The organism is Pseudomonas chaetocerotis, from assembly GCF_015712105.2.
GTDB classification, from domain to species: Bacteria; Pseudomonadota; Gammaproteobacteria; order Pseudomonadales; family Pseudomonadaceae; genus Aquipseudomonas; species Aquipseudomonas chaetocerotis.
In genome coordinates, this window is record NZ_JACFYX020000001.1 from 57,113 (window position 1) to 112,989 (window position 55,877).

59 protein-coding genes and 2 tRNA genes (2 of these 61 running past the window's edge) are annotated in these 55,877 nt (G+C 62.7%); 39 read left to right on the top strand and 22 right to left on the bottom strand.

Annotated features, from left to right (window positions below):
- The 4 genes from arcA to H3221_RS00280 form a co-directional block, all read left to right on the top strand.
- Positions 1-574 carry the final stretch of an arginine deiminase gene (gene arcA, locus H3221_RS00265; protein WP_196476963.1) on the top strand. It extends 677 nt beyond the left edge of the window, so only the last 574 of its 1,251 coding nucleotides appear in the window; its start codon lies off the left edge, out of view; the stop codon is at positions 572-574.
- A 64-nt stretch (positions 575-638) separates the two neighbouring features.
- A complete protein-coding gene (locus H3221_RS00270; RefSeq protein ID WP_196476964.1) occupies positions 639-1,649 on the top strand; it encodes an ornithine carbamoyltransferase in 1,011 nt (336 codons plus the stop codon).
- A gap of 314 nt (positions 1,650-1,963) precedes the next feature.
- Positions 1,964-2,890, top strand: a complete 927-nt coding sequence (arcC, locus tag H3221_RS00275) for a carbamate kinase (protein ID WP_196476965.1) — start codon at positions 1,964-1,966, stop codon at positions 2,888-2,890.
- A 14-nt stretch (positions 2,891-2,904) separates the two neighbouring features.
- Positions 2,905-3,270 carry a DUF5064 family protein gene (locus H3221_RS00280; protein ID WP_196476966.1) on the top strand — a complete coding sequence of 122 codons (366 nt, stop codon included), beginning with the start codon at positions 2,905-2,907 and terminating at the stop codon, positions 3,268-3,270.
- 183 nt (positions 3,271-3,453) lie between these two features.
- Here the strand turns inward: H3221_RS00280 and lpdA are convergent, their stop codons facing one another.
- Positions 3,454-4,854 (bottom strand): dihydrolipoyl dehydrogenase, encoded by a 1,401-nt coding sequence (gene lpdA, locus H3221_RS00285; protein WP_196476967.1) that lies wholly within the window; start codon positions 4,852-4,854, stop codon positions 3,454-3,456.
- A 15-nt stretch (positions 4,855-4,869) separates the two neighbouring features.
- Entirely contained in the window at positions 4,870-6,069 is a 1,200-nt protein-coding gene (locus H3221_RS00290; RefSeq protein WP_196476968.1) for a Bcr/CflA family efflux MFS transporter, read from the bottom strand.
- A gap of 95 nt (positions 6,070-6,164) precedes the next feature.
- Between H3221_RS00290 and H3221_RS00295 the strand changes: the two genes are divergently transcribed.
- On the top strand, positions 6,165-6,734 hold the full coding sequence (locus tag H3221_RS00295) for a PaaI family thioesterase (RefSeq protein ID WP_196476969.1): 570 nt from the start codon (positions 6,165-6,167) through the stop codon (positions 6,732-6,734).
- Between the two features lie 29 nt (positions 6,735-6,763).
- A complete protein-coding gene (locus H3221_RS00300; protein ID WP_196476970.1) occupies positions 6,764-7,330 on the top strand; it encodes a TetR/AcrR family transcriptional regulator in 567 nt (188 codons plus the stop codon).
- 50 nt (positions 7,331-7,380) lie between these two features.
- Here the strand turns inward: H3221_RS00300 and H3221_RS00305 are convergent, their stop codons facing one another.
- The 6 genes from H3221_RS00305 to H3221_RS00330 all read right to left on the bottom strand — a co-directional run bounded on the left by H3221_RS00305 (position 7,381) and on the right by H3221_RS00330 (position 14,239).
- Positions 7,381-8,175, bottom strand: a complete 795-nt coding sequence (locus tag H3221_RS00305) for an SDR family NAD(P)-dependent oxidoreductase (RefSeq protein WP_196476971.1) — start codon at positions 8,173-8,175, stop codon at positions 7,381-7,383.
- Between the two features lie 228 nt (positions 8,176-8,403).
- Positions 8,404-9,660: a cyanophycinase gene (locus H3221_RS00310; RefSeq protein ID WP_196476972.1), complete on the bottom strand. Its 1,257-nt coding sequence runs from the start codon at positions 9,658-9,660 to the stop codon at positions 8,404-8,406.
- A gap of 92 nt (positions 9,661-9,752) precedes the next feature.
- The gene (locus tag H3221_RS00315; protein ID WP_196476973.1) at positions 9,753-10,517 is read right to left on the bottom strand and encodes a transporter substrate-binding domain-containing protein; all 765 of its coding nucleotides are present in this window, start codon (positions 10,515-10,517) and stop codon (positions 9,753-9,755) included.
- A gap of 154 nt (positions 10,518-10,671) precedes the next feature.
- On the bottom strand, positions 10,672-12,012 hold the full coding sequence (locus tag H3221_RS00320) for an OprD family porin (RefSeq protein WP_224490444.1): 1,341 nt from the start codon (positions 12,010-12,012) through the stop codon (positions 10,672-10,674).
- A 63-nt stretch (positions 12,013-12,075) separates the two neighbouring features.
- Positions 12,076-12,396, bottom strand: coding sequence for a hypothetical protein (locus H3221_RS00325; RefSeq protein WP_196476855.1), 321 nt, complete (start codon positions 12,394-12,396; stop codon positions 12,076-12,078).
- A gap of 79 nt (positions 12,397-12,475) precedes the next feature.
- The gene (locus H3221_RS00330) at positions 12,476-14,239 is read right to left on the bottom strand and encodes a cyanophycinase (protein ID WP_196476856.1); all 1,764 of its coding nucleotides are present in this window, start codon (positions 14,237-14,239) and stop codon (positions 12,476-12,478) included.
- Between the two features lie 377 nt (positions 14,240-14,616).
- On the opposite strand from H3221_RS00330, the gene H3221_RS00335 reads away from it, so the two are divergent.
- From H3221_RS00335 to H3221_RS00375, 9 genes are all read left to right on the top strand, one after another.
- Positions 14,617-15,393, top strand: a complete 777-nt coding sequence (locus H3221_RS00335) for an ABC transporter substrate-binding protein (protein WP_196476857.1) — start codon at positions 14,617-14,619, stop codon at positions 15,391-15,393.
- Positions 15,394-15,456: 63 nt separating this feature from the next.
- Positions 15,457-16,146 carry an ABC transporter permease gene (locus H3221_RS00340; protein ID WP_196476858.1) on the top strand — a complete coding sequence of 230 codons (690 nt, stop codon included), beginning with the start codon at positions 15,457-15,459 and terminating at the stop codon, positions 16,144-16,146.
- Between the two features lie 11 nt (positions 16,147-16,157).
- On the top strand, positions 16,158-16,853 hold the full coding sequence (locus tag H3221_RS00345) for an ABC transporter permease (RefSeq protein ID WP_196476859.1): 696 nt from the start codon (positions 16,158-16,160) through the stop codon (positions 16,851-16,853).
- Between the two features lie 12 nt (positions 16,854-16,865).
- Positions 16,866-17,978: a succinylglutamate desuccinylase/aspartoacylase family protein gene (locus H3221_RS00350; RefSeq protein ID WP_196476860.1), complete on the top strand. Its 1,113-nt coding sequence runs from the start codon at positions 16,866-16,868 to the stop codon at positions 17,976-17,978.
- A gap of 25 nt (positions 17,979-18,003) precedes the next feature.
- Positions 18,004-18,768: an ABC transporter ATP-binding protein gene (locus H3221_RS00355; protein WP_196476861.1), complete on the top strand. Its 765-nt coding sequence runs from the start codon at positions 18,004-18,006 to the stop codon at positions 18,766-18,768.
- Positions 18,769-18,837: 69 nt separating this feature from the next.
- Positions 18,838-19,767, top strand: a complete 930-nt coding sequence (locus tag H3221_RS00360; RefSeq protein WP_196476862.1) for a MurR/RpiR family transcriptional regulator — start codon at positions 18,838-18,840, stop codon at positions 19,765-19,767.
- 221 nt (positions 19,768-19,988) lie between these two features.
- Positions 19,989-20,795 (top strand): outer membrane protein OmpK, encoded by an 807-nt coding sequence (locus H3221_RS00365; protein ID WP_196476863.1) that lies wholly within the window; start codon positions 19,989-19,991, stop codon positions 20,793-20,795.
- A gap of 121 nt (positions 20,796-20,916) precedes the next feature.
- Positions 20,917-21,762: an EamA family transporter gene (locus tag H3221_RS00370; protein ID WP_196476864.1), complete on the top strand. Its 846-nt coding sequence runs from the start codon at positions 20,917-20,919 to the stop codon at positions 21,760-21,762.
- A gap of 54 nt (positions 21,763-21,816) precedes the next feature.
- Positions 21,817-22,290, top strand: a complete 474-nt coding sequence (locus H3221_RS00375; RefSeq protein WP_196476865.1) for an LEA type 2 family protein — start codon at positions 21,817-21,819, stop codon at positions 22,288-22,290.
- A 26-nt stretch (positions 22,291-22,316) separates the two neighbouring features.
- On the opposite strand, the gene H3221_RS00380 is transcribed toward H3221_RS00375, so the two are convergent.
- Positions 22,317-23,126: a gamma-glutamyl-gamma-aminobutyrate hydrolase family protein gene (locus H3221_RS00380; protein ID WP_196476866.1), complete on the bottom strand. Its 810-nt coding sequence runs from the start codon at positions 23,124-23,126 to the stop codon at positions 22,317-22,319.
- A gap of 464 nt (positions 23,127-23,590) precedes the next feature.
- Between H3221_RS00380 and H3221_RS00385 the strand changes: the two genes are divergently transcribed.
- Both H3221_RS00385 and H3221_RS00390 read left to right on the top strand, forming a co-directional pair.
- The gene (locus tag H3221_RS00385; protein ID WP_192979888.1) at positions 23,591-23,932 is read left to right on the top strand and encodes a zinc ribbon domain-containing protein YjdM; all 342 of its coding nucleotides are present in this window, start codon (positions 23,591-23,593) and stop codon (positions 23,930-23,932) included.
- A 64-nt stretch (positions 23,933-23,996) separates the two neighbouring features.
- Positions 23,997-24,719 carry a substrate-binding periplasmic protein gene (locus H3221_RS00390; RefSeq protein WP_196476867.1) on the top strand — a complete coding sequence of 241 codons (723 nt, stop codon included), beginning with the start codon at positions 23,997-23,999 and terminating at the stop codon, positions 24,717-24,719.
- A 5-nt stretch (positions 24,720-24,724) separates the two neighbouring features.
- On the opposite strand, the gene H3221_RS00395 is transcribed toward H3221_RS00390, so the two are convergent.
- The 4 genes from H3221_RS00395 to H3221_RS00410 form a co-directional block, all read right to left on the bottom strand.
- Entirely contained in the window at positions 24,725-25,498 is a 774-nt protein-coding gene (locus tag H3221_RS00395) for a hypothetical protein (RefSeq protein WP_224490446.1), read from the bottom strand.
- A gap of 143 nt (positions 25,499-25,641) precedes the next feature.
- Positions 25,642-26,973, bottom strand: a complete 1,332-nt coding sequence (locus H3221_RS00400; RefSeq protein WP_196476869.1) for a spinster family MFS transporter — start codon at positions 26,971-26,973, stop codon at positions 25,642-25,644.
- 310 nt (positions 26,974-27,283) lie between these two features.
- On the bottom strand, positions 27,284-28,306 hold the full coding sequence (gene hemH, locus H3221_RS00405) for a ferrochelatase (protein WP_196476870.1): 1,023 nt from the start codon (positions 28,304-28,306) through the stop codon (positions 27,284-27,286).
- 12 nt (positions 28,307-28,318) lie between these two features.
- The gene (locus H3221_RS00410; protein ID WP_196476871.1) at positions 28,319-29,221 is read right to left on the bottom strand and encodes a TIGR01777 family oxidoreductase; all 903 of its coding nucleotides are present in this window, start codon (positions 29,219-29,221) and stop codon (positions 28,319-28,321) included.
- A gap of 191 nt (positions 29,222-29,412) precedes the next feature.
- Here H3221_RS00410 and H3221_RS00415 point away from each other — a divergent pair, with 191 nt between their 5' ends.
- From H3221_RS00415 to H3221_RS00470, 12 genes are all read left to right on the top strand, one after another.
- Positions 29,413-30,399 carry an NAD(P)/FAD-dependent oxidoreductase gene (locus H3221_RS00415; RefSeq protein ID WP_196476872.1) on the top strand — a complete coding sequence of 329 codons (987 nt, stop codon included), beginning with the start codon at positions 29,413-29,415 and terminating at the stop codon, positions 30,397-30,399.
- Positions 30,396-30,626 (top strand): TIGR02450 family Trp-rich protein, encoded by a 231-nt coding sequence (locus H3221_RS00420; protein ID WP_196476873.1) that lies wholly within the window; start codon positions 30,396-30,398, stop codon positions 30,624-30,626. Before H3221_RS00415 ends, H3221_RS00420 begins: the two co-directional genes overlap by 4 nt.
- A 164-nt stretch (positions 30,627-30,790) precedes the next feature.
- On the top strand, positions 30,791-31,741 hold the full coding sequence (locus tag H3221_RS00425; RefSeq protein WP_196476874.1) for a YbgA family protein: 951 nt from the start codon (positions 30,791-30,793) through the stop codon (positions 31,739-31,741).
- 4 nt (positions 31,742-31,745) lie between these two features.
- Positions 31,746-32,702, top strand: coding sequence for a MerR family transcriptional regulator (locus H3221_RS00430; RefSeq protein ID WP_196476875.1), 957 nt, complete (start codon positions 31,746-31,748; stop codon positions 32,700-32,702).
- A complete protein-coding gene (gene phrB / locus H3221_RS00435; RefSeq protein ID WP_196476876.1) occupies positions 32,690-34,126 on the top strand; it encodes a deoxyribodipyrimidine photo-lyase in 1,437 nt (478 codons plus the stop codon). The genes H3221_RS00430 and phrB overlap by 13 nt, the downstream gene beginning before the upstream one ends.
- A complete protein-coding gene (locus tag H3221_RS00440) occupies positions 34,123-34,545 on the top strand; it encodes a nuclear transport factor 2 family protein (protein ID WP_196476877.1) in 423 nt (140 codons plus the stop codon). Before phrB ends, H3221_RS00440 begins: the two co-directional genes overlap by 4 nt.
- On the top strand, positions 34,542-35,297 hold the full coding sequence (locus H3221_RS00445) for an SDR family NAD(P)-dependent oxidoreductase (RefSeq protein WP_196476878.1): 756 nt from the start codon (positions 34,542-34,544) through the stop codon (positions 35,295-35,297). Before H3221_RS00440 ends, H3221_RS00445 begins: the two co-directional genes overlap by 4 nt.
- Entirely contained in the window at positions 35,294-36,541 is a 1,248-nt protein-coding gene (locus H3221_RS00450) for an NAD(P)/FAD-dependent oxidoreductase (protein WP_196476879.1), read from the top strand. Before H3221_RS00445 ends, H3221_RS00450 begins: the two co-directional genes overlap by 4 nt.
- Positions 36,541-37,341 (top strand): DUF1365 domain-containing protein, encoded by an 801-nt coding sequence (locus H3221_RS00455; protein WP_196476880.1) that lies wholly within the window; start codon positions 36,541-36,543, stop codon positions 37,339-37,341. Before H3221_RS00450 ends, H3221_RS00455 begins: the two co-directional genes overlap by 1 nt.
- Positions 37,328-38,602, top strand: coding sequence for an SAM-dependent methyltransferase (locus H3221_RS00460; protein WP_196476881.1), 1,275 nt, complete (start codon positions 37,328-37,330; stop codon positions 38,600-38,602). Before H3221_RS00455 ends, H3221_RS00460 begins: the two co-directional genes overlap by 14 nt.
- Complete coding sequence (locus tag H3221_RS00465; protein ID WP_196476882.1) at positions 38,595-39,122, top strand: DUF2878 domain-containing protein; 528 nt, start codon at positions 38,595-38,597, stop codon at positions 39,120-39,122. The genes H3221_RS00460 and H3221_RS00465 overlap by 8 nt, the downstream gene beginning before the upstream one ends.
- Before the next feature lie 168 nt (positions 39,123-39,290).
- Positions 39,291-39,602 carry a YkgJ family cysteine cluster protein gene (locus H3221_RS00470; protein ID WP_196476883.1) on the top strand — a complete coding sequence of 104 codons (312 nt, stop codon included), beginning with the start codon at positions 39,291-39,293 and terminating at the stop codon, positions 39,600-39,602.
- A 77-nt stretch (positions 39,603-39,679) separates the two neighbouring features.
- Here the strand turns inward: H3221_RS00470 and H3221_RS00475 are convergent, their stop codons facing one another.
- From H3221_RS00475 to hemA, 6 genes are all read right to left on the bottom strand, one after another.
- Complete coding sequence (locus H3221_RS00475) at positions 39,680-40,195, bottom strand: acyloxyacyl hydrolase (protein WP_196476884.1); 516 nt, start codon at positions 40,193-40,195, stop codon at positions 39,680-39,682.
- A 95-nt stretch (positions 40,196-40,290) separates the two neighbouring features.
- Complete coding sequence (murI, locus tag H3221_RS00480) at positions 40,291-41,082, bottom strand: glutamate racemase (protein WP_196476885.1); 792 nt, start codon at positions 41,080-41,082, stop codon at positions 40,291-40,293.
- Positions 41,083-41,259: 177 nt separating this feature from the next.
- The gene (locus tag H3221_RS00485) at positions 41,260-42,009 is read right to left on the bottom strand and encodes a molybdopterin-synthase adenylyltransferase MoeB (RefSeq protein WP_196476904.1); all 750 of its coding nucleotides are present in this window, start codon (positions 42,007-42,009) and stop codon (positions 41,260-41,262) included.
- A 4-nt stretch (positions 42,010-42,013) separates the two neighbouring features.
- On the bottom strand, positions 42,014-42,847 hold the full coding sequence (prmC, locus tag H3221_RS00490) for a peptide chain release factor N(5)-glutamine methyltransferase (RefSeq protein ID WP_196476886.1): 834 nt from the start codon (positions 42,845-42,847) through the stop codon (positions 42,014-42,016).
- Between the two features lie 192 nt (positions 42,848-43,039).
- Positions 43,040-44,122: a peptide chain release factor 1 gene (gene prfA, locus H3221_RS00495; RefSeq protein ID WP_196476887.1), complete on the bottom strand. Its 1,083-nt coding sequence runs from the start codon at positions 44,120-44,122 to the stop codon at positions 43,040-43,042.
- Positions 44,119-45,399 (bottom strand): glutamyl-tRNA reductase, encoded by a 1,281-nt coding sequence (gene hemA / locus H3221_RS00500; RefSeq protein ID WP_196476888.1) that lies wholly within the window; start codon positions 45,397-45,399, stop codon positions 44,119-44,121. The genes prfA and hemA overlap by 4 nt, the downstream gene beginning before the upstream one ends.
- Before the next feature lie 209 nt (positions 45,400-45,608).
- Here hemA and H3221_RS00505 point away from each other — a divergent pair, with 209 nt between their 5' ends.
- From H3221_RS00505 to H3221_RS00550, 10 genes are all read left to right on the top strand, one after another.
- Positions 45,609-47,336 (top strand): tetratricopeptide repeat protein, encoded by a 1,728-nt coding sequence (locus H3221_RS00505; RefSeq protein ID WP_196476889.1) that lies wholly within the window; start codon positions 45,609-45,611, stop codon positions 47,334-47,336.
- Entirely contained in the window at positions 47,333-47,950 is a 618-nt protein-coding gene (gene lolB / locus H3221_RS00510; RefSeq protein ID WP_397427941.1) for a lipoprotein insertase outer membrane protein LolB, read from the top strand. Before H3221_RS00505 ends, lolB begins: the two co-directional genes overlap by 4 nt.
- A 162-nt stretch (positions 47,951-48,112) precedes the next feature.
- Complete coding sequence (gene ispE / locus H3221_RS00515; protein ID WP_196476891.1) at positions 48,113-48,982, top strand: 4-(cytidine 5'-diphospho)-2-C-methyl-D-erythritol kinase; 870 nt, start codon at positions 48,113-48,115, stop codon at positions 48,980-48,982.
- A 26-nt stretch (positions 48,983-49,008) separates the two neighbouring features.
- Positions 49,009-49,083: transfer RNA gene (locus tag H3221_RS00520), tRNA-Gln, on the top strand.
- A gap of 56 nt (positions 49,084-49,139) precedes the next feature.
- A tRNA-Gln gene (locus H3221_RS00525) sits at positions 49,140-49,214 on the top strand.
- 46 nt (positions 49,215-49,260) lie between these two features.
- Positions 49,261-50,202: a ribose-phosphate pyrophosphokinase gene (locus H3221_RS00530; protein ID WP_003244667.1), complete on the top strand. Its 942-nt coding sequence runs from the start codon at positions 49,261-49,263 to the stop codon at positions 50,200-50,202.
- A gap of 107 nt (positions 50,203-50,309) precedes the next feature.
- Complete coding sequence (locus H3221_RS00535) at positions 50,310-50,921, top strand: 50S ribosomal protein L25/general stress protein Ctc (RefSeq protein ID WP_196476892.1); 612 nt, start codon at positions 50,310-50,312, stop codon at positions 50,919-50,921.
- 63 nt (positions 50,922-50,984) lie between these two features.
- Positions 50,985-51,575, top strand: coding sequence for an aminoacyl-tRNA hydrolase (pth, locus tag H3221_RS00540; RefSeq protein ID WP_196476893.1), 591 nt, complete (start codon positions 50,985-50,987; stop codon positions 51,573-51,575).
- Positions 51,576-51,600: 25 nt separating this feature from the next.
- Entirely contained in the window at positions 51,601-52,701 is a 1,101-nt protein-coding gene (gene ychF / locus H3221_RS00545; protein WP_017678150.1) for a redox-regulated ATPase YchF, read from the top strand.
- A gap of 468 nt (positions 52,702-53,169) precedes the next feature.
- Positions 53,170-54,462 carry a hypothetical protein gene (locus H3221_RS00550; protein WP_196476894.1) on the top strand — a complete coding sequence of 431 codons (1,293 nt, stop codon included), beginning with the start codon at positions 53,170-53,172 and terminating at the stop codon, positions 54,460-54,462.
- Between the two features lie 6 nt (positions 54,463-54,468).
- Here H3221_RS00550 and H3221_RS00555 read toward each other — a convergent pair whose 3' ends face one another.
- The 3 genes from H3221_RS00555 to H3221_RS00565 form a co-directional block, all read right to left on the bottom strand.
- Complete coding sequence (locus H3221_RS00555) at positions 54,469-55,035, bottom strand: hypothetical protein (RefSeq protein WP_196476895.1); 567 nt, start codon at positions 55,033-55,035, stop codon at positions 54,469-54,471.
- An 18-nt stretch (positions 55,036-55,053) separates the two neighbouring features.
- Positions 55,054-55,599 (bottom strand): HIT family protein, encoded by a 546-nt coding sequence (locus tag H3221_RS00560; protein WP_196476896.1) that lies wholly within the window; start codon positions 55,597-55,599, stop codon positions 55,054-55,056.
- 94 nt (positions 55,600-55,693) lie between these two features.
- A protein-coding gene (locus H3221_RS00565) for a hypothetical protein (protein WP_196476897.1) crosses the window boundary here: on the bottom strand, positions 55,694-55,877 show its end. Its footprint extends 359 nt past the window's final position; 184 of the gene's 543 nt are visible here — the last part of the coding sequence; its start codon lies off the right edge, out of view; its stop codon occupies positions 55,694-55,696.

The following is a 55,877-nucleotide window of genomic DNA, read 5'->3' on the forward strand; positions in this document are numbered from 1 at the left end:
GATGCCCATCGGCAACGGCACCGTGCTGATCGGCATGGGCGAACGCAGCTCGCACCAGGCCATCGGCCAGGTGGCGCGCGCGCTATTCGCCAAGGGCGCGGCAGACAGGGTGGTAGTTGCCGGCCTGGGCCGTTCCCGCGCGGCCATGCACCTGGACACCGTGTTCAGTTTCTGCGACCGCGACCTGGTGACCATTTTCCCGGAAGTGGCTAACGGCATCGTACCCTTCACCCTGCGCCCGGACGAGAGCCGCCCGGGTGGCATCGACGTACGCCGCGAGGACAAACCCTTCGTCGATGTGGTAGCCGAATCCCTCAATCTGAAGAAGCTGCGCGTGGTGGAAACCGGCGGCGACGCCTACGAGGCCGAACGCGAGCAGTGGGACGACGGCAACAACGTGGTCTGTCTGGAGCCAGGCGTGGTGATCGGCTACGACCGCAACACTTACACCAACACGCTGTTGCGCAAGGCCGGCGTCGAGGTCATCACCATCAGCGCCAGCGAACTGGGGCGCGGACGTGGCGGCGGCCACTGCATGACCTGCCCGATCATCCGCGACCCTATCGACTACTGATCCAGCCAGCCCCGGCGGCCATCCGCTGCCGGGGTGTTTCCACTGCCCACGAGGAGAACGAATCATGGCTTTCAACATGCACAACCGTAACCTGCTCAGCCTGATGCACCACAGCACCCGCGAGTTGCGTTACCTGCTCGACCTGTCACGCGACCTCAAGCGCGCCAAATACACCGGCACCGAACAGCAGCACCTGACCCGCAAGAACATCGCGCTGATCTTCGAGAAAACCTCCACCCGCACCCGCTGCGCCTTCGAGGTGGCGGCCTACGACCAGGGCGCCAACGTTACCTACATCGACCCCAATTCGTCGCAGATCGGCCACAAGGAGTCGATGAAGGACACCGCCCGCGTGCTCGGGCGCATGTACGACGCCATCGAGTACCGCGGCTTCAAACAGGAGATCGTCGAGGAGCTGGCCACCTATGCCGGCGTGCCGGTGTTCAACGGCCTGACCGACGAGTACCACCCGACGCAGATGCTTGCCGACGTGCTGACCATGCGTGAGCACAGCGACAAGCCGCTGCACGACATTGCCTACGCCTACCTCGGTGATGCGCGCAACAACATGGGCAATTCGCTGCTGCTGATTGGCGCCAAGCTCGGCATGGACGTGCGCATCGCCGCGCCCAAGGCGCTGTGGCCGAGCGAGGAACACGTCGCCGCCTGCAAGCAGTTCGCGCAGGAAAGTGGCGCACGCCTCCTGCTCACCGAAGATCCGAAGGAAGCGGTCAAGGGCGTTGATTTCGTTCACACCGATGTCTGGGTCTCCATGGGCGAGCCGGTGGAAGCCTGGGGCGAACGCATCCAGGAGCTGCTGCCTTATCAGGTCAACGCCGAGATCATGAAGGCCGCCGGCAACCCACGGGTGAAATTCATGCACTGCCTGCCGGCCTTCCACAACAGCGAGACCAAGGTCGGCAAGCAGATCGCCGAGCAGTATCCGCACCTGAAGAACGGCATCGAGGTCACCGAAGACGTCTTCGAATCGCCCTGGAACATCGCCTTCGAGCAGGCGGAAAACCGCATGCATACGATCAAGGCGATATTGGTGGCGACCCTGGCAGACATCTGAGAACCGACTGAAAGTCTGCTGCGCGTCGGCACTGCTGCGTTAACAACAGGATAGGAAAGCCGCTTGCGGCTAACGCACTTCAGTGCGGCTCCGTAGGGGCGAGCGAAGCGAGTCATGCTCATGTACAAAAGTACAGTCGCCCGCGACTCCGACCGTTCCTCTCCTGTTTTTGTGGGGCCGCCGTTATTGCATTGCTCTAGCTCGCAAGACTTTAAGCCGGTTCTGGCCGCCCGTAGCCCGGATGCAATCCGGGGATGAGCTGTTCCACTGCCCCGGATTGCATCCGGGCTACGAACACGAACAAGGAGAACACCATGCGACTCGTCATCGCCCTGGGCGGCAACGCCCTGCTTCGCCGCGGTGAAGCCATGACCGCGGAAAACCAACGTGACAACGTGCGTATCGCCTGCCAGCAGATCGCCAAGGTGGCAGACGGCGTCGAGCTGGTGATCGCCCACGGCAACGGCCCGCAGGTCGGCCTGCTGGCCCTGCAGGGCAACGCCTATGACGCGGCCAACCCCTACCCGCTGGACGTGCTCGGCGCCGAGACCGAAGGCATGATCGGCTACATGATCGAACAGGAGCTGGGCAACCTGCTACCGTTCGAAGTGCCCTTCGCCACCCTGCTCACGCAGGTGGAAGTGGACAGCGCCGACCCGGCATTCAAGAACCCAACCAAGCCCATCGGCCCGGTCTATACGAAGGAAGAAGCCGAACGCCTGGCCGCCGAGAAAGGCTGGAGCATCGCCCCGGACGGCGACAAGTTCCGTCGCGTGGTGGCAAGCCCCAGGCCGCAACGCATCTTCGAGATTCGCCCGATCAAGTGGCTGCTGGAAAAAGGCAGCGTGGTGATCTGCGCCGGCGGCGGCGGTATCCCGACCATGTACGACGGCAACCAGTTGCGCGGCGTCGAAGCGGTGATCGACAAGGACCTTTGCTCGGCGCTGCTGGCCGAACAACTCAATGCCGATCTGCTGGTGATCGCCACCGATGTCGACGCAGCCTATATCGACTGGGGCAAACCCACGCAGCAATCCATCGCCGAAGCCCATCCCGACGCTATCGAAACGCTCGGCTTCGCAGCCGGTTCCATGGGCCCGAAAGTGCAGGCCGCCTGCGAATTCGCCCGCAACACCGGCAGCACGGCGGTAATCGGCTCGCTGGAAAACATCGAAGCCATCGTCCAGGGGCGTTCGGGCACGCGCATCAGCCTGGACTGCACTGGCATCGTCTATCGCTGAAGGAGGTCCCGATCATGTTCACCCCCGGTCACCTGCACCGCGACAACACCGACCGCCCCGAGCACATGCGCCTGCTGCCGCCCTTCTCGGTGGATTTCTACTACGAAGTCCGCAAGGACCCGCAGCAGGGGCCGATGCTGCACATGCGCCTGGTCGGCGACGTGGACGGCAGGCACTTCGAGGAAGAATTCGAACTGCACCGCGACGTCGCCTTCAACTTCGCCAGTGTGGCGACCCGCATCGCAGCCCGCCATGGCCTGCACCCCAACGCCAGCCCGGTGATGCGCGGCCACGACGAGTACGACAAGGTGTTCGCCGACATCCGCAGCAAACTCAACGTCCAGCCGGGCGAGCCGGTGAACCTCGACCACGTACTCTGACGCCGAGTACGCCGCGCCGTAGTCCGGATGAAATACGGGGTCGTTCTGTGCAGTTCCCGGATTGCATCCGGGCTACGAGAGCACCACGCCCGTAGGGTGCGCCACACGCACCGATACGAACGTTCAATCGACGCAACACCCGATAAGTAAGACCCGAGCGGCACCGCGACACCCTACGTGATCTCAGGCCTGCATGGTCCAGCCATGTACGCCCATCGCTGCCTGACGCCCTGCCTCCGAACGGGTCGGGTGCGGATGACAGGTCAGCGCGATGTCCTCGGCCGAGGCGGAGAACTCCATGGCCACGCAGTACTCGCCGATCAGTTCGCCCACGCTCGGGCCGATCATGTGTACGCCGAGAATCTGGTCGGTATTGGCGTCAGCGAGGATCTTCACGAAACCTTCGGTCTCGTGGTTGATCTTCGCCCGGCTGTTGGCGGTGAAGGGGAACTTGCCGACCTTGTACGCGCGCCCCTCGGCCTTTAGCTCCTCCTCGCCCTTGCCGACACTGGCCACTTCCGGGCGGGTGTAAATCACCCCGGGGATTACCCCGTAGTTGACCTCCGCCGCATGTCCGGCGATGCGCTCGATACAGGCCACCGCCTCATCTTCGGCCTTGTGCGCCAACATCGGCCCGGAGGTGACATCACCGATCACCCACACGCCCGGTACGCTGCTCTGGTGTTTTTCATTGCCGAGCATGCCGCGCTTGTCGGTGTTCAGGCCGACGCTCTCCAGCCCGAGACCTTTGCTGTAAGGGCGTCGACCGATGGCCACGAGTACGTAATCGGCTTCCAGGGTCTCGCTCGCGCCGCCTGCTGCCGGCTCCAGCGTCAGGGTCACGCCGGACTTGCCCGTCTTGGCACCGGTGACCTTGGTGCCGAGCTTGAAACTCATGCCTTGCTTGCTCAGGGTGCGCTGCAGGGTCTTGGCCGTCTCGCCGTCAAGACCGGGGCAGATGCGGTCGAGGTATTCCACCACCGTGACCTGGCTGCCCAGGCGGCGCCACACCGAGCCCAGCTCCAGACCGATCACCCCGGCACCGATCACCACCAGGTGCTTGGGCACCTCGGGCAGCGACAGCGCGCCGGTGGAGTCGAGGATGCGCACGTTGTCGATCTCCACACCCGGCAAAGGTGTTGGCTCCGAGCCTGTGGCGATGACGATGTTCTTCGTTTCCAACAGGCGCTCGCCGCCTTCGCTCAGTTTCACCTGCACCCGCTCGGGGCCGTCGATACGCCCCCAGCCCTTGACCCACTCCACCTTGTTCTTGCGAAATAGAAACTCCACGCCCTTGGTCAGCGCTTCGACGCTATCGGCCTTCTGCTTCATCATCTGCATCAGGTTGAGCGTCGGCGTGACCTCCACCCCCAGGCTGCTCAACTCACCACCGGCGGCAGCTTCGTAGAGTTCGGATGCATGCAGCAAGGCCTTGGACGGCATGCAGCCGACGTTCAGGCAGGTACCACCGAGCGTTTCGCGCCCCTCCACACAGGCTACCTTCAAACCCAGTTGCCCGGCGCGAATAGCCGCATTGTAGCCGCCGGGGCCGGCGCCGATGATGACCACGTCATAGCTGCTCATAGCTTTGTCCTCGAATCAGGGAAGTTTGCCAGCCACCGCAGCCGTGACGACCGGGCGCACGCGCAAGAGGTGGAAGAACAGAAACGCCAACACGGCGAACAGCGCATTCAAGGCAACCATAGGCCAGGCCGAGCCATCCTGCAGGGCACCGAGCAGCAGGCCGGCCAGAGTAGCGCCCGCCATCTGCGAGAAGCCCATCAGCCCCGCAGCCAACCCGGCACGCTGCGGATTTGGAATTACCGCGCCGGCCACCGCTGCCGGCAGCAGCATGCCACCGCCCAGCGTCACCACTACCTGCGGCAGCGACAGCCCCAGCAGCGATAGGCCGAACAGCAGATAGATCGCCAGGGTCAGCAACGACCCGAGCAGCACCAGCGCGACGCCGATGCCCACCACCTTCTGCGGCCCCAGGCGCTGTACGTTGCGCAGGGTGAACAGCGCGCCGCCAAGCAGACCGGAAACGATAAGGGCGAAGGTCAGCCCGTATTGCGCGGCGCTAAGCCCCAGCAGGCCGATGTACACCGACGAAGACCCCGCCACCACCACGAACATCGCGCCATAGGTGCAGGCGATGGTCAGCGCCAAAGCGCGGCAACTGGGCCACACCTGCAGGTAGCTGGCCAGCAGGCCTTTGAGGCGGCCAGCCTGGGGATCGCGCTGCAGATGGCTCTCACGATAACGGGTAAACACCGCCAGCAAGGCCAGGCTGCCAAGTACAAGGGTCGCCAACAGCGGCGCGCGCCAACCACCGTACTGGGTCAGCAGGCCACCGACCACCGGGGACAGGACGATGGCCGCGAACATGCCCAGCACCGTCAGCGCCAGGGCCGGCCCTGCCTGCTCCTGCCACACGTCACGGACTATGGCTCGCGCCAGCACCAGCGCCGCACAGGCACCTAGCCCCTGCAGCACACGCATGCCGATCAGCACGTCGATGTTCGGCGCCAGCAGCATGCCCAGGGTCGCCAGCAGATAAAGGCTCAGCCCGGCGAGCAACACCGGACGGCGCCCCAACCGATCCGACAGCGGCCCGAGCAGCAACTGGCCAAGGCCAAAGGCGCCGACGAACAGCGACAGCGCCAACAGACTGCTACCAGGCTCGGCCTCCAGCCCGCGCTCCAGCTCGCCAAGAGCGGGAATCAGCAACTGCGTGGAGGTTTCCCCCAGTGCGGTGAGCAGCATCAGGATGATCAACAAAACACGGGAAGGCAGCATGGCGAAACTCCGATCGACAGCGACTGGCGGCTATTTATATTTCGACCATAATATGAAACATTGAATGTCGTCCATCATATTTATCTGGAGCCAGCATGACCGCCTTATCACGAGACGCCCGCCTCGCCACCTGGATTGCCGAGGAACAGGCCATTCGCAACCAGCTCGCCGCTCCCGGCACCCTCAGCCTGGCGGAAGTGGCCGCCATGACGCCGATGGATTTCTTCGACGGTATCGGCCGTGGCGACCTGCCCTCGCCACCGATCAACGCGGTGCTCGACTTCACCCCGGTGCAATGGGCCAGCGGCTTGTTCGTCTTCCAGGGCACGCCCGATCAGCGACACTACAACCCGCTGGGCAGCGTGCATGGCGGCTACATCGCCACACTCCTCGACTCCTGCATGGGCTGCGCCGTGCATACCCTGCTCAAGACAGGCCAGGGTTACACCACTGCAGACCTGCGAGTGAGCTACATCCGCGCGCTGCGCAGCGAAGTCGGTCCGGTACGCGCCGAAGGCCGCATCATCCACGTCGGCCGCTCCACCGCGCTGGCCGAAGGCCGCCTGTACGACGTCGACGAGCGCCTCTACGCCGTCGCCTCCACCACCTGCCTGATTCTCGATATGAACGCGCCGCGCCAGAACGGCGACGCAAGTGTAAGATGACAGCCAGCATCTGATAGACGAGAAAGCCCATGCGCTATTCGGAAGACCACAAGGCCAAGACCCACCAACGCATCATCGAGGAGGCGGCCCTGCGCTTTCGCCGCGATGGTGTCGGCGCCACTGGCCTGCAACCGCTGATGAAGGCACTGGGCCTGACCCATGGCGGTTTCTATGCCCACTTCAAGTCCAAGGACGATCTGGTGGAAAACGCCCTGCGCCATGCGGTGGAGGAACTTTCCCGCAGCACCGAGGCGCTGGCCAAGGATGCCGAGACACCGCTGCCACGCTTTATCGCCAGCTACCTGTCCAGCGCGCATCGCGCCAACCCCGGCAGTGGCTGCCCACTGCCAACCATGTCCGCCGAGTTGGGCCAGCGTGGCGAGGCCAGCGAAACCACTGACGCCCTGGTGCGCGACCGTCTGAACCTGATCGAGAACAACCTCGATGGTGATGATGCCGCCGAGCGGAGCGTGCTGTTGCTCTCGACCATGGTCGGCGCCCTGCTGCTATCGCGTAGCGTCAAGGACCCGGAGCTGTCCGACCGCCTGCTGAAGACGACCCGTCGCCTGTTGATCGAGCAGGTGCAGGGCCAATAACAGACAGGCAAGCGGTGCGCACGGCGCACCCTACGGCCAGCTCCGCGGTTTCACTTGTAACGCGCAGCCGCCTGGTCGCGCGACAGGTTCGGCCCCAGTGCGGCACGGGCAGCGACGAAGGCGTCCCAGTCGGCTGCATCCGGTAGCGAGGGTATGGTCACCAGTTCGCCCTGATCGAAGCCGGCCAGCGCCGCATCGACCATCTCGCCCACTTCCATGATCATCGACGGCGGCAGCGCAGAGGCATCGGTACCGCTGCGCTCCCAGATCTCGGTGCGCGTCACGCCCGGCATCACCGCCTGCACCTGCACGCCCGAACCACGCAACTCACCAGCCAGGGTCTGGGTCAGGCTCAGCACATAGGCCTTGGTCGCGCTGTACACCGCATTGAACATCTCCGGCGCCAGCGCCACCACCGAACCAAGATTGATGATGCCGCCACGCCCCGCCGTGGAGAAATTGGCCGCGGCTGCGGCAGCCAAACGCGTCAGCGCCACCACATTGAGCTGGATCATCGCCTCGGCTTGCTCCAGATCAGCGTCGGCAAGCTTGCCGTTCATCGCCACGCCCGCGTTGTTCACCAGCAAGCCAATGCTGGCATCCTCTCTCAGGCGTTGCTCCACCTTGAGCACATCGGCCTTCTGCGTCAGGTCGGCCGGTAGCACCTCGACATCGACGCCATATTCGCCGCCCAGGCGCTCGGCCAGGGCCTGCAGGCGCTGGGCATCACGCGCCACCAGCAGGAGGTCGTGACCACGCCGAGCCAGACGCTCGGCGTAGGTGGCGCCGATGCCGGACGAGGCGCCGGTAATCAGGGCGATAGCAGGCTTGCTTGCAGTGCTCATGGAAGTCTCCGGGATGAGGGATGAAGGTAGGTGAACGCTTTAGATTACAATCATAATTCTAGTCATTTATATGACCACCTTCATATAGCCTCGTCAAGCACTTTGCGCAGCGACCGTCTGGCGGGAAAGGTTCGTACGGGAGTAGCAAAGAAGCCGCGCTCAGAACTGCGCGCGGCTTAACAGCGGCGCTGCCTGGGCAGGTGCAGGCAGCGCGAGCCAGACACTTTCTCAGTTGGGGCGCATATCCACGCGCAGACGCAGATAGGAGGTCAGGCGCTTGCCGTTGACAAGCCCCTGATAGCCGTGACTGTCGAAGGTGGTGCTCTTGATCAGGTCGACGCGGAAACGCGGATTGCTTTCGTAGGTGCGGCCCAGGGTGCTGGTCGAGCGGCTGTCGAACAGGTCGGTACTGACCTTGACGAACTCGCGCGGGTTGCGTCGGCCGTTGGCACCGCTGTTGTTCGGGCTGCTGAAGATGTCGCCGGTGGCGGTCATCGCCGAGCTGTAGTACTCGCGCCCACGCAGGCTGGTCTTGCCGCTGGCGATCACGAACTGCTGATTGGCCGGGCGGTAACGGTCGCCGGCGGTCAGGTAGCTGGCCAGCACATCGTAGAGGGCATAGCTGCTGCCGGTGCCGCGCTGCTTGTTGCGCAGGTCGAAGATGAACACGCCATTGCTGCCGAGCACTTCCATCTCCACCTGGCCGAGGCTGGGGTTGTGCTGCACCAGCAGCGCGGTGTCCTCGTCGACGCCGAAGGCGAACGGCACGTTGGTGTAGTCGGCCAGGCGCACGATGCGGCCCTGGCGACCGCGCTCGCTGAAATGGGTATCGAGCAGGCCGTGGCTGAAGAAGCCGAAACCGCCCTGCATGTCGTAGGACAGGTCATCACCGCCCGGGGTTGTGTAGACGCCGTAGCGCAGAGCGGGATAACTCTCGCCACCGGTGATCATCGGCCCGCCGACCATGATCGCGGTTCCCGCGCTGCTGCCGGCGAGCACGGCGCCAGCATCATGCCGGGCGCGAATCGCGGCCAGCGCCGGCGTGTCGGCGCGCGTTGCGGTCTGCAGCGCCTGAGTCAGGCGCGCCTGGTCGCCACCGCCGAAGAAGAAGCCGGTCATGCCGTTGATCTGCGCGATCACCTGCGGGTTGCTGTTGTTGCCGATGCTGTCCAGATCGATGGGGATCCACTGGGCATCCTGGGCGCCGTAGGTCTTCAGCAGTTGCGCGTAGAACTCGCCATTGGCCTCGGAGTTGCGCGCGTTGGCAGTGCCAGCGTCCGGGTCCTGACTCGGTGGAATCGAGGCGGCGGTGATCACGCCGATGCGTGCCTGACTGCCGCCGGCCAGCTGCACCAGGCGTTGGTAGATCACCGCGTTGTCGTCCTTGAGCCCACCGCCCACCAGTAACAGCGGGCCGGCCGCCAGGGCCGGCAGCGGTAACAGAAGAGCCAGCATGAGGGTGTAACGAATAACCGATCCGATCATTTCGATTTCTCCGCAGGTGCCGCAGGGGCACGGTTGGTGACGCTGGTTGGGGAACGGTGATTGGGAGCCAGAGCGCAGTCGGCGGGCCGGCCTCAGTAAACGGAAAACTGTTCGAAGTAGCGTTTCTCGATGCGCTTGTGGGTGCCGTCGGCAAGGATCGCGGCCAGCGCCCGATCGAGCTGTTGGCGCAGCTCGTCGTCACCCTTGCGCACGGCGATGCCCTGCCCCTGGCCGAAGAACTGCGGCGCCACCACGGGGCCGCCGACCTGCTCGAAGTCGCGGCCCAGTTCGGTCAGGAGGAAGCCGAAGTAACCGGAAACGGCGTCGTCGAGCACCAGATCCAGCTCGCCGCCTGCGAGCGCCCGGTAGGCCTGGGCGGCGCTGGGGTAGCGCAGCAGCTGCACATGCTCGGCGAAGCGGGCCTCGAGAAAGCGCTCGTAGGTGGTGCCCTGCTGCACGCCGACGCGCTTGCCGGCGATGCGCCGCGGGGTGATCAGCATCTGATTGATATGACCCTTGCGGGCAAAGAAAAAGGCCGGGGTCTGCGCATAGCGAGCGGTGAAGTCCACCCGTTCGGCGCGCGCCGCGGTGATAGACATGGACGCCAGGATCAGGTCCGCGCGTCCCGCGTCGAGTGCCGGGATCAGCTCATCCCAGGCGAAGCGCTGCAGCTCGCATTCGCGCTGCATGCGCTGACACAGGGCCCTGGCGATGTCGACGTTGAAGCCGACCAGATTGCCCTGCGCATCGAGTTCTTCGAAAGGCGGGAACTGTCCCTCCATGGCGACCCGCAACGGTCCTGCCGTGCCCGATTGGGCGAGCAGCACAGCGAACAGACACAACAGCATGCGTAGCATTTCGACTCCTTGCCCGCGCGGGGCCAGGGGGTCAGGTCTCCTGGCGGAAAAGCAGGCGCCGCTGGCGACGCCTTAAGGCCAAAGGAGCGTGGGAGCTGACCTTGAAGAAAAAGCTCCGGACGGCACGGAATCTGTCGCCGCCCGGAGAATGCCTTTACAGGATGCTCAGCGGGTACTCGATGATCAGGCGCACCTCGTCGAGGTCGTCGTCGAATGCCGTGGAGCGGTGAGTGGCGTGACGCAGGCGCAGCGAGAGGTCCTTGGCCGCGCCTTCCTGAAACACGTAGCGCGCTTCCAGATCGCGTTCCCAATGCTTCTCGTCGTCACCGGCCCAGCCGGCGAAGGCGCCATTCGGATCGGCCTTGGTCCCGTCGATATCGTCGCCCTTGATGTAGCGGGCCATGAAGGTCAGGCCGGGAACGCCGTAGTGCTTCATGTTCAGGTCGTAGCGAATCTGCACCGAGCGCTCGTTCGGGGCGTTGAAGTCGGAGTACTGCACCGAGTTGGCCAGCCAGATGGAGTCGCCGCCGATGTAGTCGAAGAACTCGTCGCCACGCACCTTCTGATAGGCCAGGCTGAGCTTGTGCGCGCCGATGCTGTAGGCGCCCTTGAGCGACCAGGTCAGGGTGTCCAGCTCGCCGGCACGCGCCTCACCTTCGTCGCGGGTCTTGTATGCCACCAGGTCGAAGTTCAGCGCCTGGCTATCGGTCAGCGGGATGTTGTAGTTCAGGTTGGCGAAGTACTGACGCCAGACGTCCTTGGCCTCGCTGGCATAGAACATCAGGCTCAGGTCGTCATTGACCGCGTAGCTAAGGCCGGCGAAGTCGACGCTGCGCGCCTCCACCTCGGCGTACTCGCTGGTCAGGTCGTCATCGGAGTTGGTGGAGTTGCGGCGATTGATCGAGGTGAAGTGGCCGGCCTCGAAGGACAGCGCGTCGAACTCACTGCTGGAAATCTGGAAGCCGGTCGCGGTCTCCGGCAGCAGGCGCGAATCGCCGGTGGCGAACACCGGTGCAGTCGGGCGCATCTCGCCGTACTTCAGCTCGGTGGACGAGGCGCGCAGCTTCACCGCTCCGCCGATCTGGCCGTAGTTGTCCGGCACCTCGGCATCGGCGGTGCGGTTGTTGCTGATCGGCAGCAGGCCGTTGCCCACCCGGCCACGGCCGCTATCGAGCTTGACGCCGCCATAGGCAAAGGCATCGGCGCCGACACCGACGGTCCCCTGGGTGAACCCCGAGCTGAAGTTCAGCTGCGCACCGTGTGCCCACTCCTCGCGATAGCCGTTGCGTTCGTTGACTGGCTTGGCGCGGTTGATGCCCTGGCTGTTGCTGCCGCCATGACGGTAGTCGCGGTTCATGTAGAAATTGCGGTTGATCAGCTGCAGGCTGCTGTCCTCGATGAACCCATTGGCTTCCTGCTGCTGACCGGCGGCGGCAGCCTGTGCGGCCACAGCACCGATGGCCAGGGCGAGACAGCTGAGTTTGAGAATCTTCATGCCTTACTCCGTTGGTTTTATTGGTATGGGGGGGCCCGCGACGCGGGCGGTGTTCGCCGCTGCTCAGGTGAACAGCTCGGGAACCAGGTCAGCCGGGCATTCGCCGCGCTCGATCACGGCCTCCAGGCAAAGTGAGCGCTCTTCCAGCCAGCACACGAAGTAGCCCACGCCCTTGCGCCGCTTCAGGCGAAACGGCCAGCGCCGTTCCTGTAGTTCGCGGCTCAGTTCGAGGCGGCGCGGCAGGTGCAGCACCGAGAAGAAACCTGCCCGGGTGCGCACCCTTTCGTGCACTCGCACGCTGGAAGAGATGACGGTCTGTGCCACCAGGCTGTCGTCTTGCAGCAGCTTGTGCAGGGCGAAGACCTCCACTCGGTTCAATTGCATGGCTCGTTTCTCCGGCGCAGCCGTGCCCGCCCCGCCTGTGCGGTGCAGGCGGGCTGGGGGTAGAGGTAGAAAAAAGGCTCTAGAGGCCGATGATGCGTGCCAGGGTCTCGGCGACCTCGGCGCGCGCGACCGGTGCAGCAGGCTCGAAGCGTCCCTGGTTGGCGCTCAACCAACCTTCGGCCACGGTCTGCGCGGCAGCCTCGGCGTTCGCTACAGAGAGGCCCGCGACGTCCTGCAGCACCAAGGTCTTGCCCCACGTGGCTCCGCTGAAGCGCTCGACCAGCGCCTTGCAGGCCAGCGCCCAGTCCGCGCGGCTGGCCGGCCGCTCGGCGTCGAAGCGCTCGGCGCCATCCATCCAGCCGTTGGAAACCACCACTTCGATGTGCTCGCGTAGAGGATGCTCGGCCGGCACGTCGCTCAGCGTCGGCAGGGCCTTGAGGTTGGGCTCCGCGGCCAGGGTCATCTGCAGGGCATTGGCCAGCTCGCCGCGGGTGATCGGGCGCTGTGCCTCGAAGTCACCCTCGGCGTTGAGGGTCATCAGGCCGCGGAAGGTCACCGCACGAATGGCGTCGCCGCGGCGGCCGTTGCCGGCATCACGCGGGGCGCCAGCGGCCGGCTCGCGCAGATCGGCGGTCACCGGACGGATATCCAGGCGCACGCCGCTGACGCTGTAGTTGGTCTGCGAATCGTGGAAGCGGCTATGAGCGGCGAAGTCCGCCCGTTTGCTGAATTCGAAGCGATAGCCGTAGTGGTAACCGTTGGCCGGGTTGTAGCGGGTCATCAGCCCGAGTTGGCGGCTCGCCGTATTGTCGGCCAGGCCATAGAGCACCGCTCGGTTGATCGCCGACACGGCAGACAGGTCGGTGAGCAGGCGATTACCCACCAGGTACTCGTTGCCAGGCTCGATCGGCTGCTTGCCGGCATCCGGCCGGATCTCGCCCGAGGCCAGGTCGTAGCGATCCCCATGACCGAGCATGGCCAGGCGCATGTCGTCGATGCGCGTACCGTAGAGCCCGAAGCTCTTCTTCGCTGCGGCAGAGTCCATGATGGTCAGGTAGCCCTCGCCCAGTACCTCCAGTTCACCACTGGGCTTGATCCACATGGCGGTGTTGGTATCCAGGCCGAAGCCCTTGCCCGGAGCCGGCTGCTCCAGCAGGTAGCTGGCCATGCGCGCGGCGCGCCCGCTACTGGTTTCCTCGATCTTGTCGAAGTGCTGGTCGATCACACCAGCGGTGAACAGACCTGCGCCCCTGAGCAGGGCGGTACCGCGCCGGCCCTCGGCCGTGGCCACGCCGAAATCCAGGGTGTCCATGACCACCCCGTAGGCGGTGGGCATGCGCGCACCGAGGATGCTGGCCCCGGCGCTGGTACCGGCCACCACGCCGCCCTTATCGTAGATCGCCTGCACGGCCTGCATGGCCAGCGACGGGCTGTCGTCGGCGTTGAACAGTGCGCGGGCGATGCGGGCCTGATCGCCGCCAACGAACCATACCGCACTGGCCTCGCGCAGCGGCGCAACCACGGCCGGGTCGTTCATGGTGTCCAGATAGTTGTGGCGGTCGATGCCGACGATGCGGATGTGCTCGGCGGGCACGCCCAGGGCCTCCAGCTCTGCCTGGAAGCGCTTGCTGGAGCCCAGGCTGCCGCTGGCGGTGGGCATGATGGCGATACGCGCCTGCTGGGCACCGCCCGCCAGTTCGATGAGTTTCTCGTAGACCAGGCTGTTGCTGGCTCGCAGCATGCCGCCGACCGCCAGGAGGTTGCCGTCGGCCAGTACCGAATCGGCACTACTGCAGAGGAGGAGCGCGGCGAGAAGGCCACGAAGATTGCGCTGTTTGTTCATTGTTATTGCTCTTGTCAGAAGTCGAAAGCGGTATGCCCCCTGCTCGCAGGCCAGATGAAACGGGTCTGGCGACAGGTCGCGGCAAAATGAATTATTTTTTTCACCAAAATCACGTGTGAAAATTTATATACCAGTCATTTTCGAGGCACAAGCACCACACGCCACGTTTGACATAAATATTTCTTAAACGTAGATTCGTGAAAAAAAACATGTCAAAGACATTCATGCATCTGCCTGGGCGTCCCACCCGATCGCCCACCGGCCAAGGCTCACGAGGCCCTGCCGGCGCCGCCTGACAACAGTCGGCGTAACGCTCAACCCCCGCCGCCTGTCGCGACGGACGCTGCCTCCCAACCGCCATCCACTGGAGTAACAAGATGAACAAGATCGCTCTATTCGGCGCCCTGGCGCTCTCCACCTTCAGCACCTTCGCCGTCGCCGCCGAGCCGACGCTGCGCATCGGTATCGAGGCGGCCTACCCGCCCTTCGCGTTCAAGACCGCCGACGGCAAGATCGCCGGCTTCGACTACGACATCGGCAACGAGCTGTGCGCGCAGATGCAGGTCAAATGCCAGTGGATCGAGCAGGAGTTCGATGGCTTGATTCCCTCGCTCAAGGTGCGCAAGGTCGACGCCGTGCTGTCCTCAATGTCGATCACCGAAGACCGTCTGAAGTCGGTGGACTTCTCCAAGAAGTACTACCACACCCCAGGCAAGCTGGTGATGAAGGAAGGCAGCCAGGTCCAGGACCCGAGCGTCGACCTCAAGGGCAAGAAGGTAGCCGTGCAGCGCGCCTCCACCTACGATCGCTACGCTACTGCCGAACTGACCCCGGCCGGCGTCAACGTGGTGCGCTACGGCTCCAACAACGAAGCCTTCCTCGACCTGCTGGCAGGCCGGGTGGATGCGGTGCTGGCTGATGTGGTGAACATCGACGAGGGCTTTCTGAAAACCGACGGTGGCAAGGGTTTCGCCCTGGTCGGCCCTGATTTCAACGACCCGCGCTATTTCGGTCGCGGCGCCGGCATCGCCGTGCGCAAGGGCGACGCAGCCACCGCCGAGAAGCTCAACACCGCCATCGACGCCATCCGCAGCAACGGCAAGTACTCCGAGGTACAGGCCAAGTACTTCGACTACGACATCTACGGCCAGTAAGCCGCCCACCCCGGCGCCTGCAACAGGCGCCGGTTTCTCTGCGCTGCAACGAGGTTTCCCACCATGCTGCAAGGCTACGGCCCGATCATCGTCGAGGGCGCCTGGCTGACCCTGACGCTGGCTCTGTGTTCGATGGCGCTGGCCATCCTTCTCGGCCTCACCGGCGCGGCGCTGCGCCTCTCACCACTGCGCTGGCTGGCCAATCTGGGCGACGCCTATGCCACGCTGATCCGGGGCATCCCCGACCTGGTGCTGATCCTGCTGATCTTCTATGGCGGTCAGGACCTGGTGAACCGCATCGCGCCGATGCTCGGTTATGACGACTACATCGACATCAACCCCTTCGTCGCTGGCGTCTTCACCATGGGCTTCATCTTCGGCGCCTATCTGTCGGAGACCTTCCGCGGCGCCTTTATGGCCATTGCCAAGGGCCAGGCCGAGGCCGGTGCAGCCTATGGCATGAGCGCCGCCCAAGTGTTCTTGCGCATCCTGGTGCCGCAGATGATCCGCTTCGCCATTCCCGGCTTCACCAACAACTGGCTGGTGCTGACCAAGGCCACCGCGCTGATCTCGGTGGTCGGCCTGCAGGACATGATGTTCAAGGCCAAGAACGCCGCCGACGCCACCCGTGAACCCTTCACCTTCTATCTTGCCGTGGCGGGCCTCTACCTGCTGCTGACCAGCGTCTCGCTGCTGCTCCTGCGCGCCGTCGAAAAGCGTTACTCGGCCGGCGTTCGCACGGCTGAAATCTGAGGATCACGTCCATGCTCGATTTCCATCTGATCCTCTCCAGCCTGCCGCTGTATGCCAGCGGTCTGCTGGTCACCTTCGAGCTGCTGCTGATCGCCCTTGCCCTGGGCCTGCTGCTGGCAGTGCCACTGGCCCTGATGCGGGTGTCACGCTCGCCGCTGGTGAACTTCCCGGCCTGGCTCTATACCTACGTGATTCGCGGCACGCCGATGCTGGTACAGCTATTTCTGCTCTACTACGGCCTGGCCCAGTTCGACGTCATCCGCGACAGCTTCATGTGGCCGTACTTTTCCAGCGCCACCTTCTGCGCCTGCCTGGCCTTCGCCATCAACACCAGCGCCTACACGGCGGAAATCCTTGCCGGTAGCCTCAAGGCCACGCCGCCCGGCGAGATCGAGGCAGCCAGGGCGATGGGCATGTCACGCGCCCAGCTCTACCGGCGCATCCTGCTACCGTCGGCGTTGCGCCGTGCGCTGCCGCAGTACAGCAACGAGGTGATCATGATGCTGCACACCACCTCGCTGGCCTCGCTGGTGACGCTCATCGACCTCACCGGCGCAGCCCGCACCATCAGCTCGCAGTACTACATGCCGTTCGAGGCCTTCATCACCGCCGGCCTGTTCTATCTGTTGCTGACGGTGGGCCTGGTGCGTCTGTTCAAATATGCCGAACTGCGCTGGCTGGCCCACCTGACCCCACGCAAGGATTAACAAGGAAGCCCTATGCAACGTATCGACCACCCACTGCCCTGGAGCCCGACCGGAACCAGCCGTCACCTCAGCGTGCTGCGTTACGGCGTCGGCCCGTGCAAGGCCTATATCCAGGCCAGCCTGCATGCCGACGAGCTGCCGGGCATGCGCGTGGCGGTGGAACTCAGGCGTCGTCTGCAGCAGCTGGAAAGCGCCGGACGCCTGACCGGCGTAATCGAACTGGTGCCGGTGGCCAACCCCATCGGCCTGAGCCAGCTGTTCCAGGCGGCGGTCCAGGGCCGCTTCGAGTTCGCCAGCGGCAGGAACTTCAACCGCGACTTCGTCGATCTGGCGGCTGCGGTCGCAGCGCATCTGGAAGGCCACCTGGGCAGCGACGGGCCGAGCAACGTGCGCCTGATTCGCCGCGCCATGATCGAGGCGCTGGACGCCCTGCCCGCGCCGGCCTCGGAGCTGGAAGGCATGCAGCGTCTGCTGCTGCGTCATGCCTGCGATGCCGATCTCGTGCTCGACCTGCACTGCGACTTCGAGGCTGCGGTGCACCTGTACAGCGCGCCGCAGCACTGGCCGGCCCTGCGCCCTCTGGCGGCGCGTCTGCAGGCCGGCGCGGTGCTACTGGCCGAGGATTCCGGCGGCAGCTCGTTCGACGAGGCCTGCGCCATGCCCTGGCAGCGCCTGCGCCAGCGTTTCCCCGAAGCCGAAATTCCCCTGGCCTGCCTGGCCACCACCGTGGAGCTGGGTGGTATGGCCGACACCGAAGCCAAACGCGCGGTAGCCAGCGCCGAGGCGATTCTGGCCTTCCTCGCCGAGCAGGGACTGATCGCCGGCGACTGGCCGGCAGCGCCGGAACACTGCTGCGAGGCCACCCCCTTTGCCGGTGCGCAGTACGCCCTCGCCCCGCATCCGGGCGTGGTCAGCTTCCTCAAGCAGCCGGGCGAGTGGGTCGAACGCGGCGAGGCACTGTTCGAGGTGATCGACCCCTTGAGCGAGCAGCACAGCATCGTCCGCGCCGAAACCTGCGGCGTGCTCTATGCCCGCGAGCGCATGCGTTTCGCCCGCCCCGGCCTGTGGCTGGCCAAGGTCGCCGGGGCAACGCCCATTCGCCAGGGTCGCCTGCTCAGCGACTGATTCATGCCCTAAAGAGAACAACAACATGTACAAGCTCGACGTTCAGGATCTGCACAAACGCTACGGTAGCCACGAAGTGATCCGCGGTGTATCGATGGCTGCCAAGGCCGGTGACGTGATCAGCATCATCGGCTCCAGCGGCTCGGGCAAGAGCACCTTCCTGCGCTGCATCAACCTGCTGGAGCAGCCGCATGCCGGCCGCATCCAGCTCAATGGCGAAGAGCTCAAGCTGGTCGCCAATCGCGACGGCGCGCTCAAGGCCGCCGACGCCAAGCAGCTGCAGCGCATGCGCTCGCGCCTGTCGATGGTGTTCCAGAACTTCAACCTGTGGTCGCACATGAGCGCCCTGGACAACGTTATGGAAGCGCCGGTGCACGTACTCGGTCAGAGCAAGGCCGAGGCGCGCGACAGGGCCGAGCACTACCTGGCCAAGGTCGGCGTGGCCCACCGCAAGGACGCCTACCCGGCGCACATGAGTGGCGGCGAGCAGCAGCGCGTGGCCATTGCCCGTGCCCTGGCCGTGGAGCCGGAGGTGATGCTGTTCGACGAGCCCACCTCGGCCCTCGACCCCGAGCTGGTTGGCGAGGTGCTCAAGGTCATGCAGGACCTGGCCAGCGAAGGTCGCACCATGGTGGTGGTGACCCACGAAATGGGCTTTGCCCGCGAGGTGTCCAACCAGCTGCTGTTCCTGCACAAGGGTCTGGTGGAGGAACAGGGCCACCCGCGCGAGGTATTGGCCAATCCGCAGTCCGAGCGCCTGCAGCAGTTTCTCTGCGGCAGCCTCAAGTAAGCGAAACAGGCGCACGGCGGGCGGCTTCGGATACACTGCGCGCCATCGCCAGACCGGATCAGCCCAGCCATGCCGAGCAGCTCGTCGTCTTCCGCCACCGTCTACAGCGCCCCCATCCTGCGCAAGCTGGCCGAGGTCGCGCCACAGCTGCAGCCCTCGCTGCGCAAGGTGGCCGACTTCATCCTGCGTCATCCGCTGAAGGCCGCGACTCTGACCATCGAAGAGCTGGCGCAGGCCACGCAGACCTCGCCTGCGGCGGTCAACCGTCTGGCCAAGGCCATGGAGCTGCGCGGCTACATCAGCCTGAAGGCCGAGCTGGTCGCCACCCTGCAGGACATGGTGTCGCCGGTGGACAAGCTGCGCGACGAGCTGGCGCAGCGCCCGGACGGGGCCTTCGGTCTGCATGAACATCTGCAGATCGCCATCAGCAATCTCGGCGCGGCGGCCAGCAACAATGACGCCGCCGTGTTCGATGCGGTGATCGGGCGCCTGCTCGGAGCGCGCCGCATCTACATTCTCGGCTTCGGTAACAGCGCCTACATGGCCGGCCTGGCTGCAGCCAATCTGGTGCCCTTCTGCGATGACGCCACCGCCATCAGTATGGAAGGCGGCAACGAGAACGCCGCCTACCGCCTGGCCGCCATCACCGAGCGAGACGTACTGCTGACCATCTCCCTGCCGCGCTATTCGCTCGACACCCTGCAACTGGCACGTTTTGCCCGCGAACGTGGCGCCTGCGTGCTGGCCATCACCGACTCGCCCGCCTCGCCGCTGGTGGAGATCGCCGAGTACAGCCTGTTCGCCCACGCCGAACACCCGGTGCTGATCAGCTCCAATACCGCCGTGCTGGCCCTGATCGAAGCCCTGGTGGCAGGCGTCATGGCGCGTAACAAGGAGGCGGTAAGCCTCGCCCAGGAACTGACCGAAAGCGTCATGGCCTATCTGCACGTACCCAGCACCGAGCGCGAGCCGCGCAAGCCTCGCAAACGACGCCCCTGAGCTGACAATACGCACCAAGCCAAAGCCAAAGCTGTCTCAATGATCAGAAAAAGTGCAGAGCGGCGCCCAACGCACTCTGCATAAATTTCCTCATTCAACTGATTTTAAAAGACTATTTACGGCATATAGAATTGGCGCCGTTTTTGCTATAGCAGCTCCAGCCTGACCATATGGACAGGTTTAAAAATCATAACGACACGTCTTAACCACCAGGAGCTTCCATGAATCGCACTCTCTCTTCGCTGGCGTTCGTCAGCGGTCTGCTAGCAGGCGGTCAGGCCGTCGCCGGCGATCTGCTGCAGTGGCAGAACAACAGCCTGACCTACCTCTATGGCCAGGACTTCAAGATCGACCCGGAGATTCAGCAGACCGTCACCTTCGAGCACGCCAGCGGCTGGAGCTTCGGTGACCTGTTCCTGTTCATCGACGTGATCAAGTACAACACCGATGCCACCAACGGCGCCGGTGACGGCCACACCTTCTATGGCGAGCTCAGCCCACGCTTCTCGCTGGGCAAGATCACCGGTACCGACTTCTCCTTCGGCCCGATCAAGGACGTGCTGATCTCCACCACCTACGAGTTCGGTGAAGACGACGTCGACTCCTACCTGATCGGCCCGGCGATCGACCTCGATATCCCCGGTTTCGACTACTTCCAGCTCAACACCTACCTGCGCACCACTGACGGCAGCCGCGCCGGCAGTAACGTCTGGCAGATCACCCCGGTGTGGAGCTACACCATTCCGGTAGGCGAATCGGACATTCTCATCGATGGTTTCATGGACTGGGTGGTGGACAACGACAGCAATCGCCGCGGCGACTACCACGCCAACCTGCACTTCAACCCGCAGATCAAGTACGACCTGGGCAAGGCGCTGAAGTGGGGCGAGAAGCAGCTGTACGTGGGTATCGAGTACGACTACTGGAAGAACAAGTACGGTATCAAGGACGGCGGTTTCGTCAGCGAGAACTTCGTCGGTTCGACCGACCAGAACACCGCCAGCCTGTTGGTCAAGGCGCACTTCTGAGGCACGCCATCAAGCTTGACTGGCCAAGGTCGCAGCAACTTGCGACCTTCTGCCAATGCCCTTGACCGGCCTGACGTGTTTAGCTGCCCGGCATCACCAGACCTTCACCCAAGGATGGACGATGCCTGCGCGTATCCTGCTGCTCACCTGCCTCGCCATGCTGGCCTTCGCCGGCAACTCGCTGCTGTGCCGCCTGGCGCTGCGTGAAACCGAAATCGACGCGGCCAGTTTCACCGCTATCCGCTTGCTCTCCGGCGCACTGACGCTGTGGCTGCTGCTCAAACTGAGACAGGCCGGGCACCCCATCGCCGGCAACTGGCCTGGTGCGCTGGCGCTGTTCACCTATGCGGCGGCCTTCTCCTTTGCCTACCTGCAGCTGGATACCGGCGTCGGCGCCCTGCTGCTGTTCGGCGCCGTGCAGTTGAGCATGTTGCTGTGGGGCTTGCTGCGTGGCGAACGCCTGGGCCTGGGCGCCAGCTTCGGTACGGCGCTGGCGACGGCCGGCCTGCTGGCACTGCTGCTACCCGGCGCCAATGCCCCCCCTTTGTTGGCTGCACTGCTGATGCTGCTGGCCGGCGTTGCATGGGGCGCGTACTCGCTGCTCGGTCGCGGCCTGGGGGATCCGCTGGCGGTGACCACCGGTAACTTCCTGCGCGCAGCACCGCTTGCCGTTTTGGTGGCGTTGGCATTGCTGCCGCAACTGAACTGGGATGGGCCTGGCCTGTTCTACGCTGTGTTGTCCGGCGCACTGACCTCCGGCGTCGGCTACGCCATCTGGTACAGCGCCCTGCCCGGCCTGCGCGCCAGCCAGGCCGCCACGGTGCAACTGAGCGTACCGATTCTCGCCGCGCTCGGCGGTAGCCTGCTGCTGGGCGAGGCGCTGTCACTACGCGTGATGCTGAGTGCCCTGGCCGTGCTCGGCGGTATCGCGCTGGTACTGGGCAGCCGGCAACGCGCCGGGAGCTAATGGCGCGTGCAGTGGTCTTCTATCCTGAACCTATAACGTCCAGGGAAGATCACCATGCACCCTCTGCTTCGTCTTTGCCTCGTTGCCCTGCTTGCAGCAGGCCTGAGCGCCTGCGCCAGCCTTAGTAATCATGACCCGCTGCGGGTCGATCTGGTCGGCCTGGATCCCCTGCCCGGTCAGGGCCTGGAGGTACGTTTCGCGGTCAAACTGCGGGTGCAGAACCCCAATGACAGCGCGGTGACTTTCAACGGTATGGCACTGGATCTGGACGTGAACGGCCAGCCGCTGGCCAGTGGTGTCAGCGACCAGAGCGGCAGCGTGCCGCGTTTCGGTGAGACGGTATTGAGCGTGCCGGTGAGTATTTCAGCGTTTTCGGTGATGCGTCAGGCGTGGGGGGTGGCCGGTTATCAACCTGGCCAGGAGGTACCCTACATGCTGCGTGGCAAGCTCGCCGACGGCCTGTTCGGCACCCGCCGCTTCAGCGACAGCGGTATCCTGAACTGGCCGCAACCGCCAAGCCCCTACTGAAGCAGGACCCGGCGGTTACAGGGCGATCAGGCCGCCTGGCGGCTGTTGCGCGAAGCCACTCGGCGGTGACAGGCCTCACCGAAGGCCTGGAAGATCTTTACCGAATCCGGGTTCTTCGCCGCCTGCCATTCCGGGTGCCACTGCACCGCGAACAGGAAAGGCGACAGGCTCGGCGCGTGGATCGCCTCGATCAGGCCATCCTCGGCGATAGCCAGCACTTCCAGTCCCTTGCCCAGGTTGCGAATGGCCTGGCCGTGCAGGGAGTTGACCTGAATCTCGTCCTTGCCCATCAGCTCGGCGAACCAGCTGCCAGCCACCGGACGCACGCTATGGCTGGCTGCGTACTGCACCTCGACCGGATCATCGGGGTTTTCGCGATGGTCATTGAAGCCAGGCTCGGCGTAGACCTTCTGGTAGATATCACCGCCCAGCGCCACGTTGATTTCCTGCATGCCACGGCAGATGCCGAAAATCGGCAGACCGCGAGCGATGGCGGCACGAACCAGCGGCAGATCGAACAGGTCGCGGTCGCGGTCCTGGCCCTTGTTCGGCGTTTCGTTGTCCTGTCCATAGAGCGCCGGGTCGATGTTGCTGCCGGCACCGGTCAGGTAAACACCATCGGCCATGTCCAGATACTGCTCGAGATCCTCGATGCCACAGCAGGTGGGCACCAGCACCGGCATGCAACCGGAGAACTCGACCAGAGGCTGGATGTATTTGTGAGTCATTACTTGATAGTCGTGGCCCTTGCGCTCTTGAGCGCCCATGGACATCAACACGACGGGCTTGCGGAGATTGTTCTTGCTGGGAGTACTGCGGATCTTGTTGTCGGACATACGTCACCTTGGGACAGGCCGGGCCTATCGTTGCTGTGCAAGCCGATGCCAAGCAGAAGGCTCTGCTTGTCACCCATGGCCTGTTTGGCTAACTCCGTGCACCGAGACTCATCCTGAGCCAGAGTGTCGCCTTCCGACGGCGGCTCGAACCGGGCCAACTCCATCCGGAGAGGAGGCTGCAGCGATGCTGCCCGTTACCCGGTTCGGCAACGGAATCTGTATCCAGTCTGCCCGAGCCGTAAAATATGTCAAACAAATCCACTCGAAATTTTCCAGCAAGCCATTTATCACACATCGACGAAATGCCCTTCAAAAGGCGCCTACAGACAATTCCGTCAATTAACCTCTCGCCAATAAGTCCAATATTTTAAACACCCGTCTTTCAGGACTCCACGTCCTAGAGCGGCGCCCGTGAACAAAACCCTATATAATCTGCGGTTTCTCACCTGCACCGAGGACACCCCTTGACCGCTCTGCCGCCCTGCCCCAAATGCAACTCCGAATACACCTACGAAGACGGCGACCAACTGGTCTGCCCCGAGTGCGCCCATGAGTGGAAAGCCGGCGAGAAGGCCGACGGCGGCGATGACGCACGGGTGATCAAGGATTCGGTCGGCAACCTGCTGCAGGACGGCGACACCATCACCGTGATCAAGGACCTCAAGGTCAAGGGCTCGTCGCTGGTGGTCAAGGTCGGCACCAAGGTGAAGAACATTCGCCTGGTTGACGGCGATCACGACATCGACTGCAAGATCGATGGCATAGGCGCGATGAAGCTCAAGTCCGAGTTCGTGCGCAAGGTCTGATTCACACCCGTCCCTCGCAGAAATTGACTAGCCTGAAGACAGGCCGGTCATGAGGAACGCCACCATGCGCTATCTGCTGCTTGCTCTTCTGGCTCTGACCCATTCGCTGGCAGCACAGCCCTGGCGGGTAGTGGGCGACGAACAGTTCGCCCCCTACAGTTTCGTCACCGCCGAGAACGACACGCCGCGCGGGCTCGACGTCGAACTGGTCGACGCGGTACTGCGCGAAGCGCAGGTACCCTATGAAATCCGTCTTTACCCATGGGAACGCGTCAAGCGCATGCTCGACCGCGGGGAAGCACAGATGGCCTTCCAGTTCGCCGGCACGCCGCAACGTCAGCAGCAATACGAGCTGGTCGGTCCGCTGCGCAGTGGTTCGACCGTGTTCATGACTACCGCCAAGACCGCGATCAGTAACTGGCAGACGCTGGATGACCTGTCACCCTACGTGATCGGCCAGGTTCGCGGCTATGCCTATGAAGAGAATTTCGACCGCGCCGACCTGGCCCGAGACACCAGTGCGCAGAACCCACGGCAACTGGTGTCGATGCTGCTGGCCGGACGCATCGACATCATCGTCGGCGACCATACCCAGTTGCTCTATTTCATCCGTGAACAGCGCGCTCTGGAGCAGGTGCGCGTGCTACCTCGCCCGCTGATCCAGATGCCGCGCTTCGTCGCCTTCGCCAAAGGCGATACCGAACGCGCCCGGCAGTTTTCCGAGGCGCTGGTGCGCCTGCGCAAGGCCGGCAAGCTGGACGAAATTCAGCAACGCTGGAATCAGTGACACCGCTACTGCACCGGCAGGAAATTCAGCAGGAACAGGCTCTGTGCATAATTGGCCCCCATGCGCCGGTAGCGCTCTTCCAGCACATGGGTGAGCAGATCGAGACGCGCCACCATCTTACCGAACTCCACCGCATAGCTGAGGTTGTTGCCCTGTTCGGAGAACTCGTTGGATAGCAGCAGCAGCCGGCCCGTGGCATCACGGCGCTGCGAGAGCATCCAGCCGGCCTTTTCCAGATTGCGTGCGGCGTTATGGATGAATTGCGCATTGAAGCTGTCGGTCAGGTAGAACTCGGTACGGCCACCGTGAGCCGTCACCAGCATGCTGCCGATGGCATAAGTGAAGGCCGCCACGCGGTCGCCCTGGAATCCCGGGCTAAGTGAGTAATCCAGCGCCGCGACATCACGCCGTCCGCCCAATGTCGGCCAATCCTGATTGTGTTCGATGGCGTACTGGATGGCGCGTTCGGCAGCGGCGGCGTCAGGCAGGGAATTCTTGCGCCACTCGCGCGGGTTACGTTGATACAGCTTGTTCATCAGCCGATACAGGCTGTTGAGGTTGTTGCGCATGGCCAGGGTTGCCATGCGATCGACGTCGGTCTGCAGCACCTCGGCAGGCTTGATCGGGCTACGCGTGTGAACGATGGAGTCGTTATCCAGACGGCCGCTGCAGCCGCTCAACAGCAACAGCGCAGCCAGCACCGGCAGCACTGACCGTTGCCAACATATTGAGCTGTCGAATGGCCTGCCCTGTGCAGCAGACGCTGGCCTCGCTCCCATACAGAGGTTCCCTGGCTGGCACGCGCCCCAGTGGCGCACGCAACACTCAGAACCTGAGTAAAGCGCAAAAATTCCGTACTGCCTGTGCCCTGGCGCATAAACCGTGCCGAACAATGCTCGGCACGGCAGAAAAATGCGTCTGCTCAGGCTGGATTGGCGGCCCATTGCTCCAGGCGTACGACGCTCTCGCGATAGGGCTTGAGGCTCTTGGACAGCAGGATGATCGACATCAGAACCGCCAGGGTGGTGACGATCAGCAGCGAGTAGCGCAGCGCGCTGTCGTCGGCGAAGACGAAGTCGGTCACCAGCGCCACGGCGGTCGGACCAACACCCAGGCCGATCAGGGTGATGACGAACAGATAGATGGCCGAAGCCTGGCCGCGCATCGAGTTGGGCATGATCTCCTGGATCGCCGCCGGCGCCACACCGAACGGCATGCTCAGGCAGAACACCGCTGGCGCCAGCAGCAGGCTGGCCAAGAAGGCGGTTTCCATCACTGGGAACAGCACCACCATCGGCAGGGCGCCCAGTGCGGCGTAGAGGCCGACACGCATGTTGGCATCGCTGCGCCCGCGCTTGGCCATCCAGTCTGCCAGACGCCCGCCGAAGACGATGCCCAGGCAACCAAACACAGCGACGATGCTGCCGTAGACGATGCCAACCTGGCCGGCGTCCCAGCCATAAGTACGGATGTAGAAAGTCGGTATCCAGGCTGCACTGCCGTAACCGGCAAAAGCCAGCCCGGCGAAACCGAAGTTGTGCAGCAGCACGGTACGACGATTGGCGCGAATGTAGCGGCCCACTTCGCTCAGCGGCACCGCCACGCCCGCACCGGCACCGCGCCGGACAGGTTCCTTGATGGCCAGCATCAACAGGGTGAAAAACACACCCGCCACACCGAGAATCAGGAAAATCAACTGCCAGGGACGCACTTCGCCCAGCACCGGCAGGGTCACATCGCCCTGTGCCGAGGCGAACTGAATGACCAGGCCGCCGACCAGAAAGGCCAGGCCTGAGCCAAGGTAGACGCCCATGGAATAGACGCTGATGGCCGTGGCACGGCGCTCTGCAGGAAAGCTGTCGGCAATCAGCGAATAAGCAGCCGGCGACAACGCCGCCTCGCCCACGCCCACGCCGATGCGACACAACAGGAACTGCCAGTACAGCTTGGCCATGCCGCAGGCGGCGGTAGCGGCGCTCCAGAACAGAATGCCGACGGCGATCAGCCCGCGCCGGCTGCGGGTATCGGCCACACGCCCCAGGGGAATGCCGCACACGGTGTAGAACAGGGCGAACGAGAGGCCCATCAGCAGGCTCATCTGCGTATCGTTGATCGCCAGATCGCGGCGGATGGGCTCGACCAGCAGATTGAGGATCTGCCGATCGACGAAGGACAGGACGTACGCCACCATCAGGATGGCAACAGTAGCCCAGGCTCGGGCACTGGAGGGATAGCCGTTATTGTTGTTATGCACGGACGCTCTCCTCGGCACCGCAGAACGCGACGCGCGACGGTTGAAAGAAGCGTCAGCTTAGGACGATATAAACGGTGGTGAGTATCGCTCGAAGGTGTTATCAGGCCGGCGAATGCTTCATACCCGCAAGGGCGAATGGCTCGGTAGCGAAACTCAATAGTCGCTCAGAGCGTACTTCCCGTCAGTTAAGCGAATCTGTAGGAGCCGGCTTGCCGGCGATGCTTTTTGAGCGGATCGCCAGCAAGCCGATTCCTACGGTTCAGTCTCTGACCGGTAATGGCTGCAGCGCCTGTTTTACCTGAGCAGGCACTCAGATCATCAGCGGCGCCCGCTCGCACAGTACCTTCAGCGCCGCTGCCCAGTCCGGATGATCATTCAGGCACGGCACCAGTTGCAGGCTCTCGCCACCGGCCTCGACGAACTGCTCGCGGCCACGGTCACCGATCTCCTCCAGGGTCTCGATGCAGTCGGCAACGAAGGCCGGACACATCACCAGCAGCTTCTTCACGCCCTGCGCCGCCAGTTCGTCAAGACGAGCCTCGGTGTAGGGCTCGATCCATTTGGCACGGCCCAGACGCGACTGGAAGCTCACCGACCATTGCTCAGGACGCAGGCCCATGCGCTGAGCGAACAGCTCCGCACTGCGCAGGCATTGCGCGCGGTAACAGTTGGCGAGCACCTCGGGCGCAGCGCTACGGCAGCAGTCTTCGCCTTTCAGGCAATGACCGCTGGGGTCGAGCTTGTGCAGGTGGCGCTCCGGCAGGCCGTGAAAGCTCAGCACCAGGTGATCGAAATCCTGCTCCAGATAGGGTTTGGCACTGGCCACCAGGGCGTCGAGGTATTCCGGCTGATCGTAGAACGGCGGCAGAGTGGACAGACGCATGTCCAGACCGCGCTCGCGCACCACCCGCTTGACCTCTTCGATCACCGTGGTAGTGGTGCTGTCAGCGAACTGCGGATACAGCGGCGCCAGGGTCACCTCACGAATGCCCTGCGCGGCCAGACGCTGTAGGGTCGACTCGATGGACGGCTCACCGTAACGCATGGCCAACTCCACGGGGCCCCGGGTCCACTGCGCCCTCATCGCTTCCTGCAGACGACGGCTGATCACCACCAGAGGCGAACCTTCGTCCCACCAGATCGAGGCATAGGCGTGCGCCGATGCGGCAGGACGTTTGATCAGAATCAGCGACACCAGCAAACGACGCAGCGGCCACGGCAGGTCGATCACGTAGGGGTCCATCAGGAACTGATTGAGGTAACGGCGGACATCGGCTACTTCGGTGGACGCGGGCGAACCCAGGTTAACCAGCAACAATGCGTGATCGGTCATGCGAAATCCTAGTCATTGATGGCCCAGCAAATCTGCCAGAGCCACATCCAGATGGGTAAAACGAAAACTGAAACCCGCCTCCAGCAGGCGCGTCGGCACGGCACGCTGGCCGCCTAGAAGCAACTCGGACATTTCGCCGAGTGCAGCGCGCAGGACGAAGGCCGGCGCCGGGAAAATGGTCGGACGGCTCAGCGCCTGGCCCAGCGCCTTGCTGAACTCGGCATTACGTACGGGTAATGGCGCGCAGGCATTATAAGGACCGCGAGCGTCGCCCTGCTGCAAGAGAAAATCGATCAGGTCGATTTGGTCGGCGATATGAATCCAGGGCATCCACTGTCGACCATCGCCGATGCGGCCGCCGAGGCCGAGCTTGAACGGCAGCAGCAGGCGTTTGAGCATGCCGCCATCCGGGCTCAGCACCAGGCCGGTGCGCACCAGCACCACGCGAACCCCCAGGTCCTCGGCGCGTTGTGCAGTTTCTTCCCAGGCCCCACACAGTTGCGCGGCGAAATCATCGGTGACCTGCGGCGTATCTTCACTCAGCTCACGTTCACCGCCGTTGCCGTACCAACCCACTGCCGAGCCCGACAGCAGCACGGCGGGACGCTGCTGACGCCGTTGCAGCCAGGTCAGCAACTGCTCGGTCAGACCGATACGGCTCGCCCACAGCAGCGCCTTGCGCTTGCTGCTCCACGGGCGGTCGGCGATGGGGGCGCCGGCCAGATTGATCACAGCGTCCAAGGGTTCTTCAGCCAGCTCCTCGAGCTGGGCAATACCTCGAACATCGGGCCCACAGAGACGCGCGACCTTGTCTGGCTCACGACTCCATACCGTCAGGCGGTGGCCCTGCTCGGCCCAGTGTGCGCAAAGCGCTCGTCCGATCAGACCGGTACCGCCGGTCAGCAGGATGTGCATGGCATCGTCCTCGCATGGCAATGGAAGAAACTTCACCTTTAGTCTGGTTCATGACGCGCATACGTGCCGCGTTTGTCCTAAACCTAAAGCAAGGGAGCGCCGCTTTCGGCTATATCTATACATGAAAACACTCTTGTATAGCTTTTGTCCAAGCCTTAGCCTGTATAGCATTCAGCGCTGACGAGGTAACCATGAACGCACCCATCGCCATCATTGGCACCGGCATCGCAGGGCTCTCCGCCGCCCAGGCTTTGCACGCCGCCGGCCAGAACATCGAACTCTTCGACAAGAGCCGTGGCAGTGGCGGGCGCATGGCAAGCAAGCGCAGCGACGCCGGCAGCCTGGATCTTGGCGCGCAATATTTCACCGCGCGTGACCGCCGCTTCGTCGAGGTGGTGCAGCAATGGCAGGCCCGTGGCTGGGTCGCTGAATGGCAGCCAAGCCTGTACAACGCTCAGGACGGTCAGCTCAGTGCCTCGCCGGACGAACAACTGCGCTGGGTCGGTTGCCCACGCATGAGCGCCATCACCCGCGCCATGCTCGGCGCACTGCCGGTCAAATTCAGCTGCCGTATTACCGAAGTGTTCCGTGGCGACCGCTACTGGAGCCTGCAGGATGCCGAAGGCAACAGTCACGGCCCTTACAGCCACGTGATCGTTGCCACGCCCGCCCCACAAGCCAGCGCCCTGCTGGCGGCCGCCCCGAAATTGGCTGGCGCCGCAGCGAGCGTGATCATGGACCCTACCTGGGCGGTCGCACTGGGTTTCGAGAGCCCCCTGGACACTCGCGTCGAGGGCTGCTTCGTGCAGGACAGTCCACTCGACTGGCTGGCGCGCAACCCCAGCAAACCTGGCCGCGACAACCATTTCGACACCTGGGTGCTGCACGCCAGCAGCGCCTGGAGCCGGCAGAATCTGGATCTGCCCAAGGAGGCGGTGATCGAGCAGTTGCACGGCGCCTTCGCCGAGCTGATCGGCTGCGCCGTGCCACCACCGAGCTTCACCCTCGCCCATCGCTGGCTCTATGCACGCCCGGCACAGGCGCATCAGTGGGGAGCACTGGCCGACGCCGACCTGGGCCTGTATGCCTGTGGCGACTGGTGCCTGTCAGGGCGGGTCGAAGGCGCCTGGCTCAGCGGCCAGGATGCTGCTCGCCGCCTGCTCGAGCACCTGCAATGAGCGCGCCCGACAAACGTCGCCTCAACCCGCGCAAACTGCTGCTGTCGAAATGGACAGCCGCGCAGCCGCAGAACCGCGAGCGTCATTTCCTGGTGACCGAGCTGATCCGCGACGAGCAAGACAACATCCTCGGCGTAGAGCTTCAGGCGGTGCTCACGCAACGCAGCCAGCAACTCGACTGGCGCCAGTTGCAAGACAGCGAGCGCTGGCTGCAAGGCTGGCGCTGAGCCTGCTGCCATACCTGACAGCGGCCCTCGGCTGATGCCGCGTGCCTGCACAGAAAACCAATACCAAACCTATACAAAGTATTTGACTTGTATAACCGCACACCTATGATAGACACAAGTTGTACATGGTTAGCTTCATGTACAAGGTCTAACGAGGTCAGGTTATGCAAGAGAGCAAAGCCAAATTGGGTATCAGCGCCTGCCTGCTGGGCGCAGAAGTCCGCTACAACGGCGGCCACAAGCTGTCGCGCCTGTGCAGCCGCAGCCTGACCGAACACTTCGATTTCATTCCGGTTTGCCCCGAAGTAGGCATCGGCATGTCGATCCCACGCGAGCCCATTCGCCTGGTCGGCGATCCGCAGGCCCCCCGCGCGGTCGGCACCGTTGACCGCTCGCGCGACGTCACCGATGCCCTGGCCGCTTATGGCGAGCGCATGGCCACTGAGCTGCAAGGCATCAGCGGCTACATTTTCATGCAGCAGTCGCCCTCCTGCGGCCTGGAGCGGGTCAAGGTCTATCAGGAGGGCGGACGCCCGAGCGAGCCGGGCCGTGGCATCTTCGCGGCGGCCTTCTGTGCGCGTCACCCGGATCTGCCGGTGGAAGAGGACGGTCGCCTCAACGATCCGGTGCTGCGCGAGAATTTCATCACCCGCGTCTACGCCCACGCCGAATGGCAGCACCTGTTGCAGCAAGGCCTGACGCGCCGCGCGCTGATCGCCTTCCATTCGCGCTACAAGTACCTGCTGATGGCGACCGACCCGGTGCGCTACAAGTCACTCGGACGCATGCTCGGCGACCTGAGCCAGCACGATCTGGGCGAGCTGGCGCCGCGCTATTTCAGCGAGCTGATGAGCGCGCTGAAGAAATGCGCCACCCGTGGCACCCACAGCAACGTGCTGCAGCACCTGAGCGGCTACCTCAAACGCACCCTGAGCCCTGACGAGAAGCAGGAGATGCAGCAACTGATCGGTCAATACCGCGACGGCATCGTGCCGCTGGTAGTACCGCTGACGTTGCTCAAGCACCACTTCCGCCGTCACCCGGATCGCTATATCGCCGGGCAGGCGTACCTGCAGCCGCACCCCGAGCCACTCAGCCTGCGCAACGCGTTGTGATGCCATGACCAGCGAAACCATCGCCGAAGAAGAAACCGGCCACGACTACCGCCAGGCGCTCGACGAGGGCTACCTGCCAATCCGCGAGGTGGCACGCAGCACCGGTATCAACGCCGTGACCCTGCGCGCCTGGGAACGCCGCTACGGCCTGATCGTGCCCTACCGCACGCCCAAGGGGCACCGTCTCTATTCACCGGCCAACCTCGTACGCATCAACGCCATTCTCGCCTGGCTGGCTCGCGGCGTTGCCGTCGGACAGGTCAAGGCACTGCTCGACCATGAGCAGGTGCCGCAAGCAACCCAGACCGACAACTGGTCACGGCAACGCAACGAGCTGCTCGGTTGCATCGTCCAGTTCAACGAGCGACGTCTGGATGATCGCTTCAACTCGGCCCTGGCGCTCTACCCGGCCAGCACCCTGGTCGAGCAACTGCTATGGCCGCTGCTCGGTGATCTGCGTCAGCGCTGGCAAGGCCAGTTCGGCGCACGTGCCGAGCAGGTGTTCTTCCTTTCCTGGCTGCGCAGCAAGCTGGCCACTCGCATCTATCATTGCAATCGCCAGGTCGGCGGCGCGCCACTGCTGCTGATCAACCTCGGTGAGGCGCCAATGGAGCCGGGCCTGTGGCTGTGCGCCTGGCTGGCCAGCGCCAGCGATTGTCCGGTGGAAGTCTTCGATTGGCCGCTACCGTCCAATGAACTGCTGACGGCGCTGGAGCACATCGCGCCGCGCGCCGTGCTGCTGTACGCCGAAGAAGCGCTGGAGGGCGCCCTGGTGCGCCGCCAGTTACCCCGTCTGGCCGAACAATGCCCGGTGCCACTGCTGCTCGCAGGTCCCGCCGCCCACATTCACCGCGACTCGCTGACCAGCCTGGAGTCGGCCAGCGACCCGCTCGCCGCGCACGCCTGGCTGTTCCGTAACGGCTTGCTCGGCGCCCAAGAGGTCACCCCATGCAGCAACTGATGTGGTTTCGCAGCGACCTGCGCACCCAGGACAACACCGCCCTGATCCGCGCCATGAGCAGCGGCGCGACCATCGCCCTGTATCTCGTAACGCCCGGTCAATGGCAGCGCCATGACGATGCCCCGAGCAAAGTGGACTTCTGGCTGCGCAACCTGGCCGAGCTGAGCAAAGCACTGGCAGCGCTCAATGTGCCGCTGCTGGTGCGTCACTGCCATGACTGGAGCGAGGCGCCAGTGCAGGTCGCCGAGATCTGCCATGAACACGGCATCAGCGCCGTGCACGTCAACGAAGAGTACGGCATCAACGAGAGCCTGCGCGATCAACAGGTCTGCGCCTACCTCGGCCAGCAGGCCATCGCCTGGCACAGCCACCTCGATCAGCTGTTCTTCAAGCCTGGCAGCGTCCTGACCCGCTCCGGCGGCTACTTCCAGGTCTACAGCCAGTTTCGCAAAGTGTGCTACGAGCGCCTGCACACAGCCCTGCCGGCATTGATCGCCCCACCGAAGGCGCAAACGCCGCTGGCCACCAGCAGTGACGCCATTCCCGAAACCGTAGAGGGTTTCGCCATCACCAGCGACAGCCTGCGCCTGCTCTGGCCCGCCGGAGAGGAGGCAGCGCTGCAGCGCCTGGCGCGCTTTTGCGACGAGCAAGTCATCTACTACAAGGACGAACGCGACTTCCCCGCCAAGCCTGGCACCAGCCAGCTGTCGGCCTACCTGGCCGCCGGGGTCGTATCGCCGCGACAGTGCCTGCATGCCGCACTCGCGGCCAATCAGGGCGAGTTCGACAGTGGCAACCCTGGCATCGTCACCTGGATCAACGAGCTGCTCTGGCGCGAGTTCTACAAGCACACACTGGTCGGCTACCCACGGGTGTCGCGCCACCGTGCCTTCCGCCTGGAAACCGAGGCGGTGCCATGGCGCCACGCCCCGGAGGATCTGGCGGCCTGGCAAGAGGGGCGTACCGGTTTGCCGATCATCGACGCGGCCATGCGCCAACTGCTGGAAACCGGTTGGATGCACAATCGCCTGCGCATGATCGTCGCCATGTTCCTGACCAAGAACCTGCTGATCGACTGGCGCGAGGGCGAGCGCTTCTTCATGCGTCATCTGATCGATGGTGACCTGGCGGCGAACAACGGCGGCTGGCAGTGGAGTGCGTCCACAGGCACCGATGCGGCGCCCTACTTTCGTATCTTCAACCCGATCAGCCAGTCACAGAAGTTCGATCCCGATGGCCAGTTCATTCGCCAGTGGGTGCCAGAGCTGGCCGGGCTGAACAAGCGCGATATCCATGACCCGTCTGCGCTGGGCGGCCTGTTCGCACCCGCCGGTTATCCGCGTCCGATCGTCGATCTGTCACGCTCGCGCGAGCGCGCGCTGGCGGCGTTCAAGAACCTTTCTGCGCGGGAGGTTCCGGCATGAGTGCATTCCTTCACGACTTCGCCGAGCGCTTCGCCGCACTGAACAAAGACAACCTCGAGCTGCTCGGCGAGCTGTACAGCGACGATGTGCTGTTTCGCGACCCGCTGCATGAGGTGCACGGCCTGGTGGCGGTACGGCGCTATTTCGCCGAGCTGTATGCCAACGTGGAAGCGCTGCACTTCGAATTTCACGGCTTCGATCAGGTCGTCGAAGGCGAAGGCTATCTACGCTGGACCATGCGTTACCGTCATCCGCGCCTGCGTGGCGGTGCCGAGATCGCAGTCGAAGGCTGCTCGCACCTGCTCTGGCGCGACCGTGTCTATCAACACCGCGACTACTTCGATGCCGGCGCGCTGCTCTACGAACACCTGCCGCTGCTCGGTAGCGTGATCGCCTGGTTGAAACGGAGGCTGGCATGAAACGTATCTGGCTAACTGGCGCCAGCAGCGGCATTGGTGCCGCGCTGGCCGAAGAACTGCTAAAGGCCGGCCATCAGTTGGCACTGAGCGCGCGTAGCAGTGGCCCATTACAGGACTTCGCAGCGCGCTATGGCGATCAGGTGCTGGTCGCCCCGGGTGACCTGACCGACGCCGAGCAGGTACACGCCATCGGTGAACGCATCGCTCAACAGTGGGGCGCGCTGGATTGCGTGATCCTCAACGCTGGCACCTGCGAATACGTCGACGTGCGCCAGTTCGAGGCGGCGATGATCGAACGCGTGGTCAGCGCCAACCTGTTTTCCGCCAGCTACTGCATCGAAACGGCCCTGCCCCTGCTGCGCCAGGGCGAGCGTCCACACCTGGTCGGCGTTGGCAGCTCGGTGACCTTCATGCCGCTGCCGCGCGCCGAAGCCTATGGTGCCTCCAAGGCCGCCATGCGTTACCTGATGCAGACACTGCGTATCGACCTGGCCAGCGAAGGCATCGACGTCACCCTGGTCAGCCCCGGATTCGTCGACACCCCACTGACGCAGAAGAACGACTTCCCGATGCCCATGCGCTGGCCGGTCGAGCGCGCCGCCCGACATATCGCCGCGCGCCTGGACAAGCGCCCACACGAGATCGCCTTTCCTACTCCCTTCATTGCCATACTGAAACTGCTCGGCAGCCTGCCCAGCAGCCTGCAACTGGCCATAGGTCGCCGCATGGCGCGCAACGAGGACAACGCATGAAAATCGCCATCGTCGGCAGCGGTATCGCCGGCCTGACCTGTGCCTACCTGCTCAACCGCCAGCACGACATTCAGGTGTTCGAAGCCAGCGACTGGATCGGTGGCCACACCCACACCGTCGACGTGCAGGTGGAGGGGCGCAGCTACGCCATCGATACCGGTTTCATCGTCTTCAACGACTGGACCTATCCCAATTTCATCCGCCTGCTGGAGCAGATCGGCGTCGGCTTCAAACCCACCGAAATGAGCTTCTCGGTCAGCGACCCGGCCACCGGCGTGGAGTACAACGGCCACGACCTCAACACCCTGTTCGCCCAGCGCAGCAACCTGTTGTCGCCGGCGTTCTGGGGCATGCTGCGCGACATCCTGCGCTTCAATCGTCAGTCGCTGGACGACCTGGCCAGCAACCGCATCAGAGCCGATACCACGCTCGGCCAGTACCTCGAGAGCAACGGCTATGGCCGTCGTTTCATCGAGCATTACATCGTGCCGATGGGCTCGGCCATCTGGTCGATGTCGCTGGCCGACATGCTCGGTTTCCCGCTGCAGTTCTTCGTGCGCTTCTGCAAGAACCATGGCCTGCTCTCGGTCAGTGACCGGCCGACCTGGCAGGTGATCGAAGGCGGCTCGCGCAGCTACGTGGCGCCGTTGACCGCCAGCTTCGCCGAGCGCATTCGCCTCAACTGTCCGGTCATTCGCGTCATGCGCGATGAAGACGGCGTCACCCTGCACAGCGCCGCCGGCAACGAGCGCTTCGACAAGGTGATCTTTGCCTGCCACAGCGACCAGGCCTTGGCCCTGCTCGATCAGGCCAGCGAGAAGGAAAGTGAAATTCTCGGTGCCCTGCCCTACGCCAACAACGACGTGGTGCTGCATACCGATACGCGCCTGCTGCCCAAGCGCAAGCTGGCCTGGGCCAGCTGGAACTATCGTCTGGGCGGGCCGCGTGAACAGATGGCGGCCGTGACCTACGACATGAATATCCTGCAGGGCATCGACAGCGATACCACCTTCTGCGTCAGCCTCAACCAGACCGCCACCATCGACCCAAGCAAGATCCTCGCACGCTTCCAGTACGCCCACCCGCAGTACAGCCTGGCCGGTACCGCAGCCCAGGCGCGCTGGGAAGAGCTGCTGGGCGCCCAGCACACCTACTACTGCGGCGCCTATTGGGCCAACGGTTTTCATGAAGATGGCGTGGTCAGTGCGCTGCGTGTAGCGCGCGCCTTCGGAGAAAACCTCTGATGCACAGCGCCCTGTACAGCGGCTGGGTGCTGCATCGCCGCTTCGCCCCGCGCGCCCATGCCTTTCGTTATCGCATGGGCCTGCTGTACCTCGACCTGAGCGAACAGGCGCAACTGTTCACCCTCTCGAAACTGGCCGGCTCCGGCCGCTGGGCGCCCTTCGCCTTTCGCGAGAGCGACTACCTGCCCGAGTTCACCCGCCAGGGCGTGGCGCTGCATGAAGCCGTGCGCGAGCGCGTGGAGCAGGCACTGGGCACGCGCCCGCAAGGTCGCATCTGCGTGCTGACCCAGCCGCGCAGCTGGGGCCTGGCCTTCAATCCGGTGAGCATTTTCTACTGCCATGATGCTGACCAGCGGCTGATGGCGATTCTCTGTGAAGTCAGCAATACGCCGTGGCGTGAGCGTTATCACTACGTACTGCCAGCCGAGGGCGAAGGCCGCCATCAGGTCAGCGTGGACAAGGCCTTTCACGTCTCGCCGTTCCTGCCGCGTGAGCTCCAGTACCGCATGAGTTTCAGCGCGGTCGGTGAACGCCTGGGCGTGCACATGGCCGACTGGCAGGGCGAAACCAAGATGTTCGACGCCACCCTCAGCCTGCACCGCCAGGCCCTCGACCGCGCCAGCCTGCACCGCTATCTGCTCAGTTTCCCCTGGATGACCGGCAAGACCCTTGTCGCCATTTACTGGCAGGCGATGCGCCTGCTGTTCAAGCGCATCCCGATTTTCGACCACAAGCCCGCGGAAGGCAGCTTCCGTGTCGCCCGACCGCAAGTGAAGGACATGCCTCATGAAGAGCTCTAGCCTGACCTCAACCAGAAGCCTGGTACGCAGTGGCAACGGCATTGGCGCCGGTCTGTTGCGGCGCGCGGTGCTGCGCCAGCTGCAGAACCTGCACCACGGCCTGCTGGTCATCCATGAAGCGGGTGACAGCCTGCATTTCGGCAACCCGCAGGCCAGCCTGCGCGCCGAAATCACGGTGCATGACCCTGCGGTCTGGGGCCTGGTGGCGGGTAATGGCTCGATCGGCTCGGGTGAGGCCTATATCCATGGCTACTGGAGCACGCCGGACCTGACCGCGGTGATCCGCATTTTCGTCGCCAACCTCGACGTGCTGGACGCGATGGAAGGCGGTCTGGCACGCCTCGGCCGACCGTTGATCCAGGGCCTGCACTGGCTCAACCGCAACACCCGACAGGGTTCGCGTCGCAACATCGCAGCGCACTATGACCTGGGCAATGACCTGTTCGAGCAATTCCTCGACCCGACCATGATGTATTCGGCAGCCATGTTCGCGAACGAGGACGACAGCCTGGAGCAGGCGCAGCTCAACAAGCTCGAACGCATCTGCCAGAAGCTGGCGCTGAAGCCTTGCGACCACTTGCTGGAGATCGGTACCGGCTGGGGCAGCATGGCCATCTATGCTGCGACCCATTACGGCTGCCGGGTGACCACCACGACCTTGTCGAGCGAACAGCACGCACATACCGAGCGACGCATTCGCGAGCTGGGTCTGGAGGATCGCGTCACCCTGCTGCTCGAGGACTACCGCGACCTCGACGGCCAGTACGACAAGCTGGTCTCCATCGAGATGATCGAGGCCGTCGGCCATCGCTTCCTGCCCACCTACTTCGAGCAGTGCGCGCGCCTGCTCAAGCCCGACGGGCTGATGCTGCTGCAGGCCATCACCATCCGCGACCAGCGCTACGAGCAGGCCTGCAAGTCGGTGGACTTCATCCAGCGCTACATCTTTCCGGGCGGCGCCCTGCCCTCAGTGCAGAAGATGCTCGACGTAGTCACCCGGTACACCGACTTCAACCTGCACCACATGGAAGATTTCGGCCTGCACTACGCGCGCACCCTGCGCCTGTGGCACGACAATCTGCGTCACGCGCGGCAGCGACTCGAGCAACTGGGCTACGACGATTACTTCTATCGCCTGTGGGAGTTCTACCTCTGCTATTGCGAAGGCGGCTTCCTCGAACGCACCATTGGCACCGCGCAATTGCTGCTGGCCAAACCGGCCGCTCGCCCTGCGCCTCTGTTAGGAAACTTCAATGCCTAAGCTGATCGCCAATGCCCTCCTGTTCCAGCTCGGCTGGCTGGTCTGCGTCTTTGCAGGCGACAGCCCCTGGCTATTGGTGGTGGCAGCGATCATCGGCGTGCACCTGCTATGGGTCAGCAGCTGGGCCGCCGAAGGCAAGCTGCTGCTCAGCGTGTTTCTCGCCGGCAGTGCGCTGGATAGCTTCCTGCTCAATCTCGGCGTGTTCGATTTCGGTGAGGAGCGCCAGCTGATTCCCCTGTGGCTGGCCTTGCTCTGGCTGTTGCTGGCCAGCACGCTCAATCACTGCCTGGCCTGGACCGCCCAGCCCTGGTGGCGAGCCAGCCTGCTCGGCGCAGTTTCCGCACCGCTGTCCTACTACGGCGGCGCCAAGATCGCTGGCGTCGCCCTGCCGCTGGGCACCTGGCCAACCCTGGCGATCTTCGCGCTGATCTGGGCCGTTGTGCTGCCGGTGCTGCATGGCTTCGCCAAACTCTATCGTGCGCAGTACGAGCAAAGCCTGCGCAACCGCCGCTCGGCCTAACCGATCACCTCTGTAGGAGCGGCGCCCCGCCGCGAATCTGGGCGGTACGGGTTCTGAACGCTTCGCTACGAAAAACGGCTGGCCGGCATGCGGCAATGGCGGCACTGCGCGTAGCCCCCTGTCAGCCCAAGTCCCGCGTATCCACTGCATGGCGTACACTGCCGCGCCATGAGCCAGACCATCCCGCATACCCAACTGCCAACCGAACCCGAGGTCAGCTGCAGCACCTGCGCGGCTTGCTGTTGCCAGCTGGAAGTCATGCTGTTCGGCGATAACGACGTGCCACAGCATTTCATCGATACCGACCAGTGGGGCAGCGAAGTGATGCGTCGCCTGGACGACAACTGGTGCGCAGCGCTGGACCGCAACAGCATGCGCTGCACCATCTACGAAGTGCGCCCACTGATCTGCCGGGAGTTCGAGCTGGGTTCGGCCGAATGCCTGGAAGAGCGCCGCGGTATCGCCGACGCTTACATCTGAACCCGGAGGGTGCGCCGCGCGCACCGAAGAGCCAGCGCTACCCTCCGCGGTGCGCACGGCGCACCCTACATGGCCGCTTAGAAACTCATGCGGTAGTGCACGGTGTAGGCTTCTGCACCGTCATTGGGGTTCTTCAGACCGGCGTTGGAATAGTGGATCGCGCGCAAACCAATCTCCTGGCCCGCGAAGCGCAGGCCGACGCCGATGCGGTCTTCGAACTGAAACGACGAGCCCAGGTCGTTACTCTCCAGCTCTGTGCTGGAGAAGGCGGCAACGCCGATGCCGGCTTCGATATAGGGGCGCACGTTCTGCCCGGCGAATTCGTAGACGAACACTGGCGAGAACGACAGACTGTGATTGCTCGCCGTTTCGTCGCCATCCCAGTAGGTGTAACCCAGATCCCAGTAGCCAGTCAGACGGCCATAGCTGCTCTCCAGCCAGCTGTGGTTCCAGTCCCACTGCGCACCCAGGCGATAGACCATGGTGGAATCGCCACTCTGACCAATAGCTGCGGTTACATCCGCAGCCTGTGCAGTACCCAGAGTTCCATACGTCAGGGCCGCTGCTGCAGCAAAGGCACACAACTTCTTCATGAGTCATTCCTTTATAGCGAGAGGTTTTTATTAGGCTCGTTGCAAAAATATAGAAGTATTCGATATCAGAGAAAGCCTAATTCCAAAAAAATTCACTATATCGAAAGAACTTCGGACTCTTCATTCAACAAAATCGGCAATACGCGGCAAAGCTGCGCAGTTTCTCCGCTACTCCAATAGCGCGTGGCCTGAGCGGGCGCGGTTGCCAACATGTCGTGCTGAGTGAGCAGACGCTGCAGTTGACGCGCCACTGCCGCACCGGTGTCGATCAGGGTCACCGAGGCCGGCACCATCTCGCTCAGCAGCGGACGCAGGAAGGGATAGTGGGTGCAGCCGAGAATCAGCGTGTCACAGCCCTCGGCCAGCAGCGGCGTGACATAGCCGCGCAGCAGCTCCCGGGTAGCCGGTGCCTGCAGCTCCCCCTCCTCGATGCATTCCACCAACCCCGGGCAAGGCTGAGTGATCACTCGCACATCATTGGCGAAGCGGTCGAGCAGAGCAGCGAATTTGGCACTCTTGAGCGTACCGGTGGTTGCCAGCACACCGACCACGCCACTGCGAGTCGCCGCCGCCGCCGGCTTTACCGCAGGCTCCATGCCGACGATGGGCAAGTCCGGATAACGCTCGCGCAACTCGGCGGCCGCTGCGGCCGTCGCGGTATTGCAGGCCAGCACCAGGGCCTTGGCACCCTGCGCCAGCAGGTGCTCGGTGATCAGCACGCAGCGCTCGCGAATGTACTCCGGGCTTTTTTCGCCGTAGGGCACATGGCCGCTGTCAGCGACGTAAAGCAGCGTCTCGTTGGGTAGCAACTGACGAATCTCGCGCAGCACCGACAGGCCGCCGACGCCGGAGTCGAAAACGCCAACCGGCGCCTGCGACTGATTCATTGCAAATAATCCCCACGGCTACGCAGCCTATCCTTAGCAGGCCGTTGAAAAACTACCTGCGTTGGCAATACTGCGTTAAAAACGGCCTCAAAATGCTCATTTACAACACGTAAACTGCGCTTTTTCGGCCGTTTTTGCCTTGTCTTGCCTGCCTCGCCTACGTTTTTCAACGGCCTGCTAGCGCCCACCACACACCTCACAGGCTGGATCGCGCTTGACCCGCAACTCGCGAAAGCGCGTGCCCAGCGCGTCGATCAATAGCAGGCGGCCTACCAGCGGCTCCCCGAAACCGGCCAGCAGTTTCAGCGCCTCCAGTGCCTGCAGGCTGCCGACCAGGCCGACCAGCGGCCCGACCACACCGGCTTCGCTGCAGGTCAGCTCGGCTTCGCTGCCGTGGCCATACAGGCAGTGATAGCAGGGGCTGGCCGCATTGCGGGGATCGAACACCGACAGTTGCCCTTCCAAACGGATCGCCGCGCCGGAGACCAGCGGCTTGCCGGCAGCAACGCAGGCAGCGTTGACCGCCTCGCGGGTGGTGAAATTGTCCGAGCAGTCCAGCACCAGATCGACGGTGCCCACGGCGGCGGCGAGCGAGTCAGCGTCCAGCGCCTGACGATGCGGCACCAGGCTGATCTGCGGATTGATCGCTGCCAGGCGCGCCATGGCCGAATCCACCTTGGCCTGGCCGATGCTGGCGGTGTCGTGGGCGATCTGCCGCTGCAGGTTGGTCAGGTCCACCGTGTCGAAGTCGGCCAGGTGCAGTTCACCGACCCCAGCGGCTGCCAGGTACAGCGCCACGGGCGAACCCAGCCCACCCATGCCGACGATCAGCACACGGCCCTGCTTGAGGCGCAGTTGCCCCTCTACGTCGATCTGTTTCAGCAGAATCTGCCGGCTGTAACGCAGCAGTTCTTCATCGCTCAGCATCTGATCACTCACGGTCGAAACGTCCCAAACTGATGCGCTCATGGCCGCCCAGGTCACGCCGGCTATCGACCTCGACGAAGCCGCCCTCGGCGAGCAACCTGCGCACGTTCTCGGCCTGGTCGAAGCCATGTTCCAGCAGTAGCCAGCCACCGGACAGCAGGTGCTGCGGCGCGGCCTGGATGATCGCACGAATATCGTCCAGCCCGTCGCTGCCGGCGACCAGGGCGCTGCTTGGCTCGAAACGCACGTCGCCCTCGTTCAGATGGCGGTCGTCAGCGCGTATATAGGGTGGATTGCTCAGGATCAGGCCATAGCGTTGCCCGGTCAGCGCGGAGAACCAGTGGCTGTGCAGGAAACGGGCGTTACCCAGTTGCAGGCGTTGACGATTGCGCTCGGCCAGGGCCACCGCGTCCTCGACGCGATCCACACCGGTCACCTGCCACGTCGGACGTTCGCTGGCCAAAGCCAGGGCGATGGCGCCGGTGCCGGTGCCCAGGTCCAGCACCGCCAGCGCGGTGGCAGGCAGCAGGTCGAGCGCGGTTTCCACCAGTAGTTCGGTATCCGGACGTGGTATCAGGGTATGCGGCGCTACTTCCAGATCCAGACTCCAGAAGCCCTGATGGCCGAGGATATAGGCCACCGGCTCGCCACTCCGGCGGCGCTGCATGAACGCGTTGAACTGCACTTGCTGGACCACATCCAGATCACGCTCCGGCCAGGTGCGCAGGTAGCTGCGCGGCTTGTTCAGCACGGCGGCCAGCAGCAACTCCGCATCCAATCGCGGTGTCGGCGAGTCGGGCAGGTCGGCGCTGTTGAGCAGGGATTCGATGGTGGACATGCGTTAAAGCCTCAAGCGGCAAGCTTCAAGCGACAAGATGGCCCGTATTCGACTTGCGGCTTGCAGTTCTTGCATAGGTGGGTCGTAACGACTGATCGCCCCACCGCGTGGAATGGTGGATGAAAAAAGCGTCATCCACCCTACAAAAGCACATTCAACTTGCAGCTTATGACTTGCAACTTGCCGCTGCGGTCAGTCCCCCAGCGCCGCCAACTGATCGGCCTGGTACTCGGCCAGCAGCGGTTCGATCACGGCCTCGACACCACCGGCCATCACTTCATTGAGCGAATACAGGGTCAGGTTGATGCGGTGGTCGGTCACTCGCCCCTGCGGGAAGTTGTAGGTGCGGATGCGCTCGGAGCGGTCGCCGGAGCCCACCAGCAGCTTGCGCGTCTCGGATATTTCCTTGTGCGCCGCCGCTTCCTGCTGGTCCTGCAGCTTGGCTGCCAGCCAGGCCATGGCCTTGGCGCGGTTCTTGTGCTGCGAGCGCTCTTCCTGACACTCAACCACAGTGCCGGTGGGAATGTGGGTGATGCGGATCGCCGAGTCAGTGGTGTTGACGTGCTGACCACCGGCGCCGGAGCTGCGGTAGGTGTCGACGCGCAAGTCAGCCGGATTGATCTCGATGGCGGCCTGCTCGTCCGGCTCCGGCAACACCGCAACGGTGCAGGCCGAGGTATGAATACGGCCCTGGGATTCGGTTTCCGGCACACGCTGCACGCGATGAGCACCGGACTCGAACTTGAGCTTGGCGTAGACGTTGTCGCCTTCGACACGGGCAATCACTTCCTTGAAACCGCCGTGCTCGCCCTCGTTGGCTGACAGCACCTCGACTCGCCAGCCCTGCTTCTCGGCATAGCGCGAATACATGCGGAACAGGTCGCCGGAGAAGATGGCTGCCTCGTCGCCGCCTGTGCCGGCACGCACTTCCAGGTAGACGTTACGGCCGTCGTTGGGGTCTTTCGGCAGCAGCATGCGCTGCAGCTTGTCTTCCAGGGTGACCAGCGCTTCCTTGGCCTGGGCGACTTCCTCTTCGGCCATCTCGCGCAGGTCCGGGTCGCTTTCCTTGAGTAGCGCCTGGGCACCTTCGAGATCGCCCTGCACCTTGCGCAGCTCGCGAAAGGTGGCGATCACCGGCTCGATCTCGGCATATTCCCTGGAGTAGGCGCGAAACTGCGTCTGCTTGGCAATCACCTCGGCGTCGCCGAGCAACGCGGTCAGTTCCTCGAAACGGTCGCTGAGGTTGTCCAGCTTGTTCAACAGTGAAGCTTTCATTGCAGACCTTTGTCCTGCGGCGCGCCCTCGTCGAGGGCGAACAATTCCTGGGCCAGGCTGAGCGCGTCGACGCGCCCCTCGGCGGTAAGTTTCTTCATGCGCACGCTGGGTGCGTGTAGCAGCTTGTTGGTCAGACCGCGTGCCAGTTGCGCCAGTACGTCTTCGGGGTTGCTGCCGTTGGCCAGCATGCGCTGGGCCTTGGCCAGCTCATCGTCGCGCAGGCGCTCGGCCTGCTGACGGTAGGCCTTGAGCACATCGACCGCAGCCAGCTCACGCAGGCGCTGCATGAAGTCGTCAGTGCCGGCGGCCACCAGTTCCTCGGCAGCCTGCGCCGCGCCCTGGCGGCTCTTGAGGTTTTCCTCGATGACTTCGTGCAGGTCATCGACGGTATAGAGGTAGACGTCATCCAGCTCGCCCACCTGCGACTCGATATCGCGCGGTACCGCGATGTCGACCATGAAAATCGGCTTGTGCTTGCGCTTTTTCAGCGCACTTTCCACCGCGCCCTTGCCGAGAATCGGCAGCTGACTGGCGGTGGAGCTGATGACGATGTCGCTGTGCGCCAGCTCGTCGGGGATATCCGAGAGCAGCACGGCATGGGCACCGAACTGCTCGGCCAGCTGACTGGCGCGCTCCAGGGTGCGGTTGGCGACGACGATGCGCTTGATGCCCTGGTCATGCAGGTGACGCGCCACCAGGCTGATGGTCTCGCCGGCGCCGATCAGCAACGCCTGGCTGCGATGCAGGTCAGCGAAGATCTGCTTGGCCAGGCTGACCGCAGCGAAGGCCACGGATACCGGGTTCTCGCCAATGGCGGTGTCGGTGCGCACGGTCTTCGCGGTGCTGAAGGTGGCCTGGAACAAGCGCCCCAGCAGCGGCCCGACGGTGCCAGCCTCGCGCGCTACGGCGTAGGCGGACTTGAGCTGGCCGAGAATCTGTGGCTCGCCCAGCACCATGGAGTCGAGCCCGCACGCCACGCGCATCATGTGCCGCACCGCGTCATCCTCGCTGTGCACATAGGCGCAGGCACGCAGTTCGTCGACGCTCAGGCGATGATAATCGGCCAGCCACTGCAACACTTCGTCGCTGCTCAGCTGATCCTGCTCCAGGTACAGCTCGCTGCGATTGCAGGTCGAGAGGATCGCCGCCTCACGGCTGGGCGTCAGCCGGCACAGCTGCTGCAGGGCTTCGACCAGTTGCTCCGGGGTGAAGGCAACGCGCTCGCGCACCTCTACCGAGGCGGTCTTGTGGTTGATACCGAGGGCGATAAAGGCCATGCAGGGTCGCTGAGGGGCAATACGGAAGCCGACAATTGTCCTACTTCGCCCCCGAGAGAACAACTCCCGCGACCTATTGTCCCAATAGACAGTTCGCCGCATCGTCCTGGCCAGTGGGCTTGCTCCAAGGCTTGTGTCATGATGCCGCGAACGTCGCAGGGCAAGCGCCAGCACGGCCGTCGCCCCGGAATAACGCACGACAAGGCACTATGAACAGACCCCTCGCGTTGCTCACTGCACTCGCCTTCCTCAGCGGCTGCCAAACCTTCGCCCCCAGTGAGCCGGACGGTACGCCGCCGGTACAGGAAGCCGACCAGGCCGCCCAGCTGGAACCGAGCGAATACGGCTCGTTCAGCCAGGAAACCCTGTTCGCCCTGCTCACCGCCGAGCTGGCCGGCCAACGCAATCGCTTCGACATCGCCCTCGGCAACTACGTGCAGCAGGCCAACGCCACCGGCGATGCCGGCGTCGCCGAACGCGCCTTCCGCATTGCCGAATACCTCGGCGCCGAACAGGCTGCGCTCGACAGTGCACTGATCTGGGCCAGGAACGCACCAGGCAACATCGACGCCCAGCGCGCCGCCGCCGTGCAATTGGCCCGCGCCGGTCGTTACGACGAATCCATGACTTATATGGAGCAGGTGCTGCAGCGCCAGGGCGATACCCACTTCGATTTCCTCGCCCTGTCTGCCGCCGAGACCGACCCGGACACCCGCGCCGGCCTGCTGCAGGGCTTCGATCGCCTGCTGAGCAAGAACCCGGACAACAGCCAGTTGCTGTTCGGCAAGGCCATCCTCCTGCAACAGGACGGCCGCGCCGAAGAGGCCCTGCAGTTGCTCGAAGACAATGCAGCGAGCAGCAACGAAGTGTCGCCGATCCTGCTGCGCGCCCGCCTGCTGCAGAGCCTCGGCCGTGGTGACGAAGCCCTGCCGCTGCTGCACAAAGGCATCCGCAACAACCCCGAAGACAAACGCCTGCGCCTGACCTACGCGCGCCTGCTGGTCGAGCAGGATCGCCTCGACGACGCCAAGGGCGAGTTCTCCAAGCTGGTGCAGGAAAACCCCAACGATGACGACCTGCGTTTCTCCCTGGCCCTGGTGTGCCTGGAAGCCGAAGCCTGGGAAGAGGCCATCGTCTACCTCGAAGAGCTGGTCGAACGCCGCAGCCATGTCGATGCCGCGCACTACAACCTCGGCCGCGCCTACGAGGCGCTGAACGACAACGACAGTGCCCTGCAGGAATACAACCTGGTCGGTCCGAGCAACGACTACCTGCCGGCCCAGCAACGCCAGGCCGAGCTGCTGTTCGCCCAACAGCGCAGCGAAGAAGCCAGCGCACGCCTGGCCCAGGCACGCGACGCGCAGCCCGATTACGCCATCCAGCTGTACCTGATCGAAGCCGAAAGCCTGAGCAATGACCAGCAGGTCGAGCCGGCCTGGAAGGTGATCAACGAAGGCCTGGAGCAATTTCCCAACGACCTGAACCTGCTCTATACCCGCGCCATGCTCGCGGAAAAGCGCGACGACCTGGCGCAGCTGGAAACCGACCTGCGCTACATCATCGAGCGCGAGCCGGAGCACGCCATGGCGCTCAACGCCCTCGGCTACACCCTGGCCGACCGCACCACGCGCTACGAAGAGGCGCGCGACCTGATCGCCAAGGCGCACCAGCTCAACCCGGACGACCCGGCGATTCTCGACAGCCTCGGCTGGGTCAACTATCGCCTGGGCAATCTCGAGGAAGCCGAGCGCCTGCTGCGCCAGGCCCTGGAGAAATTCCCCGACCATGAAGTCGCCGCCCACCTTGGCGAAGTGCTCTGGGCCCAGAACAAGCAACGCGAAGCCCGACGCGTCTGGGCCGACGCCCTCGCCGAAACGCCCGACAGCCCCATTCTGCGTGACACCTTGTTGCGCCTGACCGGTTCCGAGACCCTTTGATGCTTCGTCACCTACTTGTATTCAGCCTCCTTGCCCTGCTCGCCGGTTGCGCCGGCCTCACCTCGCACGAAGCGCTGGAAGGCCAGGGTGACCCGGCCGCGTGGAAAGCCCACAAAGAGCAAGTCACCCAACTCGACGGCTGGCAGATCAACGGCAAGATCGGCATCCGCGCCCCGCAGGATTCCGGCAGCGCCACCCTGTTCTGGCTGCAGCGCCAGGATTACTACGACATTCGCCTGTCCGGCCCGCTGGGTGGCGGCGCCGCACGCCTGACCGGCCGCCCGGGCGACATCCTGCTGGAAGTGTCCAACCGTGGTCGCTACCGCGCCGAATCGCCGGAAGCGCTGCTGCGCGAACAACTGCGCCTGGACCTGCCCGTCTCCAACCTGCTCTGGTGGATTCGCGGCCTGCCCGCCCCGGACAGCCGCAGCCGCATCACCCTCGATGGCCAGAGCCACCTGGCGCAGCTCGAGCAGGACGGCTGGAAGGTTGAGTACCTGCGCTACACCGAACAGAACGGCTACACCCTGCCGGAGCGCTTGAAGCTCCATGGCCAGGACCTGGAAGTGACCCTGGTGATCAAGGACTGGCAACCGCGTCAGCTCGGTCAATAAGCTCACTACAGAGCCTGCGGGAAGGGCTTCAGCCGCGACAGTTCGTCGAGCAGTCGCCGCTCAAGCGCCTCCCACAGGAGCCGTAGCCCGGATGCAATCCGGGGACTCTCCACCCAGCCCCGGATTGCATCCGGGCTACGAACTCCCGTCAGCGACATCGCCATGACCACCATCCCCGCCCACGCCGAACTGATCCTGCCCGCCCCCGCCAAGCTCAACCTGATGCTGCATATCCTCGGCCGCCGCGCCGATGGTTACCACGAGCTGCAAACCCTGTTTCAGTTTCTCGACCACGGCGACGAGCTCGGCTTCAGCGTCCGCCAGGACGGCGAAATCCACCTGCACACGCCCATCGACGGCGTACCGCACGACAGCAACCTGATCGTGCGTGCAGCCAAAAGACTGCAGCAAGCCAGCGGCACCCGGCTCGGCGCCGACATCTGGCTGGACAAGCGCCTGCCCATGGGCGGCGGCATCGGCGGCGGCAGCTCGGATGCCGCCACCACCCTGCTCGGTCTCGACCACCTGTGGCAAACCCGACTCGGTGAAGATCGCCTGGCCGAACTGGGCCTGGCCCTGGGCGCCGACGTACCGGTATTCGTGCGCGGTCGCGCCGCCTTCGCCGAGGGCGTTGGCGAGCGCCTGACCCCGGTCGAACTTGACGAACCCTGGTTCCTCGTCGCGGTGCCGCAAGTCTTTGTCAGCACTGCAGAAGTTTTCGGCTCGCGCGAGTTGACACGCGATACGCCGCCCATTAAAGTTCGCAGCCTTCTTGCGGGGGGTGGTCGAAACGACTGCCAGCCGGTCGTAGAGAAGCGTTACCCTGAAGTTCGTAACGCTTTGATCTTGTTGAACAAATTTGTTTCAGCTAGATTGACCGGCACTGGAGCTTGCATATTTGGGAGCTTCCCAAATCGGGACGATGCTGATAAAGTCGCCCGCCAACTTCCAGGCACTCTGCCGAGCTTTGTCGCTCAAGGTCGCAACATTTCGATGCTGCACCGAAAGCTCCAAGCATTGGCCAAGAAGTGAATGCTCAGCATTCGGTTATACGATACAGGGGCGTCGCCAAGCGGTAAGGCACCAGGTTTTGATCCTGGCATGCGTTGGTTCGAATCCAGCCGCCCCTGCCATAACCTCCTCAGGGAGGCATCGGCAACCGAGTCAACAAGCGTTCAACACAGAATATAGGGGCGTCGCCAAGCGGTAAGGCACCAGGTTTTGATCCTGGCATGCGTTGGTTCGAATCCAGCCGCCCCTGCCATTTTCCATACCCATCCAGGTATACCCCCAGCCGGCAGGTACTGCGCGTGTCCAAGATGATGGTCTTCACGGGGAACGCAAACCCCGATCTGGCGCGACGGATCGTTCGTCAGCTGCACATTCCCCTCGGCGATGCTTCGGTCGGTAAGTTCTCCGACGGCGAAGTCATGATCGAAATCAACGAGAACGTTCGCGGCAAGGACGTCTTCCTGATTCAGCCGACCTGTGCACCCACCAACGACAACCTGATGGAACTGGTCGTGATGGCCGATGCCTTCCGCCGCTCCTCGGCGACTCGCATCACTGCAGTTATCCCCTACTTCGGTTATGCCCGCCAGGATCGCCGTCCGCGTTCCGCGCGCGTGGCAATCAGCGCCAAAGTCGTGGCCGACATGCTCACCGTGGTCGGTATCGACCGCGTGCTGACCGTCGACCTGCACGCTGACCAGATCCAGGGCTTCTTCGACATTCCGGTGGACAACATCTACGGTTCCCCGGTCCTGGTCGACGACATCGAAGACCAGCGCTTCGACAACCTGATGATCGTCTCCCCCGACATCGGCGGCGTCGTTCGTGCCCGCGCCGTGGCCAAGAGCCTGGGCGTCGACCTGGCGATCATCGACAAGCGTCGTGAGAAGGCCAACCAGTCCGAAGTGATGCACATCATCGGTGACGTCGAAGGCCGCACCTGCATCCTCGTCGACGACATGGTCGACACCGCCGGTACCCTGTGCCACGCCGCCAAGGCGCTGAAAGAGCGCGGTGCTGCCAAGGTCTACGCCTACTGCACCCACCCGGTGCTGTCCGGCCGCGCCATCGAGAACATCGAGAATTCCGTCCTGGACGAGCTGGTGGTCACCAACACCATCCCGCTGTCCGCTGCGGCGCAGTCCTGCTCGCGCATTCGCCAGCTCGACATCGCCCCGGTCGTCGCCGAAGCGGTTCGCCGCATCAGCAACGAAGAATCGATCAGCGCCATGTTCCGCTAAGCGGAACTGGCCAGATCACACTGCCCCGCCTCGTGCGGGGCTTTTTGCCCTACCGCCCGAGGCTGGTCGCAAGCCACAAGGCGGTTTGGTTATTTTGGAGAAGTGAAATGACTGTTGAATTTGCCCTGAATGCCGAAGTGCGTTCCGACCTGGGGAAAGGTGCGAGCCGCCGCCTGCGTCGTAACGTGTCCATGGTGCCTGCCGTGATCTACGGTGGCGCCAAAGAACCGCAATCGATCAGCCTGCTGGCCAAAGACCTGGCCAAGCTGCTGGAAAACGAAGCGGCCTTCAGCCACGTCCTGACCCTGGACGTTGCCGGCACCAAAGAAAGCGTCGTGATCAAGGCCCTGCAGCGCCACCCGGCCAAAGGCTTCGTCCTGCACGCTGACTTCCAGCGCGTCGTAGCCGGCCAGAAACTGACCGCTCACGTACCGCTGCACTTCCTCAACGAAGCAACCGCCGTTGGCGTGAAGCAGCAGGGTGGCGAGATCTCCCACACCATCAACGAAGTCGAAGTTTCCTGCCTGCCGAAAGACCTGCCGGAATTCATCGAAGTCGACATGGCTGCCGTAGAAGTTGGCCAGACTGTCCACATGTCCGACCTGAAGCTGCCGAAAGGCGTCGAGCTGGTTGCTCTGGCTCACGGTAACGACCTGGCTGTCTCCAACATTCACGCTTCGCGCGTGAAGGCTGAAGACGAAGAAGGCGCTGCCGAGTAATCGCAGCGCGGAACCCGCCCGGCAGGCGATCACGCCGGGCGATTTCCTCAGAAGGGCTCCTGTATGACTGCCGTACAACTGATCGTTGGCCTGGGTAACCCCGGCCCCGAATACGACCAGACCCGGCACAATGCAGGGGCCCTTTTCGTTGAGCGCGTGGCGGCCAGCCAGCGCGTCAACCTCAGCGTCGATCGCAAATATTTCGGCCTGGTGGGCAAGTTCAACCACCAGGGACGCGAAGTTCGTCTGCTCATCCCCACCACCTACATGAACCGCAGCGGCCAGTCCGTGGCGGCCTTGGCCAATTTCTTCAAGATCAAACCCGAAGAGATCCTGGTGGCCCACGACGAACTCGACATGCCACCCGGCGTCGCCAAGCTCAAACAGGGCGGCGGCCACGGCGGGCACAACGGCCTGCGCGACATCATCGCCCAGCTCGGCAACCAGAATAACTTCCATCGCCTGCGGCTCGGCATCGGCCATCCGGGGCACGCCAGCCTGGTCTCCGGCTTCGTGCTCGGACGCGCCCCACGCAGCGAACAGGACCTGCTCGACAAGAGCATCGACTTCGCCTTGGACGTCCTGCCGGAAATACTCGCCGGCGACTGGACCGTGGCCATGCGCAAACTGCATAGCCAGAAGGCCACCCAGTAACCACCTTTCCCCCGAGGGACACACCATGGGATTCAACTGCGGCATCGTCGGCCTGCCCAACGTCGGCAAGTCCACCCTGTTCAACGCCCTCACCAAGTCCGGCATCGCGGCGGAGAACTTCCCCTTCTGCACCATCGAGCCGAACAGCGGCATCGTGCCCATGCCCGACCCGCGCCTGGATGCCCTGGCCGAGATCGTCAAGCCCGAGAAGGTCATCCCCACCACCATGGAATTCGTCGACATCGCCGGCCTGGTCGCGGGCGCGTCGAAAGGTGAAGGCCTGGGCAACAAGTTCCTCGCCAACATCCGCGAGACCGACGCCATCGCCCACGTGGTGCGCTGCTTCGAAGACGACAACGTCATCCACGTCGCCAACAGCGTCGACCCCAAGCGCGACATCGAGATCATCGACCTCGAACTGATCATGGCCGACCTCGACAGCTGCGAGAAACAACTGCAGCGCGTGGCGCGCACCGCCAAGGGTGGCGACAAGGAATCCGTGGCGCAGAAGGCCCTGCTGGAAAAGCTCATCCCCCACCTCACCGAAGGCAAGCCGGCGCGCAGCCTGCTCAAGGACCTGGGTGACGACGAGAAGCGCCTGGCCAAGACCTTCCACCTGCTCACCACCAAGCCGGTGATGTACATCGCCAACGTCGCCGAAGACGGCTTCGAGAACAACCCGCACCTCGACGTGGTCAACGCCATCGCCGAAGCGGAAGGCGCCATCGTCGTACCGGTGTGCAACAAGATCGAAGCCGAGATCGCCGAACTGGACGATCTCGAAGAGATGCAGATGTTCCTCGAAACCATGGGCATGGAAGAGCCGGGCCTGAACCGCGTGATCCGCGCCGGTTACTCGCTGCTCAACCTGCAGACCTACTTCACCGCTGGCGTGAAGGAAGTCCGCGCCTGGACCGTCAAGGTCGGCGCCACCGCCCCACAGTCGGCTGCAGCGATCCACACCGACTTCGAAAAAGGCTTCATCCGCGCCGAAGTCATCGCCTACAACGACTTCATCCAGTACAAAGGCGAAGCCGGCGCCAAGGAAGCCGGCAAATGGCGCCTGGAAGGCAAGGACTACATCGTCAAGGACGGCGACGTGATGCACTTCCGCTTCAACGTTTGATCGTTGGGAGCAGTGCATAGACAGAACCCCGCTTTGGCGGGGTTTTGTTGTTTTTGGGGTGGGGAATTAACGGGTTAAGGCTGGCGGGAGCTGGGCATTATGAAAAAGCGCCACCTCCCTCGGTAGACGCTGGACGCATGTAAAAACGGGGCTTTCGCCAGTGCCGGCTATTGGCTAGTATCCATTGCATGGTGTTTTGAGGCAGAAAGGGGACACCTCTTTTGCCAAAACTGTGGCGCTCCTGGGTCAGCCAGCTCGCCCTCCCCTGCATGGAAGCTGCCGCATGACCCGATTCCTCCTTACTCTGATCGCCATCCTCCCGCTGATCTGCTCTGCGGAAATCTACAAGTGGACGGATGAGAACGTGCGTGTCCATTTCTTCGTCACGTTAGCCCAAGGCGATACATAAAACACACCCCATAACTCTCTTAATAAATCTCCAATAAAATCTCTAAAGGATTATAAAACTTGACCCAGACAATCAGGATACCAAGACTAAAAGACAAAGTATTAATTGATTGCCTTAGAGAAATTGCAGAAAAATTAAGCAAGTACAACCCTACAGCCAGCACAACTCTACTAGGCTCAGCAAGTATCTCCTTTGAAGCTCAAGCGCCAGAGAACAGCCAAGAAATATCCGAACTAATAAAGAAAAACTCAGAACTAATATTCAACCTATCTTTAACGGTAGGCGACTTTCATATAAGACTATATCGCGGAGGCGCTGGAGAACCAAAGTCTCCTTACACAGATGAAGTCCAGCTAATCCCAGGGCACAACTGCAAATTAGACGCCATTGAAAGGACAGAGATTGGCTACACAATAGTCAAGAAGTTAAAAGCTATAGAACCAGGTAGGACCGTTGGCGGAAAAACCTCCAAGGAGCAGGAAGAGCTAGCTTCAATCCATGAAGCGACGCTGAGCCGCCTTGAAGAGCTGAACGAAAAACTAATATTCGACAGTCATGAATATAGAAAAAAGCTTGAAGCCGAGCACCTAAACAAATTACACACTCTAGAGGAAGCGTTCAGCACAAGAGAACAGGAGCTAACTAAAAACCATCAGCGCCTTAGCGAACAGCTTCAAGAGAAAGAACAGGCGTTTGAAGAAAGGAAGAATGAACTCGACAGCAAGAGTAACACTCACGCAAGACGACAAATTCGCAAAGACATTATTAGTGAAATTAAAAAACGCCAAACTGAATTCAAACTAACCAGCGGTACAAATAGCCTAAGAACCCCAGTCGCAGCATCAATGCTGGGGCTTATCGTCCTGTTCATTGCGCTTGCAGGATTCTCCATTAGAGACTTCTACCACGCACTCACCCTGAACGACACAAGTGCCTTGTGGATACCCGGACTGAAGCAAGTCATCTATTCATTCGGTGCCGTTGGTTCTATTCTTTTTTATATCCGCTGGCAAAATCGCTGGTTTGAACAACACTCACTTGCAGAGTTCCAGCTAAAACAACTTGAACTTGACATGGAAAGAGCAAGTTGGATTGTCGAAACCAGCTTAGAATGGAATGACGCAAAAGGTAATCCTATACCGCCAGAACTACTAGACAGCTTGAGTAGAAACCTATTCACCCCTCAAGGCGAAAAAGTGGAGAGCTTAGTGCACCCAGCAGACCAGCTTGCGTCTGCAATAATGGGAACAGCATCAATGGTTAAACTAAAAACCGGAAACACGGAAGTCGAAATTGACCCGCGCAAACTAAGAAGAGTCAAAACAGAAATAAATACAAGCAATCAGCCTTAAACCACTTCATTCCTCTTCGTTAATTTCAATTGACTGAAGAGGAATCAAGTCACCCAACACATTAAATGCTGCCACATACTCACACTCCATATCAGCACCAAGCCCATGTATAAATTGAACGTCGCTGCTTCTAAAGATGATATGCCCCACCTTTCTTGGGGCATCATCCCTGCGCAGCAACAGGAACACGCCTTGTTCATCTTTGAACGAGCGGACGTGTTCTGGCTCAAGCCCTAGGTGCCCACAGGCCTGCCTGAAGCCAAGCGCTCTGTCTTTATTGTTGAAGTGGATTACGTCGAGATACATTTCATCGGCAGCATCGAGCATGCTTATCTTTGTCGCCGTCAAAGGCGGGAAGCCTGGAAGTTGCTCCAGACTCGATGGCTCTTTGAGCCGATATTCTGTGCTGTATGTGCCGATAAATACGGGCACGTCGTCCACCAGATCGCCGTCCGGCACTAGCACTTTGTAGATGCGGGGAAACGTTACGTTGGTCTTCGGACACGTGTAGCGGTCATCGGAGTTTGACCGGCGCAGGTGCTCGAAGCTCGCCATATCAATAATGTTCCCCATGTCTCCCCCCTAGAAAACTTATGCAGCATTAATCCCTTCATATTCTTTAAGCACAGTTAACACTCCTGAAATATTTATATCCCGGCGCCAATTCCAAGCGGAGCTAGAGCCACAGGACTGAGCGTAGATGTACCTCAGAAACTGAGACGGCAGCATAGGACTATTACAGATATAGCTATTATCCTGAGCATCGCGATACCAAACATATCCAGCATCTATGCTGGCGCCTGAGTAATCCCCCGTTATTACTGGCTCCAGCTTAATCTCAGATCTTAGCCGCTCATCAAATATCTTTGAATCTACTACACAATGAATATGGGCGTGCACTATGCAGCCACCAGAGTGCGAAATAGTTGTGCCCGCACCACTTTCAAAAAACACAAGATTTTCACCCCGCGCATTTAAGATATGATTCTTAAGAAAACCAAGAACCTTAAAACCTTCATTTATCTCAAAGTCGGATAACTGGGCGAAGCTATTAACATGTCTCTTTGGCACAAGCATCACATGCGAATAATTTAGCGGCCCAAAACTTGGAATCACTAGAAAGCTTGCAGATTCCAAGATGACATTCCCTCTCGACTTAATCAGCTCGCAGTAAATATCGCCAAACTCAGGATTACCCTTCCCAGATATCTCTAAACAAATACCGCAACTCTCAATCATTGGAAGCCTTCGGAACTATTTTCTCTGCCCATGCAGCCAAGCGACTAAGCACAAGATCAGAGAAATAACCTAATAGAAAACATATAGCAAATGCCGTTCTTGCCGACTCTTTTTCTTTTAGAGAAAACGGGAAGAAGTCAGCACTAGCCAACAAGTAAGTAGAGAACGCAACCAAA

Bases quoted from the DNA above. Each gene is read 5' to 3' on its own strand.
- H3221_RS00270 (WP_196476964.1), top strand. From the start codon at position 639: ATGGCTTTCAACATGCACAACCGTAACCTGCTCAGCCTGATGCACCAC.
- arcC (WP_196476965.1), top strand. From the start codon at position 1,964: ATGCGACTCGTCATCGCCCTGGGCGGCAACGCCCTGCTTCGCCGCGGT.
- H3221_RS00280 (WP_196476966.1), top strand. From the start codon at position 2,905: ATGTTCACCCCCGGTCACCTGCACCGCGACAACACCGACCGCCCCGAG.
- lpdA (WP_196476967.1), bottom strand. From the start codon at position 4,854: ATGAGCAGCTATGACGTGGTCATCATCGGCGCCGGCCCCGGCGGCTAC.
- H3221_RS00290 (WP_196476968.1), bottom strand. From the start codon at position 6,069: ATGCTGCCTTCCCGTGTTTTGTTGATCATCCTGATGCTGCTCACCGCA.
- H3221_RS00295 (WP_196476969.1), top strand. From the start codon at position 6,165: ATGACCGCCTTATCACGAGACGCCCGCCTCGCCACCTGGATTGCCGAG.
- H3221_RS00300 (WP_196476970.1), top strand. From the start codon at position 6,764: ATGCGCTATTCGGAAGACCACAAGGCCAAGACCCACCAACGCATCATC.
- H3221_RS00305 (WP_196476971.1), bottom strand. From the start codon at position 8,175: ATGAGCACTGCAAGCAAGCCTGCTATCGCCCTGATTACCGGCGCCTCG.
- H3221_RS00310 (WP_196476972.1), bottom strand. From the start codon at position 9,660: ATGATCGGATCGGTTATTCGTTACACCCTCATGCTGGCTCTTCTGTTA.
- H3221_RS00315 (WP_196476973.1), bottom strand. From the start codon at position 10,517: ATGCTACGCATGCTGTTGTGTCTGTTCGCTGTGCTGCTCGCCCAATCG.
- H3221_RS00320 (WP_224490444.1), bottom strand. From the start codon at position 12,012: ATGAAGATTCTCAAACTCAGCTGTCTCGCCCTGGCCATCGGTGCTGTG.
- H3221_RS00325 (WP_196476855.1), bottom strand. From the start codon at position 12,396: ATGCAATTGAACCGAGTGGAGGTCTTCGCCCTGCACAAGCTGCTGCAA.
- H3221_RS00330 (WP_196476856.1), bottom strand. From the start codon at position 14,239: ATGAACAAACAGCGCAATCTTCGTGGCCTTCTCGCCGCGCTCCTCCTC.
- H3221_RS00335 (WP_196476857.1), top strand. From the start codon at position 14,617: ATGAACAAGATCGCTCTATTCGGCGCCCTGGCGCTCTCCACCTTCAGC.
- H3221_RS00340 (WP_196476858.1), top strand. From the start codon at position 15,457: ATGCTGCAAGGCTACGGCCCGATCATCGTCGAGGGCGCCTGGCTGACC.
- H3221_RS00345 (WP_196476859.1), top strand. From the start codon at position 16,158: ATGCTCGATTTCCATCTGATCCTCTCCAGCCTGCCGCTGTATGCCAGC.
- H3221_RS00350 (WP_196476860.1), top strand. From the start codon at position 16,866: ATGCAACGTATCGACCACCCACTGCCCTGGAGCCCGACCGGAACCAGC.
- H3221_RS00355 (WP_196476861.1), top strand. From the start codon at position 18,004: ATGTACAAGCTCGACGTTCAGGATCTGCACAAACGCTACGGTAGCCAC.
- H3221_RS00360 (WP_196476862.1), top strand. From the start codon at position 18,838: ATGCCGAGCAGCTCGTCGTCTTCCGCCACCGTCTACAGCGCCCCCATC.
- H3221_RS00365 (WP_196476863.1), top strand. From the start codon at position 19,989: ATGAATCGCACTCTCTCTTCGCTGGCGTTCGTCAGCGGTCTGCTAGCA.
- H3221_RS00370 (WP_196476864.1), top strand. From the start codon at position 20,917: ATGCCTGCGCGTATCCTGCTGCTCACCTGCCTCGCCATGCTGGCCTTC.
- H3221_RS00375 (WP_196476865.1), top strand. From the start codon at position 21,817: ATGCACCCTCTGCTTCGTCTTTGCCTCGTTGCCCTGCTTGCAGCAGGC.
- H3221_RS00380 (WP_196476866.1), bottom strand. From the start codon at position 23,126: ATGTCCGACAACAAGATCCGCAGTACTCCCAGCAAGAACAATCTCCGC.
- H3221_RS00390 (WP_196476867.1), top strand. From the start codon at position 23,997: ATGCGCTATCTGCTGCTTGCTCTTCTGGCTCTGACCCATTCGCTGGCA.
- H3221_RS00395 (WP_224490446.1), bottom strand. From the start codon at position 25,498: ATGGGAGCGAGGCCAGCGTCTGCTGCACAGGGCAGGCCATTCGACAGC.
- hemH (WP_196476870.1), bottom strand. From the start codon at position 28,306: ATGACCGATCACGCATTGTTGCTGGTTAACCTGGGTTCGCCCGCGTCC.
- H3221_RS00410 (WP_196476871.1), bottom strand. From the start codon at position 29,221: ATGCACATCCTGCTGACCGGCGGTACCGGTCTGATCGGACGAGCGCTT.
- H3221_RS00415 (WP_196476872.1), top strand. From the start codon at position 29,413: ATGAACGCACCCATCGCCATCATTGGCACCGGCATCGCAGGGCTCTCC.
- H3221_RS00420 (WP_196476873.1), top strand. From the start codon at position 30,396: ATGAGCGCGCCCGACAAACGTCGCCTCAACCCGCGCAAACTGCTGCTG.
- H3221_RS00425 (WP_196476874.1), top strand. From the start codon at position 30,791: ATGCAAGAGAGCAAAGCCAAATTGGGTATCAGCGCCTGCCTGCTGGGC.
- H3221_RS00430 (WP_196476875.1), top strand. From the start codon at position 31,746: ATGACCAGCGAAACCATCGCCGAAGAAGAAACCGGCCACGACTACCGC.
- phrB (WP_196476876.1), top strand. From the start codon at position 32,690: ATGCAGCAACTGATGTGGTTTCGCAGCGACCTGCGCACCCAGGACAAC.
- H3221_RS00440 (WP_196476877.1), top strand. From the start codon at position 34,123: ATGAGTGCATTCCTTCACGACTTCGCCGAGCGCTTCGCCGCACTGAAC.
- H3221_RS00445 (WP_196476878.1), top strand. From the start codon at position 34,542: ATGAAACGTATCTGGCTAACTGGCGCCAGCAGCGGCATTGGTGCCGCG.
- H3221_RS00450 (WP_196476879.1), top strand. From the start codon at position 35,294: ATGAAAATCGCCATCGTCGGCAGCGGTATCGCCGGCCTGACCTGTGCC.
- H3221_RS00455 (WP_196476880.1), top strand. From the start codon at position 36,541: ATGCACAGCGCCCTGTACAGCGGCTGGGTGCTGCATCGCCGCTTCGCC.
- H3221_RS00460 (WP_196476881.1), top strand. From the start codon at position 37,328: ATGAAGAGCTCTAGCCTGACCTCAACCAGAAGCCTGGTACGCAGTGGC.
- H3221_RS00465 (WP_196476882.1), top strand. From the start codon at position 38,595: ATGCCTAAGCTGATCGCCAATGCCCTCCTGTTCCAGCTCGGCTGGCTG.
- H3221_RS00470 (WP_196476883.1), top strand. From the start codon at position 39,291: ATGAGCCAGACCATCCCGCATACCCAACTGCCAACCGAACCCGAGGTC.
- H3221_RS00475 (WP_196476884.1), bottom strand. From the start codon at position 40,195: ATGAAGAAGTTGTGTGCCTTTGCTGCAGCAGCGGCCCTGACGTATGGA.
- murI (WP_196476885.1), bottom strand. From the start codon at position 41,082: ATGAATCAGTCGCAGGCGCCGGTTGGCGTTTTCGACTCCGGCGTCGGC.
- H3221_RS00485 (WP_196476904.1), bottom strand. From the start codon at position 42,009: ATGCTGAGCGATGAAGAACTGCTGCGTTACAGCCGGCAGATTCTGCTG.
- prmC (WP_196476886.1), bottom strand. From the start codon at position 42,847: ATGTCCACCATCGAATCCCTGCTCAACAGCGCCGACCTGCCCGACTCG.
- prfA (WP_196476887.1), bottom strand. From the start codon at position 44,122: ATGAAAGCTTCACTGTTGAACAAGCTGGACAACCTCAGCGACCGTTTC.
- hemA (WP_196476888.1), bottom strand. From the start codon at position 45,399: ATGGCCTTTATCGCCCTCGGTATCAACCACAAGACCGCCTCGGTAGAG.
- H3221_RS00505 (WP_196476889.1), top strand. From the start codon at position 45,609: ATGAACAGACCCCTCGCGTTGCTCACTGCACTCGCCTTCCTCAGCGGC.
- ispE (WP_196476891.1), top strand. From the start codon at position 48,113: ATGACCACCATCCCCGCCCACGCCGAACTGATCCTGCCCGCCCCCGCC.
- H3221_RS00535 (WP_196476892.1), top strand. From the start codon at position 50,310: ATGACTGTTGAATTTGCCCTGAATGCCGAAGTGCGTTCCGACCTGGGG.
- pth (WP_196476893.1), top strand. From the start codon at position 50,985: ATGACTGCCGTACAACTGATCGTTGGCCTGGGTAACCCCGGCCCCGAA.
- ychF (WP_017678150.1), top strand. From the start codon at position 51,601: ATGGGATTCAACTGCGGCATCGTCGGCCTGCCCAACGTCGGCAAGTCC.
- H3221_RS00555 (WP_196476895.1), bottom strand. From the start codon at position 55,035: ATGGGGAACATTATTGATATGGCGAGCTTCGAGCACCTGCGCCGGTCA.